This window comes from Pseudanabaena sp. FACHB-2040 (genome assembly GCF_014696715.1).
Lineage (GTDB): Bacteria > Cyanobacteriota > Cyanobacteriia > Phormidesmidales > Phormidesmidaceae > JACVSF01.
In genome coordinates this window covers 55,187-112,857 of record NZ_JACJQO010000010.1, presented here as the reverse complement: position 1 = coordinate 112,857, position 57,671 = coordinate 55,187, and the positions used below count along the sequence as shown (strand labels likewise).

50 protein-coding genes, 1 pseudogene and 1 riboswitch (1 of these 52 cut by a window edge) are annotated in these 57,671 nt (G+C 55.1%); of the genes and pseudogenes, 28 read left to right on the top strand and 23 right to left on the bottom strand.

The window, feature by feature from the left end; all coding sequences use genetic code 11:
- Positions 1-12: 12 nt before the first annotated feature.
- Positions 13-708, bottom strand: a complete 696-nt coding sequence (locus tag H6G13_RS13205) for a hypothetical protein (RefSeq protein ID WP_190483681.1) — start codon at positions 706-708, stop codon at positions 13-15.
- A 182-nt stretch (positions 709-890) separates the two neighbouring features.
- On the opposite strand from H6G13_RS13205, the gene kaiC reads away from it, so the two are divergent.
- Together kaiC and H6G13_RS13195 are read left to right on the top strand one after the other, a co-directional pair.
- Positions 891-2,594 carry a circadian clock protein KaiC gene (gene kaiC, locus H6G13_RS13200; protein WP_190483680.1) on the top strand — a complete coding sequence of 568 codons (1,704 nt, stop codon included), beginning with the start codon at positions 891-893 and terminating at the stop codon, positions 2,592-2,594.
- A 23-nt stretch (positions 2,595-2,617) separates the two neighbouring features.
- The gene (locus tag H6G13_RS13195) at positions 2,618-2,971 is read left to right on the top strand and encodes a circadian clock KaiB family protein (protein ID WP_190483679.1); all 354 of its coding nucleotides are present in this window, start codon (positions 2,618-2,620) and stop codon (positions 2,969-2,971) included.
- 102 nt (positions 2,972-3,073) lie between these two features.
- Here the strand turns inward: H6G13_RS13195 and H6G13_RS13190 are convergent, their stop codons facing one another.
- Positions 3,074-3,472, bottom strand: coding sequence for a gamma-glutamylcyclotransferase (locus tag H6G13_RS13190; RefSeq protein WP_190483678.1), 399 nt, complete (start codon positions 3,470-3,472; stop codon positions 3,074-3,076).
- Between the two features lie 343 nt (positions 3,473-3,815).
- Between H6G13_RS13190 and H6G13_RS13185 the strand changes: the two genes are divergently transcribed.
- The 5 genes from H6G13_RS13185 (at position 3,816) to H6G13_RS13165 (ending at position 9,273) form a co-directional block, all read left to right on the top strand.
- Positions 3,816-4,991: an ABC transporter ATP-binding protein gene (locus H6G13_RS13185; RefSeq protein WP_190483677.1), complete on the top strand. Its 1,176-nt coding sequence runs from the start codon at positions 3,816-3,818 to the stop codon at positions 4,989-4,991.
- A gap of 57 nt (positions 4,992-5,048) precedes the next feature.
- On the top strand, positions 5,049-6,356 hold the full coding sequence (locus H6G13_RS13180; protein ID WP_190483676.1) for an extracellular solute-binding protein: 1,308 nt from the start codon (positions 5,049-5,051) through the stop codon (positions 6,354-6,356).
- 287 nt (positions 6,357-6,643) lie between these two features.
- A complete protein-coding gene (locus tag H6G13_RS13175; RefSeq protein WP_190483675.1) occupies positions 6,644-7,501 on the top strand; it encodes an ABC transporter permease in 858 nt (285 codons plus the stop codon).
- A gap of 115 nt (positions 7,502-7,616) precedes the next feature.
- Positions 7,617-8,426 (top strand): ABC transporter permease, encoded by an 810-nt coding sequence (locus H6G13_RS13170; RefSeq protein ID WP_190483674.1) that lies wholly within the window; start codon positions 7,617-7,619, stop codon positions 8,424-8,426.
- 22 nt (positions 8,427-8,448) lie between these two features.
- Positions 8,449-9,273, top strand: coding sequence for a DUF3598 family protein (locus tag H6G13_RS13165; protein WP_190483673.1), 825 nt, complete (start codon positions 8,449-8,451; stop codon positions 9,271-9,273).
- Here H6G13_RS13165 and H6G13_RS13160 read toward each other — a convergent pair.
- Positions 9,270-10,592: an aspartate aminotransferase family protein gene (locus tag H6G13_RS13160; RefSeq protein ID WP_190483844.1), complete on the bottom strand. Its 1,323-nt coding sequence runs from the start codon at positions 10,590-10,592 to the stop codon at positions 9,270-9,272. The genes H6G13_RS13165 and H6G13_RS13160 overlap by 4 nt on opposite strands.
- A gap of 85 nt (positions 10,593-10,677) precedes the next feature.
- Positions 10,678-11,316, bottom strand: a complete 639-nt coding sequence (locus H6G13_RS13155) for a M23 family metallopeptidase (protein WP_190483672.1) — start codon at positions 11,314-11,316, stop codon at positions 10,678-10,680.
- Between the two features lie 207 nt (positions 11,317-11,523).
- Here H6G13_RS13155 and carB point away from each other — a divergent pair, with 207 nt between their 5' ends.
- Positions 11,524-14,805 carry a carbamoyl-phosphate synthase large subunit gene (gene carB / locus H6G13_RS13150; RefSeq protein ID WP_190483671.1) on the top strand — a complete coding sequence of 1,094 codons (3,282 nt, stop codon included), beginning with the start codon at positions 11,524-11,526 and terminating at the stop codon, positions 14,803-14,805.
- A gap of 328 nt (positions 14,806-15,133) precedes the next feature.
- Positions 15,134-15,268: a hypothetical protein gene (locus H6G13_RS29155; RefSeq protein WP_277882512.1), complete on the top strand. Its 135-nt coding sequence runs from the start codon at positions 15,134-15,136 to the stop codon at positions 15,266-15,268.
- 158 nt (positions 15,269-15,426) lie between these two features.
- On the opposite strand, the gene H6G13_RS13145 is transcribed toward H6G13_RS29155, so the two are convergent.
- The 5 genes from H6G13_RS13145 to H6G13_RS13125 form a co-directional block, all read right to left on the bottom strand.
- Complete coding sequence (locus H6G13_RS13145; protein WP_190483670.1) at positions 15,427-16,578, bottom strand: spermidine/putrescine ABC transporter substrate-binding protein; 1,152 nt, start codon at positions 16,576-16,578, stop codon at positions 15,427-15,429.
- A gap of 121 nt (positions 16,579-16,699) precedes the next feature.
- Entirely contained in the window at positions 16,700-17,494 is a 795-nt protein-coding gene (locus H6G13_RS13140; RefSeq protein WP_190483669.1) for an alpha/beta hydrolase, read from the bottom strand.
- Between the two features lie 35 nt (positions 17,495-17,529).
- Positions 17,530-18,258 (bottom strand): lysophospholipid acyltransferase family protein, encoded by a 729-nt coding sequence (locus H6G13_RS13135; protein WP_190483668.1) that lies wholly within the window; start codon positions 18,256-18,258, stop codon positions 17,530-17,532.
- A 437-nt stretch (positions 18,259-18,695) separates the two neighbouring features.
- Complete coding sequence (locus H6G13_RS13130; RefSeq protein WP_190483667.1) at positions 18,696-20,699, bottom strand: amylo-alpha-1,6-glucosidase; 2,004 nt, start codon at positions 20,697-20,699, stop codon at positions 18,696-18,698.
- Between the two features lie 14 nt (positions 20,700-20,713).
- Positions 20,714-21,082 (bottom strand): nuclear transport factor 2 family protein, encoded by a 369-nt coding sequence (locus H6G13_RS13125; RefSeq protein ID WP_190483666.1) that lies wholly within the window; start codon positions 21,080-21,082, stop codon positions 20,714-20,716.
- Between the two features lie 390 nt (positions 21,083-21,472).
- Between H6G13_RS13125 and H6G13_RS13120 the strand changes: the two genes are divergently transcribed.
- A complete protein-coding gene (locus H6G13_RS13120) occupies positions 21,473-22,003 on the top strand; it encodes a pentapeptide repeat-containing protein (RefSeq protein ID WP_190483665.1) in 531 nt (176 codons plus the stop codon).
- A gap of 115 nt (positions 22,004-22,118) precedes the next feature.
- On the opposite strand, the gene H6G13_RS13115 is transcribed toward H6G13_RS13120, so the two are convergent.
- A complete protein-coding gene (locus tag H6G13_RS13115) occupies positions 22,119-22,775 on the bottom strand; it encodes an L-threonylcarbamoyladenylate synthase (RefSeq protein WP_190483664.1) in 657 nt (218 codons plus the stop codon).
- Between the two features lie 408 nt (positions 22,776-23,183).
- Here H6G13_RS13115 and larC point away from each other — a divergent pair, with 408 nt between their 5' ends.
- Positions 23,184-24,503, top strand: coding sequence for a nickel pincer cofactor biosynthesis protein LarC (larC, locus tag H6G13_RS13110; RefSeq protein ID WP_190483663.1), 1,320 nt, complete (start codon positions 23,184-23,186; stop codon positions 24,501-24,503).
- An 8-nt stretch (positions 24,504-24,511) separates the two neighbouring features.
- Here the strand turns inward: larC and H6G13_RS13105 are convergent, their stop codons facing one another.
- Entirely contained in the window at positions 24,512-26,557 is a 2,046-nt protein-coding gene (locus tag H6G13_RS13105; RefSeq protein WP_190483662.1) for a sodium:proton antiporter, read from the bottom strand.
- A gap of 298 nt (positions 26,558-26,855) precedes the next feature.
- Between H6G13_RS13105 and H6G13_RS13100 the strand changes: the two genes are divergently transcribed.
- Positions 26,856-27,500, top strand: a complete 645-nt coding sequence (locus H6G13_RS13100) for a cadmium resistance transporter (protein WP_190483661.1) — start codon at positions 26,856-26,858, stop codon at positions 27,498-27,500.
- A 178-nt stretch (positions 27,501-27,678) separates the two neighbouring features.
- On the opposite strand, the gene H6G13_RS13095 is transcribed toward H6G13_RS13100, so the two are convergent.
- Positions 27,679-28,716 carry an MltA domain-containing protein gene (locus tag H6G13_RS13095; protein WP_242028310.1) on the bottom strand — a complete coding sequence of 346 codons (1,038 nt, stop codon included), beginning with the start codon at positions 28,714-28,716 and terminating at the stop codon, positions 27,679-27,681.
- A gap of 160 nt (positions 28,717-28,876) precedes the next feature.
- On the bottom strand, positions 28,877-29,131 hold the full coding sequence (locus H6G13_RS13090) for a hypothetical protein (RefSeq protein ID WP_190483660.1): 255 nt from the start codon (positions 29,129-29,131) through the stop codon (positions 28,877-28,879).
- A gap of 277 nt (positions 29,132-29,408) precedes the next feature.
- Between H6G13_RS13090 and H6G13_RS13085 the strand changes: the two genes are divergently transcribed.
- The 5 genes from H6G13_RS13085 to H6G13_RS13065 all read left to right on the top strand — a co-directional run bounded on the left by H6G13_RS13085 (position 29,409) and on the right by H6G13_RS13065 (position 38,917).
- On the top strand, positions 29,409-30,521 hold the full coding sequence (locus tag H6G13_RS13085; RefSeq protein WP_190483659.1) for a hypothetical protein: 1,113 nt from the start codon (positions 29,409-29,411) through the stop codon (positions 30,519-30,521).
- Between the two features lie 102 nt (positions 30,522-30,623).
- Positions 30,624-31,436 carry a phytanoyl-CoA dioxygenase family protein gene (locus H6G13_RS13080; RefSeq protein WP_199305886.1) on the top strand — a complete coding sequence of 271 codons (813 nt, stop codon included), beginning with the start codon at positions 30,624-30,626 and terminating at the stop codon, positions 31,434-31,436.
- 117 nt (positions 31,437-31,553) lie between these two features.
- A riboswitch (TPP riboswitch) is annotated at positions 31,554-31,649 on the top strand.
- Positions 31,650-31,868: 219 nt separating this feature from the next.
- Complete coding sequence (locus H6G13_RS13075) at positions 31,869-33,359, top strand: Na+/proline symporter (RefSeq protein ID WP_190483658.1); 1,491 nt, start codon at positions 31,869-31,871, stop codon at positions 33,357-33,359.
- A 110-nt stretch (positions 33,360-33,469) separates the two neighbouring features.
- A complete protein-coding gene (gene thiC, locus H6G13_RS13070; protein ID WP_190483657.1) occupies positions 33,470-34,840 on the top strand; it encodes a phosphomethylpyrimidine synthase in 1,371 nt (456 codons plus the stop codon).
- Between the two features lie 468 nt (positions 34,841-35,308).
- On the top strand, positions 35,309-38,917 hold the full coding sequence (locus H6G13_RS13065) for a LamG-like jellyroll fold domain-containing protein (protein WP_190483656.1): 3,609 nt from the start codon (positions 35,309-35,311) through the stop codon (positions 38,915-38,917).
- A gap of 149 nt (positions 38,918-39,066) precedes the next feature.
- Here the strand turns inward: H6G13_RS13065 and H6G13_RS13060 are convergent, their stop codons facing one another.
- Positions 39,067-39,390, bottom strand: a complete 324-nt coding sequence (locus H6G13_RS13060) for a peptide ABC transporter substrate-binding protein (protein ID WP_190483655.1) — start codon at positions 39,388-39,390, stop codon at positions 39,067-39,069.
- 197 nt (positions 39,391-39,587) lie between these two features.
- Between H6G13_RS13060 and H6G13_RS13055 the strand changes: the two genes are divergently transcribed.
- On the top strand, positions 39,588-39,824 hold the full coding sequence (locus H6G13_RS13055) for a helix-turn-helix transcriptional regulator (protein ID WP_190483654.1): 237 nt from the start codon (positions 39,588-39,590) through the stop codon (positions 39,822-39,824).
- A 164-nt stretch (positions 39,825-39,988) separates the two neighbouring features.
- On the opposite strand, the gene H6G13_RS13050 is transcribed toward H6G13_RS13055, so the two are convergent.
- On the bottom strand, positions 39,989-40,279 hold the full coding sequence (locus tag H6G13_RS13050) for a hypothetical protein (protein ID WP_190483653.1): 291 nt from the start codon (positions 40,277-40,279) through the stop codon (positions 39,989-39,991).
- A 236-nt stretch (positions 40,280-40,515) separates the two neighbouring features.
- Here H6G13_RS13050 and H6G13_RS13045 point away from each other — a divergent pair, with 236 nt between their 5' ends.
- From H6G13_RS13045 to H6G13_RS29465, 3 genes are read left to right on the top strand one after another with little or no spacing between them, the layout of a single operon-like run.
- Entirely contained in the window at positions 40,516-40,842 is a 327-nt protein-coding gene (locus H6G13_RS13045) for a DUF433 domain-containing protein (RefSeq protein ID WP_190483652.1), read from the top strand.
- A 2-nt stretch (positions 40,843-40,844) separates the two neighbouring features.
- Complete coding sequence (locus tag H6G13_RS28710; protein WP_347277474.1) at positions 40,845-41,051, top strand: DUF5615 family PIN-like protein; 207 nt, start codon at positions 40,845-40,847, stop codon at positions 41,049-41,051.
- Complete coding sequence (locus H6G13_RS29465) at positions 41,006-41,185, top strand: DUF5615 family PIN-like protein (RefSeq protein ID WP_347277480.1); 180 nt, start codon at positions 41,006-41,008, stop codon at positions 41,183-41,185. Before H6G13_RS28710 ends, H6G13_RS29465 begins: the two co-directional genes overlap by 46 nt.
- A gap of 295 nt (positions 41,186-41,480) precedes the next feature.
- Here the strand turns inward: H6G13_RS29465 and H6G13_RS13035 are convergent, their stop codons facing one another.
- Positions 41,481-42,053, bottom strand: coding sequence for a hypothetical protein (locus H6G13_RS13035; RefSeq protein ID WP_190483651.1), 573 nt, complete (start codon positions 42,051-42,053; stop codon positions 41,481-41,483).
- Positions 42,054-42,313: 260 nt separating this feature from the next.
- On the bottom strand, positions 42,314-43,057 hold the full coding sequence (locus tag H6G13_RS13030; RefSeq protein ID WP_190483841.1) for a rhomboid family intramembrane serine protease: 744 nt from the start codon (positions 43,055-43,057) through the stop codon (positions 42,314-42,316).
- Positions 43,058-43,256: 199 nt separating this feature from the next.
- On the opposite strand from H6G13_RS13030, the gene H6G13_RS13025 reads away from it, so the two are divergent.
- Positions 43,257-43,847 (top strand): Uma2 family endonuclease, encoded by a 591-nt coding sequence (locus tag H6G13_RS13025; protein ID WP_190483650.1) that lies wholly within the window; start codon positions 43,257-43,259, stop codon positions 43,845-43,847.
- A 2-nt stretch (positions 43,848-43,849) separates the two neighbouring features.
- Here the strand turns inward: H6G13_RS13025 and H6G13_RS13020 are convergent, their stop codons facing one another.
- On the bottom strand, positions 43,850-44,380 hold the full coding sequence (locus H6G13_RS13020) for a GNAT family N-acetyltransferase (RefSeq protein ID WP_190483840.1): 531 nt from the start codon (positions 44,378-44,380) through the stop codon (positions 43,850-43,852).
- 10 nt (positions 44,381-44,390) lie between these two features.
- A pseudogene (metG, locus tag H6G13_RS13015) lies at positions 44,391-46,085 on the bottom strand (methionine--tRNA ligase); the annotation flags it as partial.
- A gap of 105 nt (positions 46,086-46,190) precedes the next feature.
- Between metG and H6G13_RS13010 the strand changes: the two are divergent.
- Both H6G13_RS13010 and H6G13_RS13005 read left to right on the top strand, forming a co-directional pair.
- Complete coding sequence (locus H6G13_RS13010; protein WP_190483648.1) at positions 46,191-46,814, top strand: restriction endonuclease subunit R; 624 nt, start codon at positions 46,191-46,193, stop codon at positions 46,812-46,814.
- A 5-nt stretch (positions 46,815-46,819) separates the two neighbouring features.
- Positions 46,820-47,347, top strand: a complete 528-nt coding sequence (locus H6G13_RS13005) for a 2'-5' RNA ligase family protein (RefSeq protein WP_190483647.1) — start codon at positions 46,820-46,822, stop codon at positions 47,345-47,347.
- Positions 47,348-47,378: 31 nt separating this feature from the next.
- Here the strand turns inward: H6G13_RS13005 and gcvP are convergent, their stop codons facing one another.
- The 3 genes from gcvP to gcvT form a co-directional block, all read right to left on the bottom strand.
- Positions 47,379-50,381 carry an aminomethyl-transferring glycine dehydrogenase gene (gene gcvP, locus H6G13_RS13000; protein WP_199305885.1) on the bottom strand — a complete coding sequence of 1,001 codons (3,003 nt, stop codon included), beginning with the start codon at positions 50,379-50,381 and terminating at the stop codon, positions 47,379-47,381.
- A 140-nt stretch (positions 50,382-50,521) separates the two neighbouring features.
- A complete protein-coding gene (gene gcvH / locus H6G13_RS12995; RefSeq protein WP_190483646.1) occupies positions 50,522-50,914 on the bottom strand; it encodes a glycine cleavage system protein GcvH in 393 nt (130 codons plus the stop codon).
- Positions 50,915-50,997: 83 nt separating this feature from the next.
- The gene (gcvT, locus tag H6G13_RS12990) at positions 50,998-52,098 is read right to left on the bottom strand and encodes a glycine cleavage system aminomethyltransferase GcvT (RefSeq protein ID WP_190483645.1); all 1,101 of its coding nucleotides are present in this window, start codon (positions 52,096-52,098) and stop codon (positions 50,998-51,000) included.
- 385 nt (positions 52,099-52,483) lie between these two features.
- Here gcvT and H6G13_RS12985 point away from each other — a divergent pair, with 385 nt between their 5' ends.
- Complete coding sequence (locus H6G13_RS12985; RefSeq protein WP_190483644.1) at positions 52,484-53,359, top strand: GGDEF domain-containing protein; 876 nt, start codon at positions 52,484-52,486, stop codon at positions 53,357-53,359.
- A gap of 10 nt (positions 53,360-53,369) precedes the next feature.
- On the opposite strand, the gene H6G13_RS12980 is transcribed toward H6G13_RS12985, so the two are convergent.
- On the bottom strand, positions 53,370-55,316 hold the full coding sequence (locus H6G13_RS12980) for a hypothetical protein (RefSeq protein WP_190483643.1): 1,947 nt from the start codon (positions 55,314-55,316) through the stop codon (positions 53,370-53,372).
- Between the two features lie 163 nt (positions 55,317-55,479).
- On the opposite strand from H6G13_RS12980, the gene H6G13_RS12975 reads away from it, so the two are divergent.
- The 3 genes from H6G13_RS12975 to H6G13_RS12965 all read left to right on the top strand — a co-directional run.
- Positions 55,480-56,211 (top strand): response regulator transcription factor, encoded by a 732-nt coding sequence (locus H6G13_RS12975; RefSeq protein WP_190483642.1) that lies wholly within the window; start codon positions 55,480-55,482, stop codon positions 56,209-56,211.
- 164 nt (positions 56,212-56,375) lie between these two features.
- Complete coding sequence (locus tag H6G13_RS12970; protein WP_190483641.1) at positions 56,376-57,152, top strand: RNA methyltransferase; 777 nt, start codon at positions 56,376-56,378, stop codon at positions 57,150-57,152.
- A 66-nt stretch (positions 57,153-57,218) separates the two neighbouring features.
- On the top strand, positions 57,219-57,671 hold the 5' portion of the coding sequence (locus tag H6G13_RS12965; protein ID WP_190483640.1) for a serine hydrolase. 1,434 nt of this gene lie beyond the right edge of the window; the window shows 453 of its 1,887 coding nt (coding positions 1-453); it begins with the start codon at positions 57,219-57,221; its stop codon lies beyond the right edge, outside the window.

Sequence of the window (57,671 nt, the reverse complement as noted above, 5' to 3'; positions counted from 1 at the left end):
TTTGCGATCGCACTAGCGATTTGAGGACAGAGCGGCGGTGCGATCAGGACTTTGCGATCGCCGGAAGGTCAGTAGCGGCGGGCGCAGGCACAGATAGGCCAATGGCCCAAATAAGGGGATCAGCGCTACCCACCAGAAGAGTGAGGAGTTGCTGGTCAAACCGCGCCGGGCCATATCGTCGCTCAACAACGTGGGATAGGGAAAGAGCACACAGAACAAGACAAAGGCCAGGCTCATGCCGTGGACAAACTTATTGCGCTGAAACTCAAAGAAGTAAGCAGACCAGTCGCCCCAAAACAGGGCAAAAGCCAGCAAAACCACCGTGCTGACAACCAGAGTAACAGCCGTAAATCGAGACTCTAGCAGAGACAGCCAGCCGTCTTTTGGCCCCAAAAATTCCTGATTAGGCTGCCGCAGCGCCAGATAAGGAATCAGTGCTAAAACGCCTGTTCCCACCGAGGCTAGCATAAAGGCCCAAGCCGGTAGCCGCTGCATTCTGCCATCGGGAAAAATCAGGCAGCTATAGATCAGCAGCCAGATTCCCACCAGGCTAAACAGGGAAATCAGCACTGGGTTGATCAGCGGTACTTGACCCGTTAGTAGCTGCAGCAACGGCTGTACCGTATCGGCAGGCAGAGGCGGCGCTATTGCCAAAACGTAGACAATAAAGCCCAGCCAAATCCCCCAGAGCACCTGTCCACGTCCCATAGTCCTCCTGTAGTTTTCTAAATTCGTCAATGCTTCTCGCTCCCATTGTTTGGGTTTGGGCAAAGGGCTAACACATTCCAAAGGCAGATTCGGTCAAAAGTCTAAAGCTTTGACTCAGCCAGCCCCCGATAGCCGTTTTCACTGATAGCGTAAATTAGATGGTTTAATCCTCTTCACACGACTTGAAAAGACAACTCACTAAATGCCCCACCGGCATCCGTGGCCTAGATGAAATCACCTATGGCGGGTTGCCCCAGGGCCGCCCTACGCTAATCTGCGGCCGGGCAGGCTGCGGCAAGACTCTAATGGCAATGGAGTTTTTGGTGCGGGGTGCAGAGGCCAACGAACCCGGCGTTTTTATCTCCCTGGAAGAATCAACTGACGAGCTGGCCCAAAACGTGGCCTCCCTGGGCTGGGATGTTGATACTCTAGTAGCCAAAAAGCTTCTCGCGCTTGACTACATCCACATCGAACGCACTCAGATCGAAGAAACCGGAGACTACGATTTAGAGGCTCTGTTTGTGCGGATTGGCTACGCCATTGACCGCATCCAGGCCAAGCGGGTCGTGATCGACACGCTAGAAACCCTCTTCGGCAATCTCTCAAATACGGCCTTAGTGCGCTCTGAACTGCGGCGGCTATTTCTCTGGCTTAAGGCCAAAGGCGTCACTGCCATCATTACGGCTGAAAGCGGTGACCATAGCCTGACTCGTCACGGCATCGAAGAGTTTGTCTCTGACTGTGTAATGGTTCTAGACCAGCGCATCCAGCAGGATCTCTCGACTCGGCGGCTGCACATTGCCAAGTACCGAGGCTCGCAGCACAGCTCTAACGAGTACCCTTTCTTGATCGAGAGCAACGGCATTGTGGTGCTGCCTCTGACCTCTGTGGAGCTAAACTACACAGTCTCTTCAGAGCGCATTTCTACCGGGGTGAAACGGCTAGATGGTATGTTGGGCGGCAAAGGCATCTACCGGGGCAGCAGCGTGCTGATTTCGGGCACCTCAGGAACCGGCAAAAGCTCCCTCAGTGGCCACTTTGCGGCGGCTAGCTGCAGTCGGGGAGAGCGCTGCCTCTACGTGGCTTTTGAGGAGTCGGCCAACCAGATCATTCGCAATATGCGCTCCATTGGTCTGGATCTAGAGACGCCCCAGCAGTCAGGGCTGTTAAAGTTTCATGCCCTGCGGCCCACATTTTACGGCTTGGAAATGCATCTGGTGAAGATTTGCCAGCTTGTACAGGACTTTGAGCCAAAAATGGTCATTTTTGACCCTATTTCTAGCCTTACCTCAGCCGGGCTGTTCCATCACATTCAGTCTTTTTTGATGCGGCTAGTGGATTTCCTCAAGGCTCAGGGGATTAGTATTGTGCTGACCAATCTAACAACGGACGGCACGCCACTAGAGTCAACTGACGTGGGGATTTCATCGCTGATGGATACCTGGTTGCTGCTGCGAGATCAGGAAACCAACGGTGAGCGCAATCGCCTGCTGTTTGTGCTCAAGTCTAGGGGCACCCATCACTCCAACCAAGTGCGAGAGTTTCGCATGACGAGTCAGGGGATCGAAATGCTGGACGTCTATCTGGGGCCAGACGGCATTGTTACTGGCACGGCCCGCCTAGTAAAGGAGGCGCAGGCAGCGGCGGAGGCTGTGGCCCGGCAACAGGCCATCGAGCGCAAGCAGCATGAGATCGAGCGCAAGCGACTGATCATGGAGGCGCAAATCCACGCATTACAGGCTGAGTTTGAAGCTGAAAAAGACGATATCGATCGCTTAGTCGAGCAGGCTCAGCAGCACGAAAGCCAACTTTTACAGGAGCAGCGATCGCGAGCTAAGTACCGATATGCCGAAGACACCCTGAACCCCAAGAATTACACCTCCTGACCACAGCACCCGCAGGGAAATCAATGTCTATATTTGATCGAAAATCTCAGCCTCCCTCTTCACACCAGAGCCCAAACCAGGAAGTTCTAGACTATCTAGCTAAACAGGAAATGGAGACATACGTGCTGCGTCTGTATGTAGCTAGCAACAGCTTGCGATCGATGCGAGCCATCCAGCGTATTCAAAAGCTTTGCGAAGAGCGGCTACCGGGGCGCTATGAGCTAGAAATTGTTGATATCTACCAAGACCCAGAGCGGCTGGAGCAGGATCAGGTCTTTGCAGTGCCCACGCTCATCAAGCAGCTACCGCCCCCGCTGCAGCGCCTAATTGGCGACATGACCGACATGGATAAGCTGATCAGCTGCCTAGACATTTAGAGGCCGGCTCACAGCCCTCGCCCGGAGGCACTGCGCTTCAGGTATTGCCCCATCATGCCGGCATGGCCTAACCACTGCTCTCCGTCCTGAGCGTAACCTGTGCTAGGTAGCCGCTTTGTAGGCAGCCCATCCGCCGTACTCAGAGATGTCGGGCCAGCCGTGCTCTTCAATGAGTGCTTGGGGGTAGAGAAATGCGATCGCAACCCCCCCATCCTCTAGATCCACCTCATGGGGGTACATGTTCGGCGGCTCATTGCTAGCCAGGTAGTCATACTGCTCAGCTGTCATCTCATACAGCTCACCCGGAATCGAAATACCGCCTGCTTCCACCCCATAGATACCAGGGTGCCAGCCATTGCCCACTGCATGGAGCCGGTACTTAGGAGCCGTCTTAGCCTCTCGGACAAAGCGAGCAGACTGCAAATTAGCGTGGTCAGGCTGTCCCTGTAGAGCAGAACCACAGATAAAAATGATCTTAGAACCAGATAGAGAAGTGCTCATAGAACAGATTGCAACGCGAGGGTGAGGTTAAAACTGGATTGAAAAAAAGTAAACCTTGCCAAGCATATCGATGTGCTTAAACTGCTGCTTGTAAAAGAATCTTGATAACTCAAAGCATTGATCTAGCGTTATTTAAGATGACTAGCAAGGCGTTCGGCATACTGTATACAACAATACAGTAAGGCATCAATCTTAGGTTTTGAATAGGGAGGTTGCTGTTAGTCTCTCCGATTAGCAACTCCATTTAGATAGATTCCTGGCGCTGACACGATTTCTGGCTCAAATATTCTTTAACTGAGCTAACCGAAATTCCCAGACAGCGTTTTCCCTTTGGTACTTCATCATGCAAGACACACAAGTCATTTCCAGCCTCTCAACCGGCCCAGTGCCCGATTCACTGGTTGCCGAGGCCAGAGGGGTAGCCCTGCGATCGGTCACCAAAAAATATGGCCCCGTAACTGCCGTCAAGGAGTTGACTCTAGATGTGCCTGCCGGAACCTATTGCTGTTTGCTAGGCCCCAGTGGCTGCGGCAAAACCACCACCATGCGGATGATCGCAGGGCACGAAGAAGTTACCAGTGGCGACATCTACATCGGTGATCTCAAAATCAACGGCCTGCCGCCTGCCCAGCGGAACACCGCCATGATGTTTCAAAACTACGCCCTTTTCCCCCACAAGACCGTTTGGCAAAACGTTGAGTTTGGGCTCAAGATGCGCAAAATGCCCGAGGCTGAGCGCCGGGAGCGAGTGGGTGAAATGCTGGAACTTGTCGGCCTCACTCAATTTGCCCAGCGCAAGCCCCAAATGCTTAGCGGCGGGCAGCAGCAGCGAGTGGCTCTGGCTCGGGCCTTAGTCACCCGGCCCCAAGTGCTGCTCTTAGATGAACCGCTCAGCGCTCTAGACGAGTCTTTACGGGTTAAAACTCGGGGCGAACTGCGTAAGCTCCAGCGCCAGTTTGGCATGACCTTCATTCAGGTCACCCATAACCAGGATGAAGCCTACTCCCTGTCCGATCAGATTGTGGTTATGGATCATGGCCGCATCGACCAGGTCGGCACGCCCCAAGAGATCTTTTCCCAGCCCACTTCCCAGTTTGTGGCTCGCTTTACAGGCGACAACAACATCTTCCCCGGCCAGGTTATTAGCGCGGTTCAAGACACCCAGGGCTATCTAGTTCAGGTAGAGGCAGAGGGCTTAGGTTCGCTGCTCTGCCGGGGTGAATTTGCCCAGCCAGGAACAACGGCTGCCTGCTGTGTTCGCGCCGACCGCCTGCACCTGCAGTCCTTAGAAGCGGCCACAGTCTCCGGCCCCATGCCTGCCACCAATCGGGTAACGGCTCGCATTACCGCTATCGAGTTCACGGGCTACATCACCCGAGTATCCCTGGCTCTGGAAAAAACCGGGATAGAAATCCTCTACAAAGCCAGAACCACCGACTGGATGCAAGACCCCTTGAATGAAGGCCAGGTCGTAGTGCTCGACTGGGCTGCGGAAGACTGCGTCTTTTTGCCCCATTGACTCTGCCCTTCTACAACAAAAGATTTTCATCTCAACCCTTCACCCACTATAAAGAACATGGCAAAGATTTCCCGCCGTAACGTCATCCGTACTGGTCTTGCTGCTGGAGCCTTTTTGACTGCAACTCGCTGCGCCTCATCCCCGAGCGGCACTCCCAACAACCCGGCTCCTGGTCCTGAAGTCAACACAAATCAAACCAAAGATGTCACTCTGCGCCTAATTGGAACGGGCGTTTCTCAAATCAACGAAATCCGAGACAAGGCTCAGGAAGACCTCGGCTTTAAGCTAGAAATGCGGGCTTTGAGCACTGAGGAAAACAACCAAATCGCTATCACTCAGCCCAATCAGTACGACATCTTCGATGGGGAATATTTCAGCCTGCCTCTGGTAGTGCCCTCCGGCAACTTGAAGCCGATTGAGATTTCCAGAATTAAGGACTACGACAAGATCGTTTCCTTCTTCACCCAGGGCAAATTTAACGGCATGCCTGTAGAAAACTCCCAGGGCACAGCTCCTTATCGAGTGATGTACCTGACTGGCCCAGACTCTAAGGAGTTTGCCACCTCTCCCACCGATTACGCTACGCTGATTCCCTTTCAGTACAATGCCGATACCCTAGGCTATCGGCCCGATCTGGTCAATCGCCAGATCGAGAGTTGGGGCGAACTCTTTAATGCCGAGTTTAAGGGCAAGACCTCGATTATCGACATCCCTCAAATCGGTATTATGGATGCGGCCATGATTGCTGAGTCGCTGGGGCTGATGACCTTTGGCGACAAAGGCAACATGACCCGCACCGAGATCGACCAGATCACCGACATCCTCAAGGAGCAGAAGCGGGCAGGCCAGTTCCGGGCTTTCTGGAAGACCTTTGATGAATCGGTTAACCTGATGTCTTCCGGTGAGGTGGTGCTGCAGTCGATGTGGTCCCCAGCAGTGACTGCCGTTAAGTCTAAGGGCGTCGAGTGTGTTTATGCACCTCTTAAAGAGGGTTATCGGGGCTGGGGCGGCGGCATTGGCCTCTCCAAGAACCTGTCGGGCATTCAGCTCGATGCCGCTTACGAGTACATCAACTGGATGCTCGACGGCTGGGTAGGGGCTTTCCTCGGTCGTCAGGGCTACTACAGCGCCGCGCCAGAGAATGCCAAGAAGTTCATGAGTGCTGAGGAGTGGGACTTCTGGTACGAGGGCAAGGCTGCCGCCAAAGACATGGTTGATCCCTTCGGCAAAACCCTAGAGAAATCTGGGGCTGTTCGCGATGGCGGCTCCTTCAACGAGCGGTTTGGCAATATCGTCTGCTGGAACTCCACTATGGAGGAAAACACCTACCTGGTGCAAAAGTGGAACGAGTTTATCGCTGCCTAAATTAGCTCATCTAGCGGCTGTTTAAAAAGGCATTTTCAGCATGCTTACTGAGTAAAGATCCCCCCAATTTCCCCTACAAAGGAAACTTTTAACTCCCTTAAAAGGGGAGCAGGGGGGATCCAGTAAGCTTTGCTATTTCCTAAATAGCCGCTTGAATCCCTAGCGTGTTCTCCAAGATTGCTTCGCTTTGTTCGCAATGGCTGCGCTGTATCTGCGCAAGCAGCGGAGCAAGTTCTTAAAAAGAGCACCTGTTTCTAATCTCTCCCAATCGTGAATTAGCCAGAGCCATGTCTCAAACTTGGAAAGTTCTCAAGCCATACCTGCTGATCACGCCCCAGTCTCTAGTTTTTCTCCTGTTTCTGGTCTTTCCCATCTTGCTAATTGGGGTTGTGAGCTTCTGGGAGTTTAATGGCTACTCCATGACCCCAGCCTTTACCCTGGACAACTACATCGGCCTTTTCAGCTCCGATGTCACCTTGAGAACCTATCTCAATACCTTCAAGTTTGTGGCTTTGGTGTGGCTATTTACTCTGCTGATTGGTTATCCGGTGGCGTATTTTCTGTCGTTTTACATTAAGGATTTGCGGTGGCAGATCATCCTATTTCTGGTTTGCACCATTCCTTTTTGGACTTCGAACATTATTCGGATGATTTCCTGGCTGCCCCTATTGGGGAGAGAAGGACTCGTCAACCAGCTATTGATGGGGAATGGTTTAATCAGCAGCCCGTTGGAGTTTCTGCTGTACTCAGACTTTGCGGTGGTGCTGGGGATGGTGCACCTCTACATCATTTTCATGATTGCTCCCATCTTCAACAGCCTGATGCGGATTGACCGGGATCTGGTTACAGCGGCTCAAGATATGGGCGCTTCTGGGTTTGCCACCTTTAGAGAGATCATCTTGCCGCTATCAGCTCCAGGAATTGCGATCGGCTCTATCTTCATCGTCACTTTGGTGATGGGCGAGTTTGTTACGGTGAGGCTAATGGGGGGCGGTCAGGCGGCTTCGGTTGGCAAACTGATTCAAACTCAGATCGGCAGCTTGCAGTACCCTCTGGCGGCGGCTAACGCCATGATTTTGCTGCTGGTCACTCTGACGATGGTGATCTCGATTTTGCGGGTGCTAGATATTCGTAAGGAACTTTAGCAGCCTGTCTAGTTGAATTATCCGAGCTGTTTTCTGAAGGCTGAGACTTTCTGACAACCTAGCTCCGCCAACCCTAACTCGTCCCACGAAACTCTTCTAACGGCCGTTTCCTCCCATGCCCAAGCGATCTCCTGCGTTTTACGTTCTCGCTGCCTTCTTTGCGCTGTTTGTGCTGTTTCTCTACGGCCCGATGGTCACTATCTTTATCCTGTCTCTACAGGGGCCAGATGGCACGCTGACTTTTCCGGTACGGAGCTTTGGTTTTTACTGGCTAGGGCAGGTGTTTCAGGAGCAGCGGGTGGGCAACTTTGTGGAGCCGTTCCAGCGATCGCTCCTGTTGGGTCTCTTGATCATGGTGCTGACGGCAGCGATCTCGGTAATGGCCAGTATGGCCTTTCGGCAGCGGTTTAAGGGGTCAACGGTGCTCTTTTACCTAACGATTGCTAGTCTGATTGTGCCGAGCATCTTGATCTCTCTAGGCATTGGGGTAATGTTTCAGGTACTGGGCTGGGATACTAACTGGCTGACCTCGGGGATGGGAGCCCACTTGACCTGGGTACTGCCGATCGCATTTTTGATCATGATTGGTATTTTCAACCGCTTTGATCCCTCCTATGAGGAAGCGGCTCGGGACTTGGGAGCGAACGATGCCAAAACGTTTTGGGGCATTGTGCTGCCGCTGATTGCGCCCAGCCTGATTGGGGTGGGGCTGTTGACTTTTACCCTGTCCTACGATGAGTTTACCCGCACGTCTTTGATCTCAGGCCAGTACAACACGCTGCCTCTGGAGATCTTCGGTATGACGACTAACGTGACCTCGCCTGCGCTTTATGCACTGGGGACGCTGACTACTTTGTTCTCGTTTTCGGTGATTGCGATCGCATTTTTCTCCTTCACCCTAATTTCCCGCCGTCAGCGACAATAAAGCTGTTGCACAACAGCATGGCATGGCTTCTCAGTGGGAACGGCTGCTCAAAAACACAGGTACCTGGATAGGCTCTTTCACCCAGCTCTCGCCAACCGGGGAACAGCTCAGCGACACCCCTACCGAAATAGCGCTCATCCCCCAGGATCAGGGCCAGATGATGCGGCAGGAGATCCGTAAAAGACCCCCTGGCGGCCCCCCTCAAGAAACGGTGCTGGAGTATCGCTCGCTGGGTAAAGGCGTTTTGTTTTGCGAAGATGGGGCCTTTTCCCAGGGATCAATCCAATGGAGCCCCTTCGGCGATTTTGGCGCTGAGCTGGGCCTGATCCAGGGTCAAGAAAGGCTGCGGCTGGTGGAAATTTTCAAGGGCGAGCGCACCCTCAGCAGCCTCACCCTGATTCGAGAATACCTTCAGGGCACTCAGCCACAGTCCCGCCCACCTGTAACCGTCGATCAGCTGCTGGGCACCTGGGAGGGAGAGGCCGTCAGCGTGTATCCCGACTGGCAGCCCGAAGACAGAACCAGCACCCGCCTAGAGATTCAGCCAGCCGGCAGTGATCAGATTCAGCAAACCCTTCAGTTTGGGCAAGCTCCCCCCATTCAGTCCCTAGGGCGCATCAGAGAGAACGCGCTGCAGTTTGACCAGGGTAGCCAGCCTGTAACCGTTCTGATGTTGCCCGATGGAGCCTCTGCAACCTACCCAACCCAAATCGAGGCTGGCAAGCCCCTGTTTCTCGAAGCAGGCTGGCTCATTCAGCCCGACCTGCGGCAGCGGCTCATTCGGGCCTACAGCAGCCAGGGCACCTGGGTCAGCCTCACCTTAGTGACCGAGCGCAAGGTCGCCTAAGCGCTTTCCTTAAGCACATCAGTGAGGATGCCAAACATCTCATCAATGTGCTGCTTCTGCAGCATCAGCGGCGGCGACAGGGCAATGATGTCTCCAGTCGTGCGGATCAGCAGACCTCGCTCGTAGCACTTGAGAAAAATATCAAAGGCGCGGGCGGTAGGTTGACCCGAAATTGGCTCTAGCTCAATGCCAGCCACAATGCCCAAGTTACGCAGATCAATAACGCCCGGAACGGCCTTGAGAGAGTGAACAGCCTCTTCCCAGTAGGGAGCCAAGTTACGGGCATTTTCAAACAGCCCTTCCTCCTGGTACGTGTCGAGGGTCGCCAGCGCCGCCGCACAAGCTAGAGGATGGCCTGAATAGGTATAGCCGTGGGGCAGTTCAATGGCGTTGTCAGGGCCATGCATAAACGCTTCATGAATTTCGTCCCGCACAAAAACGGCTCCCATCGGCACCGTGCCGTTACTGATGCCTTTAGCAACCGTGATTAGATCAGGCACCACCCCAAAGTAGTCGGCGGCAAAGGGCGTTCCCAAACGACCAAACCCCGTAATCACCTCATCAAAAATCAGCAGAATGCCGTATTGGGTGCAGAGTTCTCGCAGCCGCTCTAGATAGCCAACCGGCGGCACTAGCACCCCGGTGGAACCTGCCACAGGCTCTATGATCACCGCAGCAATATTGGAGGGGTCGTGGAGCTTGACCAAGTTCTCTAGCTCGTCTGCCAGATGCGCTCCCCAAGCCGGAACGCCTCGGCTAAAGCTGTTGTGCTCCAAATTGTGAGTATGCGGCAGATGGTCAACGCCCGGAATCAAGCTGCCATATAGCTTGCGGTTGGGGCCAATGCCGCCCACCGAAATGCCGCCAAAACCCACTCCGTGGTAGCCGCGCTCCCGGCCAATCAGGCGCTGGCGGGTGCCCTCTCCTTTAACCCGGTGATAGGCCAGGGCAATTTTAAGGGCCGAATCTACAGCCTCAGAACCAGAGCTGGCAAAAAAGACATGATTCATCCCGGCGGGGGCAATTTGGGCTAGGCGATCGGCCAGTTCAAAGGGACCGGGGTGACCCATCTGAAAGGTCGGGGCAAAATCTAGCACCGCCGCCTGCTGCTGAATTGCCTCTACGATGCGCGGACGGCAGTGCCCAGCATTGACACACCACAGCCCAGCCGTGCCATCGAGAATCTGGCGGCCATCGTGGCTAGTGAAGTGCATGTCCTTCGCCGCCACCAGCATGCGGGGATGGGTCTTAAACTGGCGGTTGGCGGTAAAGGGCATCCAGAAGGCGTTGAGATCCGGCAAGACGGTCTGAGGAGACATCATCAGTTCAGGCAAGCTAGGGATATGCAGACCAGCATAGAAGAAATTTTTGGGATAGGACTGTTGCCACCACAACGGATTTCTCCTACGGGGAGGACTGCTCGGTGATCATGGCCTGGAGCACCCGCGCTGGATCAATCCAGGTGCCTTTGTATTTCAGGCCCCAGTGGAGGTGCGGCCCAGTGGTGCTGCCGGTCATGCCGACACGGCCAATCTGCTGCCCGGCTCTAACCTTAGCGCCCTGCTGAATTTCGATGCCGCCCTGGCGGTCTACCAAAACGCGATCGCCATCGACTTCCCACACGATATGGCCCTGCATATGACAATAGATATGGAGCCAGTCTCCTGACTTGACAATGGCGGAGGTACCGCAGGCAGTGTCATCAGAAACTTCAATAATGGTGCCATCCCACCAGCTGCGGATGTAGCTGCCTAAGGGGGCCGCAACATCAAGGCCATAGTGAAAGCGGTAGCCGCCGTAAGGATGCTGGCGGTAGCCAAAGGGGGAGGTATAGGCCGCAAAGTTTTCTACTGGAAACGAAGCCCCCTGCCAAGGTTTTGGCTGGGCAGGGGCAGGTTGAACAGCAAGCTCATCGGCAACCCCCCACTCGGCGTAACGGCTCAGTTCGCCGACTCCCCACACTAAAATGCCCAGCACTAGCAGCCAACGACAGCCTGCTGCTGAGTATGTACGCCAGATCGCCTGCCGGAACCGCTCTGCCATTGCCCTAGCCCATCGGTTTATTCCTTAAAATAGTACATCTGTACTGAGAACTTGTGTCCTTAAATACTTGAGTTGGAAAAAATCAGCCTGAACTCAGGAAACGTCATCAACTCTGGATTAAGCCGGGCCCAGTAGAACGGGTTGGGGACCGAGAAAGCATCTACAATATTCTGGATTTCCGTGAATCATCTCTGGTGACTACAGCCTATGCCCCGTCGTGAAGACATCAAGAAAATTTTGCTGATCGGATCTGGGCCAATTGTCATTGGTCAAGCCTGTGAGTTTGACTATTCGGGCACCCAGGCTTGTAAGGCGCTGCGGGAGGAGGGCTATGAAGTAGTTCTAGTCAACTCCAACCCGGCCACTATCATGACCGACCCAGAGATAGCTGATCGGACCTATATTGAGCCGCTTACCCCAGAATTGGTAGAGCGGGTTATTGCCAAGGAGCGCCCCGATGCGCTGCTGCCCACCATGGGCGGCCAGACTGCGCTCAACCTAGCCGTGTCGCTCGCTAAGAGTGGCGTTTTAGAGAAGTACGGTGTTGAGTTGATTGGGGCCAAGCTGCCCGCCATTGAGATGGCGGAGGACCGCAAGCTGTTTAAAGAGGCGATGGAGCGCATCGGTGTAGGCGTGTGTCCGTCGGGCTTAGCAGAGACGATGGACCAAGCCAAGGAAATTGGGGCTCAAATTGGCTCCTTTCCTCTGATCATTCGCCCGGCCTATACGATGGGCGGCACTGGCGGCGGCATTGCCTACAACCAGGAGGAGTTTGAGGAAATTGCCCGATCCGGCATTGATGCCAGTCCGGTATCGCAAATTCTAATTGAGCAGTCGCTGCTGGGCTGGAAGGAATACGAGCTGGAGGTCATGCGCGATCTGGCCGACAACGTAGTGATCATCTGCTCCATTGAGAACCTGGACCCAATGGGGGTTCACACTGGAGACTCGATCACGGTGGCTCCAGCCCAAACGCTGACCGATAAAGAATACCAACGACTGCGGGATGCTTCGATCAAGATCATTCGCGAGATCGGGGTAGAGACAGGGGGCTCTAACATTCAGTTTGCGGTGAACCCAGATACGGGCGACGTCATCGTTATTGAGATGAACCCACGAGTGTCGCGCAGTTCTGCTTTGGCTTCTAAGGCGACGGGTTTTCCCATTGCCAAGTTTGCCGCCAAGCTGGCAGTGGGCTACACCCTTGATGAAATTCCAAACGACATCACCCGCAAGACTCCGGCCAGCTTTGAGCCGACCATTGACTATGTGGTGACAAAGGTGCCCCGGTTTGCCTTTGAGAAATTCCCTGGATCTGAGCCCAACCTGACCACTCAAATGAAGTCGGTGGGCGAGGCCATGGCGATTGGTCGCACCTTCCAGGAGTCACTGCAAAAGGCGCTTCGGTCGTTGGAAACTGGGCGAGCAGGCTGGGGCTGCGATCGCAACGAAAAACTCCCCACTATCTCCCAGATCCGAGCTAGCCTGCGCACCCCCAATCCAGAGCGCATCTTTTCCCTGCGCCATGCCCTGCAGCTAGGCCAAACCGTCGAGGAGATTTTTGAACTCACGGGCATCGATCCTTGGTTTTTGCGCAAGCTTGCAGACCTGCTCGAAACCGAGAAGCTGCTCAAGCGCACACCGCTGCAAGACATCGACAAAGACCTGATGTACGCCATCAAGCGGCAGGGCTTTAGCGATCGGCAGATTGCCTACGCCACCAAGACCTCTGAGGATGAAGTGCGGGCCTACCGCAAGTCGCTAGGCGTCATTCCCGTCTATAAGACTGTCGATACCTGCGCGGCTGAGTTCGAAGCGCTCACCCCCTACTACTACTCCACCTACGAGGAGGAGAGCGAGGTACTGCCCTCTAATCGCCGCAAGGTGATGATTTTGGGCGGTGGCCCCAACCGCATTGGCCAAGGCATTGAGTTTGACTACTGCTGTTGTCATGCCTCCTACGCCCTGCGGGCCGACGACTTCGAAACCATCATGGTCAACTCCAATCCCGAGACCGTCTCCACCGACTACGACACCAGCGATCGCCTCTACTTTGAGCCGCTGACCAAGGAAGACGTGCTCAATATCATCGAAGCCGAAAACCCCGAAGGCATCATCATCCAGTTTGGTGGGCAGACGCCCCTGAAGCTGGCGGTGCCGCTGCAAAAGTATCTAGCAGCGCTACAGGGGACAGGGGAGACGTCTCCTGCGCTCCCCAGCTCTCCCGCCTCCACACGCATCTGGGGCACCTCTCCCGACTCTATCGATACCGCCGAAGACCGGGAGCGGTTTGAGCAGATCCTGCGGGAGCTGGACATTTTGCAGCCTGCCAACGGGCTAGCCCGCAGCTACGAAGAGGCCCTGAAGGTGGCCCAAGCGATTGACTATCCTGTGGTGGTGCGGCCTAGCTATGTGCTGGGCGGACGGGCCATGGAGATTGTCTACTCCGATAAGGATCTAGAACGGTATATGACCTACGCCGTCCAGGTCGAGCCTGACCACCCGATTTTGATCGACAAGTTCCTGGAGAACGCGATTGAGGTGGATGTGGATGCGATCGCAGATCAGAGCGGTAACGTCGTGATTGGCGGCATCATGGAGCACATTGAGCAGGCAGGCATTCACTCCGGTGACTCGGCCTGTTCGCTGCCCACCATCACCCTGAGTGATGGCCCCCTGAGCACCATTCGGGAGTGGACGATCAAGCTAGCTAAGCGGCTTCAGGTAGTGGGGTTGATGAACATTCAGTTCGCTGTTAAAGGCGATCAGGTCTACATTCTAGAGGCCAACCCCCGCGCCTCGCGCACAGTGCCTTTTGTCTCTAAGGCCACCGGGGTGCCCCTAGCCAAGATGGCTGTGCGAGTAATGTCGGGCAAAACCTTGGCAGAGTTGGGCGTCACCGAGGAGGTCATTCCCAAACACATCTCGGTCAAAGAAGCCGTGCTGCCCTTTGAGAAGTTTCCTGGCACCGATGCCATTTTGGGACCAGAGATGCGCTCTACCGGCGAAGTCATGGGCATTGATGTGGACTTTGGCAAAGCCTTTGCTAAAGCAGAACTGGCCGCCAACCAGCGACTGCCGCTCAAGGGCGCAGTTTTCATCTCCATGAACGACCGGGAGAAGGAGGCGGTGATTCCAATTGCTCAGGATCTAGCGGCGATGGGCTTTAAGCTAATCGCCACTACCGGCACACGCAAAACGTTGATGGAAAGCGGTCTGACGGTCAATCTGGTGCTTAAGCTGCACGAGGGCAGGCCCCACGTCGTCGATGCCATCAAAAACAACCAGATTCAGCTGATCATCAACACTCCGTCTGGCGGTGAAGCCCAGGAAGATGACCGTTCCATCCGACGGACAGCACTGGCTTACAAGGTGCCGATTATCACCACTATTGCGGGGGCTAGAGCTACCGCAGCAGCCATCCGCTCTTTGCAGCAAGAACCGCTGGATGTAAAGGCCCTACAAGACTATTTAAGGGTCGATGGATAGAAGCGACGTTTCGTAGGGCAAGCTAGACTAGAGATCGCTCTTGAAATCGACAGGTTTTTCCCAGCTAATTCTCATCGAATGAACCTGTTTTATCTCAATTAATGTCTGTTTTGACAGGTTGCTTTAAAGGGCCACTTATGGGGAAGTTCAAATATCTCCTTGTGAGGCTAACTAGCTCAATCTAGCAATCTTTAAAGATGGGCATTTTGTGACGAAATCTTGATGAGATCTGTCGAAAGTATGATTGCCGAGCATCAGCTATCCCAACAATAATAGGGATGCTGAACAAATTGTTAATTTTAATACTCTTTTCCACAGGTGACAGGTAATGGCACACGATTCTCAGGTTCAGAGACGAACCGCTTCTGCAGCTCAAGTGCAGGATGGTGAGGTTGATTTTGATCAGTGGGCAAAGGCGGTTCGCCAGCAGATGATCGAAGCTTTGAAGCGTCGCGGCAACTAGAGATCATCTAAGGCAGTACAGGAGTTGGGCAAGGAAGATCAATCGACACAGTCAAATCAACCTTGCCGCTCATCTACTGTTGATACTGTCCAAAAAGTCAATTTCAAAAAAGTAGAGACGTGCTGAGCACGTCTCTACTTTTTTGAGTGAGCTAAAGCTTAAATGCTGGCCAGTTCAGTCCAGTATTTGTCGTAGAGTTCAGTCGTGGCTTCGTCTAGAGGCGCAATGCTTTCGCACTTGGCTAGCACGTCATCAGATGGGAAGAGCGTTTCGCTCTCTTTTACCTCGTTGGAGAGCAGGCTAAAAGCTGACTCGTTGGGCGTGGCAAAGCGCAGTTTTTCCACAGCAAAGGCTGCATTTTCTGGCTCCATCATAAAGTTAATCCAGGCATAGGCTGCGGTTGGATTGGGAGCGCCTTGAGGAATGACCATTGTATCAGTCCAGACGGAGCTGCCGCCTTCAGGAATGATGTATCGCAAGTTGGGATTGTCGACAGGTAAAGCGTTGCCAACAATAGAGTAGGTCATTGACATCAGCAGGTCTCCGGCAACGAGCCGATCTTCCCAGCCAAAGGACTGAAAAGCTGCGATCGCAGGTTTCAACTCTCGTAGTCGGTTATAGGCTGCTTCAATCTGCTGAGGATCGGTGGCGTTGTAGGAGTAGCCTAAGGACTTGAGGACGGCTCCCATTGTTTCGCGCACGTCTTCCAACAGCGTAATTCTGCCTGAGAGCCTGCTCTGGTTGTCCCACAGGTAGTCTAGGTCTGTGGGGCCTGGGTTGATAACGGTCGTATCGTAGATCAGACCAGTGGTGCCCCAGCTGACCGGGATACTGTGCTGGTTATCTGGGTCGTAGGGCGGGCTCTGCCAACGGTCGCGCAGATTGTCTAGCCCTGTTAGCTGTGATTTATCAACTTCAGAGAGCAGATTTAGCTCAAGCATCTGCTGCACCATGTAGTCGGAGGGGTACAGGACGCTATATTGCTTGCCTCCACCCGCCTGCATCTTGGCCAGCATAGTCTCGTTGGAATCGTAGACGTCGGCGACGACCTGAATGCCCGTTCTTTCGGTAAAGCGCTGGTAGACCTCCTCATCTGAGTAGTCAGCCCAGGTGTAGATATAGAGTGGTTCGTCGGTGCCGGCGGAGCTAGCCTGGGAATCGGCTTCGGCCTCGGGGGCACCTGCCTGCTGCCTCTGACAGTTGGCTAGCGCCACCGTCGAAATCGCTGCCGCCGAGAAGTGCAGGAACCGACGACGGGAGGGGCTAAACAGATGCGATCGCACATTCCGACCAAACTGTCTGGAGCGCATGGGCAGTTCCTCAACTCACTTTTCCAGGGGTCATTAACAATACCACTCCATTTAGACTGGAGCAAAAACCCACTGCACAGTGTACTCGGCGGTTGAGGTCAGCGCAATTGGCCCCCTGTCTCTAGGCTGCTGAAGTCACCACTTCTGGCAACATATCCGTGCTCTGGAGAATGGTCACCAAATCGACCTCCTGCTCCAGCAGGCAGGCATGACCGCTCAACGGCAAGAGATGGGTCTGGGAACCGGGCAAAAATTCAGCCAGCCGCTTTGCCTCGCTAAGGGAAGGCAGCAGCCGATCAGCCTGACCCACAATAAACAGAGTAGGGTTGCGGAAAGTGTGGAGCGGCAGGTCTTCGACCCGAAACTGGCTGAGCAGAGCCATCCGCCAGGCGGCACTACGCTGAGAGACAGAGCGCATGGCCGTCAGAAGCTTGCTGCGGTTGTCGTCTGAAATGCGGTGCAGGGCTGCCAGCAGGGGCAGTAGGGTCAAGGTGCCCATATGGTAGGCCGAGGCTGAGACCCAGGGCGCAACGCTGGCCACCCAGCGGAACCAGGGCAACCGACCAAAAGAGGAGGCAGGGTTAATCAAAATCAACCGGTCGATCAAATCAGGGGCATGGGCGACTACCTGCAGCGCCAAACAGGCCCCAAAAGATTCGGCACAAAGGTATACCGGACGACCCTGACGATCCTGCTTGATCAGCTTGACCGTTTGCTGCACCAGCCCCTCCCAGGGCGTTTGGTCATCGGCTGGGATGACTAGGCAGCGAATGTCAAAGTACTGTCGCAGGCGTTGAGTTTGGTTTACGTACAGTGTGCCAGTACCATCCATGCCGGGCAAAAATACCAGCAGAGGATGGTTGCGATTTACTGGGCCAGGGCTGATCAGGTGGAGCGGCTTAATCGGTTTCAACATTCTCCCGAGGATAGGCAATATACGGGGTTCTTCTTCTAGTAAGCCCCCTGACGCAGCAAATTGGCAATCTCATTTTGACAAGAATCGGTAATTTCTGTGGCTAGCTTGGCAGCCCGCCGTCCGTGATAGTGAGAACGCAGCCGATCCGTTACCCGCACCGGGTGGCCCACCAGCAGATCTACTTTGCGGTAAATCACGGCTGGGTGCCAGCCCGACTGGTCAAACAAAGGTTCACTAGGGTCGAACCAACTTAGGACTTTGAGAGGCATGACCGAGGGCACGGTTTCTTGGGTGGATGCGATCGCAACTGGCAAAATGACCAAATCTTCGACCGGAGCCTTCATGGCCAAGTGGGCAAAGCCACGCTGAAACTCGCTCATCTCAAAGGGGTCGGTTCTCTGCACCATCGGAGCCGCCCCTTCTGGAAAGATGCCGATCGCCTGCTGGTCGCGCAAGAGGTGCGTGGCCTCACGGAAAAAGGTCTGCTGCTCACCGGGAGCATCTAGCGGCAAGCAGCCCAGAGCATTGACAAACTCCCGCATTCCCGGCACTTGGCTCATGTAGTGGTGGCAAGCAAAGTGCACTGGTCGATTCAGCCCAGCCATTAGCAGCGGCGCATCCAGAAAGCTGCGGTGATTGCTCACCAACACCAAAGAAGCCCCAGCGGGGATCCGCTCAGAAAAATGCACCGACATCCGGATGCCTAACAAGGTGAGCAACCATTGGGAGATAGCGAGAGGATTACCGGAAACTAAAGATTCCATTCAGACTCAATGACTGCGGTTAGGGGACTGTACTCAAAACTGCGCTAGGGCTGATGTCGGGCAGCAGTACTAGGCAACAATAATCTGTGCCTTCATACCGTAACAAATCTTAAAACTCCTGCAAGAAGCCAATGTCAAAATCTACGCAAAGGAGTAGGTATTTTTCTCTACAGAAGATATTTAATAGAAGACAACTTGGGTAAGAGAGTTAGGGACTGCACTACAACCCAGCTTTAACCTGTAAGAACTTCACTTTAGTCAAATCAGCTACCAATCGAGATCCGGTTGAGGATGGATTTTACCAGCCCCTTTGCCCCGTCCTACTGCAGAGGGGAGGTTTTCTAGGGAGAGATTCGTTTAACTTCTAATTTTCAAGAAGAACATCCCCAAACCATCGGGTTAGACGCAAAACTTTGCAGCCTGGGGCAAGCGCTAGGTCAAGTCGTCTGCAAAGTCAGCAGCCAGGTTCGCAGCACCTCAGCCACTGTCCAAGCTTGGGCAAAGCAGCCACGCGGTGAGAAAGGGGCATCGCCATCAAACACTTCACTAAGGCTGCCGACTGCGCCCGAGTAAAGGTGATCTGCCATAGGTTCTAAAAAGCTCTGAGCCGTAGCTGGGTTGCGGTATACCTTCAGGTGCGCCTGCACAAAGGGACCAATCAGCCAGCCCCAAACGGTGCCTTGGTGGTAGGCTCCATCGCGCTGATAGCGACCGCCCGTGTACTGCCCAATATACTCAGGGTGATCGGGAGAGAGCGATCGCAACCCGTGAGACGTCACCAATGCCCGAGCGACATGATCCACGACAGACCGCTGCTGCTCCGGGCTTAGTAAAGGCTCAACACCTTCAAACTGCGGCAGGGCCACCGCAAAGATCTGGTTGGGCCGCAGCATGTCTTCTTCTTGAGGGTTAGGGGAGTCGATCACGTCGTAGCAGTAGCCCTTTTCCTCATGCCAAAACCGCTGAAACCCGCTTCGTACCCGCTCAGCTAGGTCTGTATAGCGATCTGCCGACTGGCCCAAATGCCGGGAAAACTCAGCCATACTCACCAGGGCGTTGTACCACAGGGCATTGATCTCCACAGGCTTGCCAATGCGGGGCGTAACGACCCAGTCATCGACCTTGGCATCCATCCAGGTCAGCTGCACGCTGGGGTCGCCGCCCCAGATCAGGCCATCCTCGTCCATGTGAATGTTGTAACGGGTGCCCTTTTGGTGCCAGGCAATAATCTCCTCTAGCACTGGAAATAGCTCTCGCAGCAGCGCTTCATCTTGGGTGGCCGCAAAGTAGGCGCGGATCGCTTCAAAGTACCAGAGCGTCGCATCAATGGTGTTGTAGTGAGGTTCTTCGCCAACCTCAGGAAACAGGTTTGGCAGCATGCCCTGGTCAACGTAGCGGGCAAAGGTGCGGAGAATGGGGCGGGCAATTTCAGGGCGGCCGGTTGCGATCGCAAGTCCCGGCAGGCTGATCATCGTATCGCGGCCCCAGTCGCCAAACCAAGGGTAGCCCGCAATCACCGTCTTGCCGTGATCTTCCCCCGGCAGAGGTCGCTGCACCACAAACTGATCGGCGGCCAACACCAGATGATCCAGCCACTGCGGCGTGCTCTTTTCGCTTAGATGGTGGGCTCCCTGCCACCGCTGCAGCAGGTCTTCCTCATAGGCATAGCGGGCTTTGAGTGCCATTTGACCCTCCAGACAGGGCTCCTCTTCGGTGCTCAAAACCAGCGTGTAGGACTCTTCTGGGGCTAGGGTAATCGCAAAAGTCGCCGCGTGCAGATGGTCATCAAAGGGATGTATGCCCCGAGCGTGCTCTATCTCCAGGCTATAGCCCCGACACCAGGTATGAGCCAGCTCCACCGTGCCATTCTTAGCCAGCAGGTAGAAAGGGGTCGCCTGATCAAAGGCCCGCACCTGCACCCCCTGCTCTACCGACTCAACCTGCATCTGCCAGCGGCCCCCCTCGGTGCTGTCGTGGTGAGGCCGGCAGTTGACCAGAGCCTTGAGCGACAACGTCAGCGGTTCACTAGCTCGCCGCAGCTTATAGTCAACGTAGGTGGTATTAGCCCCCTGCTCCATCCAGATACGCTTTTCTAGCAGGGCATCACCAAAGGCATAGGTCCACACCGGCACGGTGCCTTCCAAATGGAATCGCTCTGTCTGGGTGTAGCCATGCCCCGTTACCGCTCCCCCCACCCAGCGATCCGTTTGCAGCTCAAATTGATGCTCTCCATAGTGAACCGCTTCATCTAGCTTGGTGACCAGCAGAGTTCGCATGAGAGGAGGCTTGAGCGCCGCCACCAGTAACCCGTGGTAGTGACGAGTTAGCACGCCCGCAACTGTGCCGCTGGCATAGCCACCGATGCCATTCGTCACCAGCCATTCCCGCTGCCCGGAGACTTCTAAATCTCCGCAAATGTTGCGTCCAAAGTGAAGAGCCATCGCGAGTGATCTCGTTAAAGGGAGCCGTTGTCGATATATTCGCGCCACCGGGTAATGCGCCCACCCAGCATCTCAATGAAAATGGCGTCTTCTGCCTCGGAGGTGTTGCCTGTTGCCCGCTCCCGGTCAGTCCAGCGCCATTCTACGGCGGCTCTATTGCCTTCTTTGAGAATCTGCAGCACCTCGATTTGCAGGACTTCGTAGGCGTCCGAATACTCCTGAAACGCTAGCTGAATGTCCTCCTGACCAATCCACCGACCACCCGGCACCATGAATTCTCCAATCTCATCAAATAGACCCGCAAAGCCCTCAGCATCGCTCATCAGCCAGGCTCTTTGAGCCGATTCGAGAACGTCTTCAAAGGTGGTAGAAAAAGGAATCATAGGGTCGAGGTTCAGGGAAAAGACGGTATTTTGCAAAAGCATTGCAAAACTTGTTCAAAGGCTTGACAGATGCTTTAACGTTCTTTATCTTCGGGCAACTCAGCAGTTGTCGCATTTACCTATAGGTAGGTGTTGCGGCGTGCCCCAGCAGTCTTGTAGCCATCTCCAACCCAATCTTTACAAAGCTTTTGAGAGGCCCCAACTAAAAGAACTTCTGTACAAAGAATTTTCGATGTGTAAACCAAAGGCAGCAATTTTTTTCACCCCCGCAATAATGAAAGGTAGCTGAAGATACAGTAAGCTATCTCTTCCTTTACACCTCGTTTCACCCCCTCGGCTTTCTTACTGGATCTAAGGCAGTATCCGTCTGTATTGAGGAAACAAGCTGCCATGAACATTCAAGAGTTGCTGCACGAATACAACCAGGGCTACCGCGACTTTTCAGGAATTCATCTAAATCGGGTCAATCTGAGCGGAGCAAGTCTGAGCGGCATTGACCTGAGCCATGCAGATTTGAGCCATGCAGATTTGAGCCGGGCCGATCTGAGCCGAGCCAATCTTACTGGAGCCAACCTGACCAATGCTGACCTCAAGGGCACTGATCTGAGCGGGGCCAACCTGACCAGCGTTAACCTGATTGGGGCGGACTTGCGGCGGGCCAGCCTGGTCGGTACCGACTTGGGTCAGGCAGATCTTAGAACTGCAGATTTAGAAGACGCTGACTTGCGGGGAGCTAATCTCAAGCAGGTTGCTCTCAGCGGAGCGACGCTGCGGCGGGCCAACCTGGCCAGCGCCTGTATGGACGGTACAGATATCACTGGGGTGGATCTAGAGGGGGCCAACCTAAACCTGCTGCGGTCTTTTGACCGTGACTGTGAAACGGGAACCTTTCACCGCTGGGTAACCTGGGACGGCCATTAGGTGAGTATTGCCTTCCTATGAGGGGCTAGAGGTGGGTTGACCCAAGCACCGACCCACCCTGCCCTAGGGGGAATGTATGGGCGAGAGTATTGGCTTAGCTTTCATTCGGGCTGCTTTAGACCCGCTCAGGCACCCAGGAAAGCGCCTTTTCCCAGCCTAGCCCACGCCGGATTAGCGTGGGTTCTCCTTCTGTAAAGTCAAGAATGCTAGAGACTTCGTAGGTCAGATCCTCACTGTCGTCGATAATAATGTCTACCTGGTTTTCCAGGCGGTCAAACAGCAGGGCTTTGGAGAGGGTCGCTAGATCGGGCTGACCCGACGGCTGCGCCACCGACAGCGATGAGGTGGAGATAATTGGATGGCCCAGTTCCTCCAGCAGCGCCTGGCAAATAGCATGATCGGGCACGCGGATGCCGGTAGTGCGACGCTTGGGGCTCATAACCAGGCGCGGCACCTCTTTGGTAGCAGGCAGCAGAAAAGTATAAGACCCCGGAATTAGCCGCTTGATGATGCGGTAGGCATTGTCATCAACAACGGCATAGTCAGCAATGTTGGACAGGGAAGAGCACAGGAACGTCAGGGGTTTTTCATTGGCTAGCTGCTTGAGCTGCCGCACGCGCTGCACAGCCCCTTTGACATTGAGATCGCAGCCAATGGCATAGACCGTATCGGTGGGGTAAAGCATCACGGCCCCCTGCTGCAAAGCATCTCGGATGGCGGAGATTTTCCGAGTTTGGGGAGTTTCAGGGTGAATTTTGTAGACCGTTGCCATACTTTACTCTAGTGTGCGTCCGGCTATATCGGTAGACATGCCAGTTCATAATCGGCGGGATCGGGCAGCCCTGACGAATTTATTATGAAAACGATACTCCTTTAGAAAATTCTCTGTATCGGCCAAAAGTAGTTTTGCAAGAACTACCCAGCCTTTTTTGCAGAACAAGTTTGCAAAAAAAATACTCCCCCAATTCAAATCAGGGGAGCAAATCCATTAGGGTGCATCTACATGTCAGATAGAAGAGTGCCCAGGGAGAGGGGTGCGATCGCACATAAATCCTCCAGCCCAACTCAAGTAAGGTCTACTGTGTGCTGATCCTGCTACCACAGCTACAGACCGTCTGATCGCCCTTCGCTTTGAGTACCATCGGAGGGGCCAGATATTCAAGGATCTAGGTTTAGAGATATGTCTGAGTCGACCCAACTTGCTAAAAAAATTGCCTATCTGGACTGCCCTACCGGCATCGCTGGAGATATGTGCCTGGGGGCACTGGTGGATGCTGGGGTGCCGCTAGACTACTTAACTGAGCAGCTCAACCGGCTGGGCCTGACCGGGGAATTTGAGCTGTGGGCGGAGAACGTTTTGCGCCAGGGACAAGCCGCCACGCGAGTTAAGGTCGATCTCACAGCGCCCTCTGCCCACTCCCGCCATCTGGGGGATATTGAACAGCTGATCTCAAAAGCGCAGCTGTCCCCTAAAGCGACCGAGTGGAGCCTAGCCATTTTTCGCCGCCTAGCCGAGGCCGAGGGCGCAGTACATGGCATTGCCCCTGAAGCAGTCCATTTTCATGAGGTTGGAGCGGTCGATGCCATTGTCGATATTGTCGGCACCTGTTTGGGGCTGGACTGGCTGCAGGTAGATAGGCTGAGCTGTTCAGCGCTGCCTACGGGCGGCGGGCTAGTGCGGGCAGCCCACGGCTGGCTGCCAGTACCGGCCCCCGCCGTGCTCAAACTGTTGCAGATGGGGCAGGTGCCGATCTACAGCAACGGGCTGCAAAAAGAGCTAGTGACACCAACAGGGGCTGCGATCGCAACCACCCTCGCCGACCACTTTGGCCCCCCTCCCGCCATGACCCTGCAGCAAGTTGGCTTGGGAGCAGGCGGCCACGATCTGCCCATTCCCAACCTGCTGCGGCTCTGGATTGGCCAGGCCCCTGACGGGCTGATCACTCTATCTTCGAAAGCTCACACCCACTCTCATCCACCCATCCACCCATCCACCCCGCCCCATCTAGAACCCGTCACCGTCTTAGAAACTCAGGTCGATGACCTCAGCCCTCAAGCCATTGGCTACCTCTATGAGCGCCTTTGGAACGTCGGCGCGCTAGATGTGTTTACTCAGGCTGTGGGCATGAAAAAGTCTCGCCCTGGAGTACTGCTAACCGTCATTTGTCAGCCCAACCAGACCTCAGCCTGCGAACAGGTTTTGTTTGAAGAAACTACTACCCTGGGAATTCGGCGGCAGCTGCAGTGGCGGCACGCCCTAACGCGAACGTTGACCCCCATCGACACCCCCTATGGGCCGGTGCAGCTCAAGCTGGCCTACCACCCAGAAACCCGGCAGCTCATGAACGTCCATCCCGAATTTGAAGACTGCGCTCAGCTGGCCCGTCAGCATCAAGTGCCCTGGCAAGAGGTCCACCGCAGTGCCCTTAGCCAGTGGTATGGGCAGCATCCCCCCCAGCTTAAAAAGGCTCCCAGCCCACAGTCCACAGCCCCAGTCTAGAAGGCTGATCAAGGGGGAGTTGCTGGGCCTGGTGCCGTTTTGGCAGCCGGGGGCTGATTGCGGCTTTGGGACGTGTCTGCCGCCGCAGCCCCGTTAAGAGCTGGATCCGCTGCATCGGCTTCAGTCGAAGGCAACTCAGGTTCAGGCAGCTTAGGTTCAGGTAACTCAGGCTCAGGCAGAGGAAACTCCTCAATTTCAGGCACCGATTCGAGCGTTAGACGGGCAGGTTGGGTGCCACCAGAGAGCCGCTTGAGCAGTTTGGGCTTGGGGTCGTGGAAGAGGTAGATAATGCGATCGCTCACCCGCCACTCCTCTTCGGCTAGGGCGACCTGCAGCTTTTCTTCCCGCTGCACCAGCAGGGGCACCAGTGAGCCGTTTTGAATGAGCCCCTTGAGATGTGCCCTCTGAGCCTCCGGAGACACACTTTGAATGCAGGTTTCCCCTAGCCGCACTGCTCCATCTGTGAGGTAAGTGTTCCAGGTTTTGAGCGAGAGGGAAGAAGCCAGAGCAGACTGTACCCGCGAGGAACTGGACTGATCGTTAGCCGGCTTTTCCGTCGGCATAACGACCAGCACCCTAGGCGGCTGAAACTCCTCCAGCGCCCGTTGAGCAATGACCGCATTGACCTCACCATTGCTGGTCATAGCCAGTAGAGTGCCTACGGTTGCCATACCTACACTTTCCAGCACATCGGCCTCTAGGGCGCTGCTGACGACCACCTTCAGGCCCTCCTTTTCGGCCTCCTGGCAGGATGCTTCATTGGTATCAAGCAGAATGACAGCTTCGCCCTGTTCCTTCAGCAGCCGGGCAATCAGGCAGCTTAAGGGGCTGCAGCCAACGATTACCGCTCCCGTCAGCTGGTCAGACGTGATATGTAGCAGCCGGGCCAGCCGACCCGCCGTTAAGCCCTGAATCATCACCGTCATAATGATGGTTAGAAAGACTAGGGCCTTAATCGCATCGCCACCGCTAATGCCCTGCTCCGTGAGCGAAATTGAGAATAGAGAAGCAACCGAGGCTGAAACAATGCCTCGTGGACCAATCCAGCTCAGGAAGAACTTTTGTCGCCAGTTGAGGTCGCTCTGCTGAGTGCACAACCAAATATTCAGGGGCCGCACTGCAAACATCAAAACCAGAACGGTAAACACCGCCCCCTGCCCCAGGGCAAACACACTGGCAATCGATAGGTCTGCCGCCAGCAAAATAAACAGCACCGAAACCGCTAGCACCGTGAGCTGCCCCTTAAACCGACGCAGCAGCCGCTCATCGGGCACAGACAGCACCCGCACCACCATACCGGCCACAACGGTTGCCATCAGCCCCGACTCACCTCGAATCGACTGGGCCAGGCCAAACAGACTCCATAGCCCCGCCAGCACTACCAAATTACGCAGGTCCTCTGACAGAAACTTGGCTTGTTTGAGAAATATGCCAATCGCAGCCCCGCCAATACCGCCAATCAAGGCCCCGATACCCAAGCGCAGACTCAGGCCGCTCACGACAGTTACTGGATCAGCATCGCCACTGAGGATAATGTTCAAGACAACAACCGCCAAGATCGCCCCTACCGGATCAATCAAGACGCCCTCGCCCTCTAGCAGAGTGGCCACTTTGCGGTCTACTTTTACCTGGCGTAGCAGCGGGTTGATCACCGTAGGCCCAGTAACCACCACCAGCGACGCGTAAAGAAAAGCGAGCGGCCAGGGAAATTCACCCAGCCAGTGAGCAGCCATGCCGCCACCCACTAAGGTGACAAAGATGCCAAACGTGACGAGGTTTTGCAGGCTGGTAGAAACTTGGCCCAGTTCCTTTAGCTCTAGGCTTAGCCCTCCCTCAAATAAAATCAGGGCAACGCAGAGAGAAACCATCACCTCCAGCCCGACCCCCAAAGACTGGGGATGAATCAAGCCCAAGCCGTCTGGGCCAATGCCAATGCCCAGCAGCAACAGAAAAATAATGCTGGGGACTCTAAAGAATTCAGCAATAACCTGAGCCGTAATGCCCGCTAGCACGGTCAGCACTATTTGCAGGGTTAATTCAAAGGGAGCATCCATAGGCGTAGGGGCAGGAACAGCCTCAGGCTCCTCTAGAGCAAATCAACCATAACCGGGCTAGGTAGTGCCAAGACATCAATACAGCCTTAAAACATAGGGCAACCGCAACGGGGTCATGCCCCTACAGTAGCGCGATACTATCTGGGGTAGCAGACAGGGGCGCAACTGCAACACATCCTGTCTAGGATATCACTGCTGCTTAGGCACACGCCAATTCAGTGCTGTGGGGGTTTATTATTACCGGGCTAGTCTCTTCGCTAGTTTTAATAGAACCATCCTCTTACTAAGCAGGTTGAAAATGCCCTGGGTTTTGGCCGCTATCGTGACTGGAATCATCACCTTTGTAGTTACAAATATTGATGACCTGGTTTTACTGACGCTGTTTTTTTCGCAGACCAACGCAGTGTTTCGGCGACGGCATGTGGTGCTAGGCCAGTACCTCGGCTTTGCCGGTATTGTGTTAATTAGCCTAGTTGGATTTGTGGGCAGTCTGTGGATTCCCCAGGCGTGGATAGGGTTGCTGGGCCTACTGCCAATTGCGATCGCACTCAATCAAATCTTTAACCCCGAAGACGATAATGAGGCCCCTGAGGCCAAAGTCGTTAACCCAGACCCACCGAAAAGATCTTGGCTATCGGCCCTGTGGAGCCGCCATACCTACACCGTCGCAGCAGTCACCTTTGCCAATGGCGGCGATAACTTTGGGGTGTATATTCCCTTGTTTGCCAGCATCAACTTGGCCCAGCTTGTAGTCGTGTTAGCCACCTATGCTGTGCTGCCTGCGATTGAGTGCTACGTCGCGCTTTATATCTCTCGCCACCCAACAGTCGGTCGTGTAATGGATCGCTACAGCCACCGCATTGTGCCGCTGGTGCTGATTTGTTTGGGGGTTTATATTCTGGTGGAGAACAACACGCTGTCGCTGGTGACAGGGCAGCTTTGATAAGCACGCTTTGCTTTGCCTACGAAACTCAAAAGTATCGGCTTTGATGGGCACGCTTTGCTTTGCCCATCCTACCGGCTGGATATTGGCACAGTACCGGCTACGAAGCTCAAAAGTCGTCAAAAGCAGGACAATCAGAGGGTTTCAAGCCCGTTCCCATCTTCCAGTACCGGCTGGGCTATTGGCGTAGCAGCAGGTAGTAAAGCTGCCCTGGGGTGTTGATCAGACCAGCTTGGGCCCCGGCTTCGGGGCCGGTGCCGATAAACAAATCTACCCGTCCGGGGCCTTGAATGGCTCCTCCAGTATCTTGATCTAGAACAAAGCGATTTACTGGGCGCGGGCTCCATTCACCCTGGCAATTCTGCTGAGGCAACGCTACAGAGATTAGGGCGGGGGCACCGGGGGGCATGAGCGATTTGTCGGTAGCGATGGAGCGTCCGGCGGTGACAGGCACGTTCAGGCTGCCGTTAGGAGCCCCGCCAGCGGTTTCTTGAAAGAAGATAAACCGCTGATTTTGTGGAATGTAGGTGTTTAAAGCCTCAGGGTGCTGCCGGAAATAGTCGATCACGGCAGGTAGCGTCAGCCCTTCTGCCTCTAGAATGCCGTCGTCTACCAAAGCTCGACCGATGCTGCGGTAGGGATGCTCGGTGCGGCCTGCATAGCCAACAGACATCAGCTGACCGTCGGGTAACGCCAGCTTGGCCGACCCCTGAACCTGCACCAAAAAGGCTTCTAGCCGATCTCGCAGCCAGACTAGCTCTAGGCCCCGCAGTTGCCCTTGGCCGCCCTGCAAACCGTCTGCGCCCTCTAGCGCTAGCCGGGTCGGGTGGGGCATGGCCCAGCGTTCTAAATTGGCCGGTCGACGGTAGAGAGGATAGCGATATTCAGCGCTGGGAGTGCGGCTAGCTGAGTAGATCGGCTCAAAGTAGCCCGTAAAATCAACCGTGCCTTGACCGTCTCGGCCCACTGACTGATAGAGGGTAAATTCTCGCAAAACGGCCTGCTGAAAGGCCTCGGCTGTGGGGCTGCTAGACAATAGCTGCCGCAGCCGCCGCAGACTGCGCTGGGTGCGATCGCGACTAAATTCAGGCACCGAATACTGCTGATAGGCCGTTGCTGCCTGAGGCGTGGCCAGATATTGCAGGCTGTAGTCGATTGCCCGAATCAGGTTAGCCCGGTCTCCAGAACTGCCCCAAAGAGCATCGTCGTAGCCCAAAGAAGCAAGAGCCGCCGAACTGCTAGGCGACACGGGCACAAGAACAGGGGCAGGATTGCCGGGTTGGGGCAAGCTTGCCAATCCAACGACAGCCAAAAAACTGGCTATCAAGATTGGCAGAAAAAAGCGGAGCCGTCGAGTCACGTCGAAAACCTGTTGACTAATAGCGTTCGACGCTGGAGCTAAAGACAGGTTCCACGCGAATACCCACTATTCGGGAGGGGCGAATCACCATGTACTCACCCGGATTGACTTTGGGTAGAGGCACGCTGATCAGGTCGTCTGAGCTGGCCTTAGGCATGAGTTCGCTGCTGTACCACTTCTGAAAATCCTGAATGGATTGAAAGCGCACCTCTTCGCGATGGCCCCCGTCAAACAACATGTGAACGATGTATTCACTGGGCGTTCTGGGCATGTGTGACCGTCCTTCAAATCGTCGTCCTCAATTATGGGCTGTTGACGCAGAAAAATCGCAGTTTGCAGCAGTTTTTTTACTGGCCTACGGGTTCTTGGGTCATTGGCTGAGTTGGCTTAACTTTGTTGCTGTACATGAATCCTGTGCGGAACTCAAGCTGTCAGCCCTGAAGGGTTCGTTAAGTTGCAAAATCAGCCTTTACCCAAGCCCTACCCATTCAGGACTGTTGCCTGCCGCTGTCAGCCCTCCAAGACCAGTGACGTTTTGGGAGAACCCCATGCCATCGTTCAACAGATTACGGATAGTTGCCGCTGCTGCCCTCCCCCTGCTGCTGGTAGCTACCCCCACCCTGGCGGCCCCCCAGTCTACAACCTCCCCGCCCCTATCCTCAGACGTCAGCAGCCTGCCTGACCCCAATGCTGTCGTGCTGCAGCGAGAGTATGTTGTGGGTCTAGTTCAGCATCTAAATCTAAACCAGGTACTGGATAAGGTAGATATTGTGTTTGCGGCAATTCAGCAGGAACAAGACTTTTGCTACATCTTTTCAACAAACTACACTTACCTAGAAGGGCGAGTGGATCGGCTGACGACCGATGCCGTGCGGGCCATCACCCGCGCCCAGACCTCAGGGCAGTCTTCCAAGGCACTGACAGCTCCCGTGCCCTCGGCCCCTTTGCCCATCAGCACACCCTCCAAGACCCTGGACGCGATCGCGGTCGCCCAACCAACCCCCGATTACGAAGCGGCCCTGGTCGAGCTAGAGAGGTACTTTAGCCTAGGTTTGAGGGAGGCCGACGGTACTTTTGACGCCCAGCGCCCCGTCACCCAAGGGGAGCTGGCCGACATCCTAGAGCAGTTTTTTACCGAGATGGCCCCCTATTCCGACCCTCAAACGTTTCTGCTAACGGGTCACGCCGACAGCCGTGAAAATGCGCTCAAGATGATTGATGAGCTATATGACAAGGTGGCTGAGGTGCGATCGCAACTAGAGCAGCTAGAGGCGCTGAACCGCTCCCGCAGGCAGCATAAGGAGACAGACAACCTGCTGTTAGTGACCCAGGCCTACACCGCAGAGCAGGCTGTAGACGTAAGCCCAGAAGATGCCTTCTACCTGGCCTTGCATCAGTTGATTCATTACTATGGGTTTGACATGACCGGGGGAACGGATCGGTTAAACCCGGATCAGCCCCTTACCCGCGCAACCCTGCTGACGAGCCTTCTAGGGGTGGTCAGGATGATCCATCCTTTCTACTGGCGTCCGGGCAGTATGTTAGGACACTCGGAGTGCAGCCTGCTCTACGGCACGGACATGAGACGCGCTCTAGAAAATCTGGGGGCGATGTACCTGCAGCTTCAGCAAGTCCAGGTTGAGCTTCAGGCCTTGCTTTAGCAAGCATACTCATCCCTAAAAGAGGCAAGATCACAACAATTTGTAATGTATACTACCAAGCCAAATGGGGATTCCTAGAATCGGAATGTTCTGGTAATTCCTATGCCCCTTCAAATGACCCGCCGTTATAGCGACCAACAAATCCAAGAATTTACCCAAGCCGCGCTCAAAGACGGTTTTTGCATTCTCAAAGACCACTTCTCCCTAGAGGTGCTGGCAGCCTGGCGCGCCGCTTTCACCCCCCTGCTAGAAGATCACATCCAACGGGAAGGCGACCTGCAAAACCGAGGTTCTGCCCGTTACTATGTCACCCTCCCCTTCAACGCACCCTTTGCCGAGGCCAGCATTTACGAAGACGATGATGTTTTGGCAATCGTCGCGGGCCTGGTGGGGGAGGATGCCGTCATGTGCCAACTGGCAACCGACACGCCGCTTTTAGGATCTGACTACCAGGCGATCCACCGAGATGCGCCGCCGCTGTTTCCCGAAATGGAGCAGGAAACGCCGCCCTTTCAACTAGCCGTCAACTTTCCCCTAGTGGATGTGACGCTGGAAAACGGCCCGTTTGAAGTCGCTCGCGGCACCCACATGCTCACCAAAGAAGAAGGCTTGCGCCAGCTAGAATCGGGTGCGGTTGAGCTAGAGCCGATCATGCTACGAGCGGGCGACGTCATGATCCGCGACGTGCGGGGCCTACACCGAGGCACCCCTAACCGCACCAATACCCCCCGCCCAATGGCTGTCATCGGCTACAGCCGTCGCTGGCTGTATCGCCCCGAGGTATCGATCCAAATCCCCCGCGCTACCTGGGACACGCTCTCGGATCGGGCCAAGCACCTGCTGCGCTTTAACCCCATCGTGGAATCGCTGGAAGAGCGGCCTGAGGTAGAGGTTTATCAGGCGTACGCGTATTAGGGAAGTAGGGGGTGAATGAGTGGACGGGTCGATAGTTTTGCTGATACTTGTACCGAGCTACTCCCTACTCATCCACTCCCCACACCCTACCCATTCATCCATTTAGTGGTATGCTTACCCTCAAGCTAGGGGTGTCCGAGTAATCGGGCTGAGAATATACCCTCAGAACCTGACCTGGTTAACACCAGCGGAGGGAAGCGTTGATTGAGGTCTTGCTACCGAAACGACGTCTCGATATCGAAAGCTGGAGAGCTGGGGTCAGCTCAAAAGTTATCGGTATGTAAAAACTGAGTGATTTTGCTGGCGGAGATGTATTGCATCTCCGCCTCCTGGGGCTATGGATTTAAACGTCTGCTGCAGGCATTAGATCTATCCCCGACCGACAGCCGCCTCTAGCCCACTAGACCCGTCTTTTTATGAGGTGTGTTGGCCATGAGCATTGGCGCTGTGGCTTTGGCAGTGATGCTGGTGACGGTTGCGGCATTTGCCCTGCTGGGGCTGGTGCAGGCGGGCCGTCATGCAATCAGCCTAGAAGATTTCATGGTGAGCCGGAACCGAATTGGTACGGGGATGGCGCTGGCAACGATTGTGGCCTCAGCGATGGGGGCATGGATTTTGTTTAGTCCGCCGGAGGTGGGCGCGACTAGCGGAATTGCCGGGATTGTTGGCTACTGCATTGGGCAGGCGACCCCGGCAGCGATGTTTGCAGTAGTAGGGGTACGGATTCGCCACCTGATGCCTCAGGGGCATTCGCTCAATGAGTACGTGCTGCACCGCTTTGGCAATGCCATGTACCTGCTGACCCTAGGCATTATTGTTTTTTACATGTTTGTCTATGTGGCGGCGGAGCTGACTGCGATCGCAAAAGCCGTCCAAATCATGGCCGATGTGCCGCTCTGGGTAACGGCGCTGCTGGTGATTACGGCAGTATTTGCCTACACAGTGGTGGGTGGGCTGGAAGCCACGATCTTCACCGATGCGATTCAGTTTGCGGTGATTGTGCCGCTGCTGCTGCTGAGCTTTGGCATTGCGGTGATGGCGTTGGGGGGCTGGGGGGCTGCGATCGCACCCGTCCAGCAGGCCGCACCGCAGCTGCTGTCGCTGGGCAATGGCCCCGGCATTAAGTTTGGGGCGACGCTGGTAATTGCGGTGATTGCGGCAGAAATGTTCAACCAGGGCAACTGGCAGCGGATCTACGCCTGCCGCAACAGCCAGGTGGTACGCCGCTCTTTTCTGGGATCGTTTCTGATTATTCTGCCGCTGCTGCTGGTTTCGGGTCTGCTAGGAATTTTGGCGGCAAGCTTGGGCTTTACTGATGACCGGGCCTTTTTCTCGCTGATCCAGGCGCTGGCCTTGCCAGGATGGGTTGGCATAGCGGTATTGGTGCTGGCCCTGGCCCTGGTGATGAGTAGCCTGGATACTTTGCTCAACGGCATTGCCAGTCTCTTCACCATAGACATGATGCGGCTGTTTCCGCAGATGCGCTCTAGCCGCATTTTGCAGCTGTCTCGACTGCTGATTGTGGCTTTTGGAGTGCCGGCAGTGCTGATTGCGGCGCGGGGCTACAACGTGCTGTATCTGTTTCTGCTGGCAGATCTGGTTTGTGCTGGGGCGATTTTTCCGGTGCTGTTTGGCCTCTACTCGCGGCGGCTAACTGGGTCAATGGCGCTCTGGAGTGCGTTGATTGGCATTGGGGTAGGAGCGCTGTTCTTCCCTCGGCCTGACTTTAGCCCGTGGAATGGGCTGCCCTTTGCTGGGGATTTGCTGGTCAGCTTTGCGGCTCCTATTGTGGTGTCGACTGCGATATCCCTCGGCTGGATTGCTCTGATGGCTCAGTGGGGCCGCACTCAGGTCTTCGACTTTACTCGGCTCAAGACCGAGATCAAGGCCTATGGCGACTCTGAGGTTCTACCGCTGAATTAATTCCACGCCCGCCTAATTCATGCGTGGGGCGGCAGTTAGGTTTTTGCGATCTGGAAATGGGGATGCGATCGCATCTCTAACCCAACTTATCTAACCCAAGAGGTCATGCTATGAGAGCTGAATGGATTGCTAAACGGCAGGGACAGGCCAACGTGTCTCAGATGCACTACGCCCGCCAGGGCCTTGTTACTGAAGAAATGCAGTACGTGGCTCAGCGGGAAAACTTGGCTCCTGAGCTGATTCGAGATGAAGTGGCGCGGGGCCGTCTGATCATCCCGGCCAACATTAACCACCCCAACCTAGAGCCGATGGGCATTGGCATTGCCACCAAATGCAAGGTAAATGCCAACATTGGGGCTTCCCCCAACTCCTCTAACCTGCAAGAAGAGGTCGATAAGCTGCTGCTGTCTGTCAAGTATGGGGCCGACACGGTAATGGATCTCTCTACCGGGGGCGGCGATCTGGATGTTATTCGCACCGCCATCATTCAGCAGTCTCCCGTGCCCATCGGCACCGTCCCCATTTATCAAGCCTTAGAGAGCGTTCACGGCAATATCGAACAGCTCACGGCTGACGACTTCCTGCACATCATCGAAAAGCATGCTCAGCAGGGCGTGGATTATATGACCATCCACGCCGGGATCTTGATTGAGCACCTGCCGCTAGTGCGCGATCGCATCACGGGCATTGTCTCCCGTGGCGGCGGCATTCTAGCCCGCTGGATGCTGCACCACCACAAGCAAAACCCGCTCTACACCCACTTTGAAGATATTATCGAGATTTTCAAGCGCTACGACGTCTCCTTTAGCCTGGGCGACTCGCTGCGGCCGGGGTGTCTGCACGATGCCACCGATGCCGCCCAGCTAGCCGAACTCAAGACCCTGGGTGAGCTGACCCGCCTCGCTTGGAAACACGATGTGCAGGTGATGGTCGAAGGCCCCGGCCACGTGCCGATGGATCAGATCGACTACAACGTGAAAAAGCAGATGGAGGAATGCTCAGAAGCGCCCTTCTACGTGCTCGGCCCGCTGGTGACAGACATTGCCGCAGGCTATGACCACATCAGCTCCGCCATTGGCGCAGCCCTAGCCGGATGGAGCGGTGCCGCCATGCTCTGCTACGTTACGCCTAAGGAGCACCTGGGTCTGCCCAATGCTGAAGACGTGCGGGCTGGCCTGATTGCCTATAAGATCGCCGCTCACGCCGCTGACATTGCGCGCCATCGGCCTGGAGCGCGCGATCGCGATGATGCTATGTCTCACGCTCGCTATAACTTCGACTGGAACCGCCAGTTTGAGCTGTCGCTAGACCCGGAGCGGGCGCGGGAATATCACGATGAAACGCTGCCCGCCGACATCTACAAGACCGCTGAGTTTTGCTCGATGTGTGGGCCTAAGTTTTGCCCGATGCAAACGAAGGTCGATGCAGATGCGCTGACGGAGCTAGAGAAGTTCTTAGCGAAGGAAACGCAAGCGGTTTAACTCAGCCTAAACCCGAGGTCTAAGCCTAAAAACCGGGATTCTCCTATGCAGACAGGGGCAAACTTCGCACCGCAGCAGAGTCCCGGTTTTTTCTAAAGGAGAAGTGTCTACTGTGCTTGCGTAGAAGAATCCGGTTTTTCTCGGGGAAGAACTTAAAAGGCCGTTTTTGTGGAAGGGAAGTGCGATCGCACTTCCCTTTTCTATGCGGCTGCCATTGGCAATAACGGCTGTCCTGACTGGACGCTGGGCGCTCCGCTTACTAACAGTTAAATAATCCTAAAAATTGGGTGGTAAAGCTTTTTTAAGAATTTGGTGGGTTGTCCGATAAGGCAGAAATCAATTCTGTAATGAGAGTTACCAACGCCCCTCGAAGTTGGAAATCAGGAAAGACCCATAGACCCTTTATTGGGTCCTGATTTTTTAGTGCAGCCAAAACCCCCCTCAATTGGCAATTAGCCAGAAATCACTATGGTAAGAACACTCGTTGACTTTACGTTTGACAGCCTTCAGCTCTCCAATCCTGATGGCTCTCTGGCAACCCCCATTCGACACTCAGCCGCAGCCGATGTAGGTGGCTCTCTGACCACCCTGGTGCAGTCCGCAACCGTCACAGATGGCCCTAGAATGACCCCTCTGGGCAACTATCCCAAAGCCGTTGACATGGGCAAAAACGGGCGGGCATCGGTGCAGGTAGCAGGCCTGGCCGTTGATTTTCGCCAATTCACTCTGCGCGTTGTGTTCCAGGCCAATGGCCCAGTTGACCAACGCCAAAACCTGATTGAATCAAACCGGCTGCCCTTTGCTCTATTTCTAACGCCCCGGGCAGGAACAACCGATTTCGATCTGGTGGCTTCCGTTGCCCCCAAAGCCCACGGGTGGCAAGCAGCAACCAGCCAGTTTGCGACAGGTCTTAAGGTAAACCAGTGGTACACCGCCGATCTGGTGTACGACATCGACACGGTGGCGCTGTTTGTAGACGGGCGCATCGTATCGGTTCACGCCTTTCCCCAAGGGCGCATAGAGCCTTTGGCGGGCTCTGACCTATACATTGGCACCTGGGTCGATGGCCAGCGCAACCACTTTGACGGCAAATTTGCTGCTGTTCAGTGGCTGGCGGGCATTCCCAAGGATTTAGAGGCCGCCCTGGACGAGCGCCGGGAACACCCCGAATGGTTTATCACCCACAAGCTAGAGTCTCTCCGCGCAACCCATAACCTGGGAGCCGCCGCCAGCGCCCTCACCTATGACCAGGCCATTGACGCCTACGTGCAGCGCTACGACAAGGGTGCCCTGATGTATCACGACGGCATTGGGGCCGCCTTTGAGATCCATGGCAGTATCTACACTCAGTACCAGGCTATGCCCAATCGCACGGCGTTGGGCTACCTGGTCAGCGACGAGGAAAAAGCAACCAACCCCAATGGACGCAAGAGCATCTTTTCGAAAGGAGCGATCTACTGGTCTAGCAACACCGGCGCAGTGCCTGTGCTCGGCCAGATTTACCTAGACTACGAAGCGCTGGGAGAGTCCCGGGCGCTGGGGTTCCCTACTAAAGCAGCCCAACGGATTGCGGGTGGCCTGGAGCAGGAATTTCAGAATTGCCGCATGTACTTCAAAGACAGCGACACCAACGCCCACGAAGTCCACGGCAACATTCTGACCAAGTATTTAACCCTGGGCGGTCCTAGCAAATGGGGCTTTCCCATCACCAATGAATCAGACGTGAGAAAGAACGGTGCCGTGGTGGGCAAGTTCTCCGAGTTTGAGCACTGCACCGTGTATTGGAGCGGTCAAACCGGAACGTTTGAAGTGCATGGCGATATTCGCCGGAAGTATCTAGATTTAGGCGGCCCGGCCGGAGAACTAGGCTTCCCCACCTCCGACGAAAAGGACATTCCAGGGGCCTCTCCAGGCCGCCATAACACCTTTCAAACGGGCAGCTTGCTCTGGTACGGCAGCGGGTCGTCCATCATTATTGCTCGTCCCTTCAAGGTCTTTATTGGCCGCATTGACACCGATGAAACCGAAGGGTGGGGCATGGGTCAAAACGACATTTATGTCAAAGTTACGCTGCAGGAAGGAAGCAGCACGCTCTACAGCAAACGGCATCCCTCCGATGGTGATTTCGGCAACAAAAACATCATTGACCTCAACCTCACGATTCCCAACGTCATCACGCCCAACGTCAACAAAACCGTGACGCTGACGGTAGACGTGTGGGACGCTGACCCCGGCAACGATGACCATATTGGCACCTGGACTAAAGTGCTCAATATGGCCAACGCTTGGGGCCTGCGGGAAAATGGCGGCATTTTGAACTCAGGCGCTTTTAGCAGGATCAACGCCATCATGGCTTCGGTGAAGCCGCAGGTAAATATCAATAGCCTGTCGGAGACTGAGAAGTTTTGGGGTGTGGTGAACCGGGGTACTGATAACCTGTCTTATTCGCAGTACGCCAGTGCCTTTTCTGACGTGGATAGCGAAGCCGAATGGTGGGACGCAACGGATTGGCTAGAAAAAGCTTTTTATGAGCTGGTGGTTAAAGACCTGGCGGAAAACGGCAACTGCTTTGGCATGTCGCTAGAGGCGATTTATGCCCGCAAAAATTCGAGCCTGTTTTCGCTGCCGCTGAACCGCTTTACTGATTGGAATACGGTGCGGCCTGAGCTCAACGTGAAGCATTGCTATCAAGTGGGGGCCAGCGCCATTTGGTGGTTTATGAAGGAGTTTGTCACCGGCAATACTCACGATCCGAAGGACGTATTTAACCGCACACGGGCGGAGTTTAATCGGGGCAATCATCCGGTGCTGTGTGTGGCCCAAAACTACAACTTCAGTGGCGCACCTCACTGCATTTTGCCGGTGGGCTGGGACAGCAGCACCAAGCCCTGGAAGATGACCATTTGCGATCCTATCTTCCCTAACCAACTGCGGACGCTGACGGTCAACCCCGATGACAACACCTTTGAGTACATGGGGGATAGCACGTACCGCGGCGGGGCTTGGAGTGGCGGACGGCTGCACTATATGCCTTTTAGCGCGCTCAACACGGCTCCACGCACGCCCATCTGGGACGCTATTCTGCTGATTCTGTCGGGTACGATTCTGATTTTGGGTGACGATGCCGAAACCGCCAGCATCACTGACTTGAATGGCAACGACATCAATGCGTTTGGCAGTCGCGCCACTAGTCAGCTGCAAAATGGTCGCCCGCTCAACGGCTACTTTGTAGGCTTTAAGGGCTATGACCAGTCTCAGGGCAAGGGCACGGTGGCAGGTGAACTGCTGATGCGCATGAACCCAACGAACAACAACGTGGTGCTAGGGGCAGGCGCAGTTTCCCCAGCAGTTCTCTCCCACCTGGCATTAGGGGAACTGGCAGACAGCCGGGGTCTGCGCGCAATTCGGGACGCAGTGCGCAACGACCCCTTGCCCACTGAGCTAATCGAAGCTCGGACGCTGCATCGGGTCGTGAACGATCCGGCGGTGCTCGAAAGCCTGCAGCCCGCGACCCGCGAAATGTTAGTCAATGCTGTGCAGGCAAATCGGCTAGGAGACTTCCGACATGAGGTGCGCGGGGTGCGCGATGGTCAGTTCCGCTATGCCCTCAAGCAGGGGCTAAACCAGTTCCTGATGACTTCGGGGATGGCAACAGCCGAGCAAACGGAAGTCACCTGTAAGGACATGGACACCAGCAAAAATATGCTCCAAGTGAAGCCCGATCGCGACAAGCTGATGCAAATGGAGATTGATCAAAAGCTGGGGGTTGGCCGCGATCGCATCAAGGTTAAGATCAACCAGCTGCCGGGCAGTCGCGATCGCAACTTGCAGTTCAATCTGCGCCCCGGTCTAGGCGGCATTGATGTAATGCCCGCTAGCGATCGGGTGGATGCCCAGGTCGAGGTGGAAGCCAACATCAACGGCTCAACCATTCGGCGGCGGTTTAATGTCCCGATGGAGGGCGGCACCCGTTTGAAGGTGTCTACCATGCTCTCTGACAACGTTCTAGAGGTCTCAAACATTGACCAGGTGTTTGGCCCGTCGCGGCAGGTACGGATGATTCAAGATCAGACCTAGAGCGCTCTGGCTAAACGTTCACCTCAAACAGTTCCTCAAAGCCGGTCCCACAGGTGCTACATCGGGACCGGCTTTTTCTGTAGCGTATTTTGGGGGCCAGGACTGGCGGGAAATGTGCGATCGCATTTTCTTTGAAAGGCAGCTCTCCTCTAATCCAATCGCACGTAGCGGGTGAGGATACGCATGAGCTTGCCGGGGCTGTGGGGCATGAGGCGGCTCCACTCGCTGATGTGAGCAAAGCCTTTGGCATAGAGGGTATGGACGATGGTATCAATGCCGTGGGCAGTGCCGACTACAAGGATGCGAACGGGTTCGCGATGGTCAGAGACTGGCCAAGGGCCATCGCAGTGAGGAGTGAGGGGGGAGGAGAAAGTTGAGGGGGGAGGAGAAAGGTGTTGGGGCAGTGGGAGTGGTGTCTGAGGGGTCGGAAGTGAGAAATGCTGCCACATCCTCTGGAGATGGGTTTTCTGCAACGCCTATGAATTCCCCAGAGGGCAGACAAACTTGCCCTTTCTCTTTATTCGAAGCAATTTGCCGATCCTGACCAAAGCTGTCTTGCAGCATGAAATCACCTCAAGCGATGTAACCAGATTGGTACTATTTACTATGCCACAGATAGTACCAATCTGGTTACATTTACGCAGTGATGAGCCTCTGACACAATCGGGGCATGGCGCGTGTGGGAAAAGCTCTTAAGCAGGTTTTGGAAATGTACGGCATCAGCCAGAACAAGCTGGCGATGACAATGGGCGTAGCTCGGCCCAACGTAAACCGCTGGGTACTAGAACAACGCGACCCAGCGGGCGACATCATATTTGAAATCAAAGAAGCCCTGCGGCAACTCAACCCCGAAGCCGCCGAAACCTTTGTACAGCTCTACCTAGGCAACTGCGACAATCTCGAATAGCCTCCTGTAGGTTAGTGTTGAGCAAGCGAAACTCAACACAAATTCCAACTATTGTAATTACACCTTCGCCTGTCAATTCTAGGGGTGTTGCGATCGCACTACTGTATGCAATATCGCTGTGCTAAAACACCTGGAGCCACCTACTTCTTCACAGTTTTAATTTCTTATTGATGAAAAGCGTGGGAAATCGCATCCACACAGTGCCCTAACCCACCATCGATACATTGGCTTGCTTCACCTACAGCATGATTCACGGCTGACGAATCAGCGCCATCGAGAGGCAAAACGTCATAGCAAACCATATCAACTTCAGGCTTTTCCGAGAGCCTACGTCGGTTGCGGTAGAGATCAAAGCAAAAGTAGCCAAAGCCGAGCAGGGTTGTCGAACCAATCAGCAGCGGTAAAGGGTGCATAAAAGCCAACTCCACAGTTTTGCCCCATCCTAGCAAGGCCATAAAGCCAGGTCAGGGGAATGCGATGGGTAAAGACCGATCCTTTGTTGCGATCGCATTCATGGTCCCTATGTTCAACCTCAGATGTCGCATAATATTTCTTCGTATAATCTTCGTATAATGAGTTAGTTACGCTCTGTAGCTCCCCGCACAACTACCGTTGCCGTTCTCTTCATCTCTAATGAAACTGGTTAGCGAGTCTACTGTCTGAGCAATATAGGTTTTAGCCAGTAACCCCAATGACCCTTCAAGACCTACAGCCGTATCTGCTCGCCTTGTCCCCCGCAGAAAAGGCTCAGGCAGTGCAGCTTCTAGTTCAAAGTCTCAGCGGTACCTGGACAGGCATCGAGAAGTCACCGGGTGTGGTTGGTGGCGACGCCTGCATTGTAGGAACTCGTATTCCCGTCTGGGATTTGGTTCACTACCGGCGTCTAGGCGCAAGTGACGCCCAAATTTTAGAAGCTTATCCACAATTGACAGCAACAGACCTGGCTAACGCCTGGGCTTATGACACCGTCTTCACGGATGAAGTTGAAGCAGCCATTCGCCAAAATGAGGCAGCGTAGAAGTGCTTCGCCTATATGCAGACGAGCAGTTTCCGCTTCCCGTCGTGCAGCGTCTACGAGCCATTGAATATGACTTACTAACGGTTCAAGAAGCAGGCCAAGCAAACCAGCGAGTTCCTGATGAAGAAGTCCTACAGTTCGCAATTCAGGAAAATCGGGCCGCATTACTGAAAATCGCCGTGATTTTGTTCGCCTGCATGGACAACTGACTGCGCATGCAGGCATTATTGTCTGCTCCAAAAATCTTGATTGGGACAACTACGCAGCCAACATTCATAAGCTACTCAAAGGCAAAGACACAATTGCTGGCGAGCTTATTCGAGTGACACGTCCTAGCCTGTAAATGGTAGGACTGAGTGAGAAGATGAGTCGTGGGATCTCATCCATCCCACAATTTCTAAAACTCGCAAACTGATGTCGGCTGCACTAGGATATCGATGTGCTATGAACTCATTGCTTACTACGCAAATACGTTTTACGACGAGGCGCAGGGAGATTACACCTAGGAAGTCGTTCGTCTAGTGATAGGAAAAGATAGGCACTGGCCCAGATAGACCAGTCTTTGACCATTGCATTTACACAAGAGAAGGAGGAATGACGATTGCCACCCCTCCTTTTCTCATTCACGACTTACTATTTTACTGAGGCGTCAACACAATCGACTGGTTTGGCTCAATGACCACGACACGCTGCGCTGTAACGTTGCCAATAACGGCTCCGGCAGCCGCGCCGCCGATGACTTCACCAATGCCGATGCCGCCGCCCAAGATGCCGCCAATAACAGCGCCTCCAGCCGCACCAATCGCCGCATCGGTCAAAATAGCGCCAGCGCCGGTTTCGCGGGGGTCTTTGACATCGTGGAGGGTGTCGGAAACTGCCCGCAGCGTTACTACCCGACCATTGACTTCAGCCGAGGTGGCGACGTAGCGCAGGCCCCCTTGCACTGGCTCAAACTGACCGCGAATTAGGGTTCCAACGGGCCAGGTTATGCCATTGGCTGAGGTTGCTACCTCAGTTCGCAGGGTGTATTCATAGGTCGTGTCGTTGTTGAGATAAAGCGGTTTATCCCCGCCCAAAGTTGCCCGGACTGGGCCTGTGGGCGTTTGAACAAAAATAGCAGGCTGGTTGGGTCTGGTCTGGGCCTGAACTGGAGCGACAGCCAGCACCGGAAATACCAGCAGCGGCAAAGCACTTAAGAGAATTCGTTTCATAGCAACCTACTGATTGCGGCGGTGAGCGTAGGAGACCCAGCTTTATTGAGTTGGTTTTGAGATAGGTTGCTGTGCGATCGCATCTTTAAGTCCCCCAATAAGCATTGCCAGTTAACCAGCAACGCTTGTCCCTGCAAACCACAGAGCAACCTATCGAACCCTAACCCAAATTGCAGACGGTTTCAGCTTTGGGCCTACATTCTTTGGACGGTTGCCGCTAGGAGAAGTTCCCAAAGTACATGGGGCCTTTACAAAATTTCCTAGGGGTTTGGCTGTTCCGACTCAGCAATTTCAACCGGAATGGTATTATCTTGGCCTCTAAACAGACCAAAGAGCGGCCCCAGTAACGCTCCAATTACAAAGCCGCCTGCGTGCGCCCAGTAGGCAACACCGCCGTTTTCCATACCGATATTGGTAGGAGCCTCAAGACTTGCTACCCCATAGGCCGCCTGCTGCAGAAACCAGATGCCCAGGTAGAAAATTGCCGGAATCCGCACAGGAAAGGGGAATGGACCCAGCGGCACAATCGTCAGAATGCGAACATCGGGGAACCGGAAAATGTAGGCCCCCATCACCCCTGCGATCGCACCACTCGCCCCCAGTGAAGGCACTTCAGAAAAAGGCGCAAAGAACCACTGAGCCAGCCCTGCAATCGTGCCGCAGAGCAGATAGAAAATCAAAAACTTGACGTGTCCCAACCGATCTTCGACGTTGTTGCCGAAAATCCATAGATAAAGCATGTTGCCAGCAACATGCAAAAAGCCGCCGTGGAGAAACTGCGCCGACACCAGTGTTAGCCACTCTTCGATATTGACTGCCGAAACTCCAGTGGCAAAGCTGGTCGATAGCTCCGCAGGCACCACAGCCCAAGTTCTAAAGAAACCTAGCAGGGAGTAAGAGGGCAGCGTTAGCTCGTAGATAAAAATCAAAATATTGAGCGCAATCAGCCCATAGGTGACGTAGGGCGTCGTGTTAATGGGATTGTAGTCTTTGACGGGGACCAAGAGGGCTTCTCCAAACTCAGCAGTGGGTCGTACCTCCCGACTATGCCAGAGCAGACCCGGCTTGAATATCGTCCAAACTAAAGATTTTTGGCCGGTGGCAGCGGTTTTGCTCCGACCATTAGGGGCTGCTGTTTTTGGCTTGCGATCGCACACTCTACGATACGGCATCATAAAGCTAGGTCTCAGACTGGAGCCCCGTATGTCCTCGCTGATGCTGCCAATTACGCTGGACCTGAGCGACGTTCACCTGACTGATGAGCAGTTTTATCAGCTGTGTCTCAGCAACCCAAATACGCCTCTAGAGCGCAATGCCCAAGGAGCACTCATTGTCATGGCACCTGTAGGCGGCGATAGCGGCAGTCGTGAAATGGAGTTGGGCGCAGATTTAACCCTCTGGAACCGCCAAACCCAGCTTGGCAAAGTGTTTAGCTCATCTACTCTATTCAAGCTGCCAGGTGGCGGCGATCGCTCTCCCGATGCCGCTTGGGTAGAAAATTCTCGCTGGTTAGCGCTTACCCCCGAGCAGCGCCAGAATTTTCCGCCCCTAGCGCCAGATTTTGTCATCGAGCTGAGATCCCGTACAGACGACCTAGAGCCGCTGCGAGCCAAGCTGCAGGAATATATTGACAGCGGAGTGAGGCTGGGCTGGATGTTTAACCCGCAGGATCAGCAGGTGGAAATCTATCGTCAGGGCCAGCCCAAAGAAGTCTGCCAGCTACCAACCCTGCTCTCTGGAGAAGCCGTTCTACCCGGCTTTGTGCTGCAGGTCGAGCGGTTTGAAGCGGCTTAGGCTTAACCTTCTGACCCATCCTCGCCCATTGATCTTTCAATTCTGAAAAAGACAATGGGCTTGCCGTTCTCAGTTCTTTCCTCAACTCGCTTCATGCCAATTCTCTCAGCAACGTTTTGGGAGGCTAAATTGGGCTTGTCACAGCTGGCCACGAGATACCCGTAGCCCAGTTCATCAAAAGCATAGGTCAGTATGCGAGTAGCGGCCTCGGTCGCGTAGCCCTGCCCAGTCGCCCCTGGCAGCAGAGCATAGGCCAGCTGCGGCTGCGGTTCCTCAAAGAAGTTCCACAGGCCCACAAACCCAATGGGAGTAGGTTCGGCTTTAACTTCAATCAGCCAAAGCCCCCATCGTTCTTCTGCAAAGGCCCTTTGGCTCTCGGCCAGCATCTCCTCGACTTGCTGCCGGGAGAAAATCTGGTCGTCGCACAGGTATTTGCGGACAAAGGAATCCGTGAGAATAGCGTGGAGCGTATCAACCTCGCTATCCGCAATGGGACGCAGCCGCAGCCGCTCGGTTTCTAGGGTTAGAGACATAGGCAAAGGGCTACTCGCCACCAAACTGCGATCGCAACTCTTCAATCCGCTCATCATCGAGCTTTTGGAACAGCGGCGGCGGCACCTCAAAGGGATGCCCCTCTGGCAGGGCAGCAAAATCAACCGCTTTCTCAAACGAACAGTTGCCGTCTGACTCTGGCAGGTGCAGCGCCTCAAAGATCTGCGCCACCGTAAAGGGAATAAACGGTGCCGAGACAATCGCATAGGTGCGAATCAGGTGAATGCAGGTGCGAATCACCATCGCCGCCTGCTCTTTATCCTGCTTAAACAGAGTCCAGGGAGCCTGCACGTCAATGTACTGGTTGCCCACAGTCCACAGAGCATATAGCGCTTCGGTGGCCTTGCGAAACTCCATCCGCTGCAGACAGTCTTGCAACGTGCCAATCAGGCGCTGGCAGTCCGCTTCGAGCTGCTGCTCGGCTTCCCCAGGAGTGCCCCCCGCCGGAATCTGATTGCCATAGCGAGAGGCCGTGAACTTGAGGATGCGGTTGATGAAGTTGCCCAGGGTATCGGCCAGCTCTTTGTTGACCTTGTTCTGCAGCTGCTCCCAGGTAAAGGTCGAATCTGCCGATTCGGGCGCGGTGGCCATCAGGGTGTAGCGCCAGTAGTCAGCGGGCAGCACCTCCAGCGCCTGATCAAGGAAAATGCCTCGCTTAGAACTGGTAGAAAACTTGCCGCCATAGTAGTTGAGCCAGTTAAAGCCCTTGATATAGTCGGCCATTTTCCAAGGGTCTTCAGTGCCCAAGATCATGGCAGGCCACATGATGGTGTGGAAAGGCAGGTTGTCTTTGGCCATGAACTGCACGTAGCGCACGTCATCAGCCTCAGTTTCGCTGGGCTGCCACCAGTCCAGCCAGTTCTCACCAGTTTTATTTCCCCAGGCTTTGGTCGCAGCCAGGTAGCCAATCGGCGCATCAAACCAGACGTAAAACACTTTGTTCTCAAAGCCGGGCCTGGGCACATCAATACCCCAACTCAGATCGCGGGTAATGCCCCGGCTTTGCAATCCTTCATTGAGCCATTTGAGGGCAATGGATTTGGTCAGCAGCGGCCAGTCTGGATGGCTGCTAACCCACTCACGAACGCGATCGCTCAGGGTATCTAGCCTCAAAAACAGGTGCTTGCTCTGACGAATCTCTAGGTCAGTGCTGCCGGAGATAGCAGAACGCGGCTCCAGCAGATCAGTGGGGTTGAGTACGGAGGTGCAGTTTTCGCACTGGTCGCCTCGCGCAGCGGTATAGCCGCACTTAGGGCAGGTGCCGATGACATAGCGGTCGGGCAAAAACCGCTCGTCAGTTAAAGAATACATTTGGCTGATCTCGCGCTCTTCGATCAGGCCGTTGGCGTCGAGCCGCTGATAAAAGTGCTGGGTGAGTTCGTGGTTCTCAGGCGAAGAGGTGCGCCCAAAATAGTCAAAAGACAGCCCAAAGCGGCTGTAAACGTCGGCCTGCCGCTCGTACTGCCGCTGGCAATAGTCGGCCACGTCTAGCCCCTCTTCACGAGCCGCTAGTTCAGCCGGGGTGCCGTGCTCATCGGTACCGCATATATACAGAACGGTTTCTCCCTGCTGCCGGAGAAATCGGGCATAAACATCCGCAGGCAGCATGGAGCCGACCAGGTTGCCCAGGTGTTTGATGCCATTGATGTAGGGTAGGGCGCTGGTGATCAAATATCGCATTACGTGCTGGCCTGTCTTACGGGTTGTATTACAAAGCTACAGTCAAGCCTATCAATCCTATCAACTTGAGGAGATCCGTGGCATGTTGGAAACAGTTTTGTAGGTGCAAACATGGTGCAGACTGTAGCCATTGAGCAGTTGACCCTGTATGACCTAGAGCAACAGTTTGGGTTGCAAGAGGTCGAGGATAACTTCTTCTCAGAGTGGCAGGGAGATTGGCCTGCTTTGACTGCGGTGGAGCAAGAGCGGTTGACACGGGTGGAGGCAGCTTATGCCAACTTAGAGCGCAGATCGCTATTAGAGAATACAGTCAAGCTAGCGGTGGTTGCGCCACTACTAGACCTAGCAGGTGTATTTTTACCGCCGTTCTATGTAACGACCGAAAAAACAGTAGAGATTGTTGCCGAGGGGGATGAACAGATTCTCAGAGGCCGACTGGATGTGCTGGTGCTAAAAGACCAGCTTTGGGTATTGGTGATTGAGTCGAAGCGGGCAGAGTTTTCGCTTAAGGTGGGGATTCCTCAGGTGTTGGGCTATATGCTGGCGGCTCCAGTATCGGGATTGCCGCTGTTTGGCATGGTGACAAATGGCAGCAGTTTTGTGTTTTTGAAGCTGGTGCGGCAGGGAGGCCCTCGATATGCAAGGTCGAAGGAATTTATTTTGGATCAAGATGAGGGGTTAGCGCGAACACTGCAAATCATGAAGGGATTAGCAGCGCTTGTAGCCAATTCATAATCCGTATGTCTCAACCATCAGCGCTGCCCCTGATTTTGACCCTCAAGCTAGACGCCACGACCTTCGATCGGCTTGACCCACTGCGCCAGCAGCACTTTCCTAGCGATCGCAACTTTCTCCCCGCCCATGTCACACTTTTTCACGCCCTCCCTGGCGATCAGGAATCCTCTATTCAAGACACCCTCAACACTCTCAGCGACAGCACGACAGAGCTACCTTTGTCCTTCCCCAATCTGCGCTTTTTGGGTCAAGGCGTCGCCATCGAAATCGACGCCCCCGATCTGCTGCAGCTACGCCAAGCATTAGCCAACACCTGGCAGCCGTGGCTGAGCCGCCAAGACAGCCAGCGCTACCGCCCCCACGTGACCATTCAGAACAAAGTTAAGCCAGAGATCGCTCGCCAGCTCTACGATTACCTGAGCCAGGACTGGCAGCCACTAAGCGGCAAAGGCGAGGGTCTGCTGCTCTGGCGTTACCAAGGCGGGCCATGGGAGGCACTTGGGGAGTTTTTGTTTCGAGCAGGCGCAGGGTAGAAGATGCGTTTCCCCTTCCCCGCGTCTGCCTTTACTCTTCATAACTGTCCATCGGTAGGCAAGAGCAGACTAAGTTGCGATCGCCATACGCCTGATCAATCCGATTCACAGCCGGCCAGAACTTATACTGCCGAGTCCAGGACGCCGGAAAGATAGCCTGCTCGCGCGAGTAGGAACGATCCCACTCAGCAGCGACCAGATCTTCGGCAGTGTGGGGAGCCTGCTTGAGAACGTTACTGGCTGCAGATACCTGACCCTCCTCGATGGCCCGAATTTCGGCGCGAATAGCGATCATGGCATCGCAGAAGCGATCTAGCTCCACTAGGGCCTCGCTTTCAGTAGGTTCTACCATCAGTGTCCCCGCCACCGGCCAAGACATAGTCGGCGGGTGAAAGCCGTAGTCGATCAGCCGCTTGGCCACGTCTTCTACCGAGACATCGGCAGATTTTTTGAAGGGGCGCAAGTCGATAATGCACTCGTGGGCGACCCTTCCGTTTTGTCCGGTATAGAGAATGTCGTAGTGACCCTCTAGCCGCTTGGCAATGTAGTTGGCGTTGAGAATGGCGACTTCTGTTGCCCGCGTTAGCCCTTCAGCGCCCATCATCCGGATATACATCCAGGAAATCGGCAGAATGCTGGCGCTGCCCCAAGGAGCCGCCGTCATCGCGCCAATTGCCTGCTCGCCGCCGACTCCTGGCACCAGGCTGTGACCTGGAAGGTAGGGCTGCAGGTGTGCCTTGACCCCAATCGGGCCGACGCCGGGGCCACCGCCACCGTGGGGAATGCAGAAGGTCTTATGCAGGTTTAAGTGGCAGACATCGGCCCCAAAATCTGCTGGACGGCACAGCCCCACCTGGGCATTCATGTTGGCCCCATCCATGTAGACTTGGCCACCATGATTGTGGACGATGTCGCAAATTTCCCGAATGGCTTCTTCAAATACGCCGTGGGTAGAGGGGTAGGTCACCATCAACGCCGCTAGGGCATCTTGGTGCTTCTCGGCTTTGGCCTTGAGGTCAGCCACATCGATGTTGCCGTCTACATCACAGGCAACGGGAACCACCTTCATACCGGCCATCACAGCGCTGGCTGGGTTGGTGCCGTGGGCCGACTGGGGAATGAGACAAACGTGGCGATGGGTATCGCCCCGCTGCTGGTGATACTCACGAATGACCAGCAGTCCAGCATATTCGCCCTGGGCTCCGGCGTTGGGCTGGAGCGACACGGCAGCAAAGCCTGTAATCTCGGCCAACCAGCCCTCAAGGTCGCGGAAAAGTTGTTGGTAACCCTGGGTCTGTTCCAGCGGTGCAAAGGGGTGAATTTGGCCAAACTCTGGCCAGGTAATTGGCACCATTTCAGCCGTCGCATTTAGCTTCATCGTGCAAGAGCCCAGAGGAATCATTGCCGCCGTTAAGGACAGGTCTTTGGCCTGCAGGCGGTGCATGTACCGCAGCATCTCCGTCTCCGAATGGTGCGTATTGAAAACCGGGTGGGTCAAATAGGCTGAGGTCCGCAGCAAACGCACCGGCAGAGATGAACCTGTAGAGGCGTGTGTGTCTGTAGGATTTATCGTTGCGTCCCCCCACGAGGGGCCAGATGGTCGCAAAGACAGATCCTGAGTAGCCCGTTGGCCTGTAAACACCTCAATCAGGTCCCTAACATCATCGGGGGTTGTGGTTTCATCTAGGGCGACTCCCAGGGTCTGGGGATCGATCACCCGTAGGTTAATGCGCTGGGCAGCAGCCCGACTCAAAATGTCCTGGGTCTGCTTCCGGGTGCCGACCCGCAGTGTGTCAAAGCAGGGTTCACTGCCTAGGGTAAAGCCCGCCTGCTTAAGAGCCTCGGCCAAAGCAACGGTTAGGCCATGAATGCGTGTGGCAATCTGCTTAAGCCCCTCAGGTCCGTGATAGACCGCGTACATACTGGCAATGACGGCCAGCAGCACCTGGGCAGTGCAGATATTGCTAGTAGCAGCATCCCGGCGAATGTGCTGCTCACGGGTTTGCAGGGCTAAACGCAGGGCCGGCTTACCGTAGGTATCTTTAGACACCCCAACCAGCCGACCAGGCAGCTTGCGGGCATAGGTGTTTTTGGTTGCAAAATAGGCGGCGTGGGGGCCACCGTAGCCTAGGGGCACGCCAAAGCGCTGGGTGTTACCTACTGCGATATCGGCCCCTAGTTCACCGGGAGACTTCAGCAGGGTGAGGCTGAGGAGGTCGGCAGCAACGGTGGCCAGAGCGCCCGCCGCGTGCGCCTGCTGAATGAAATTGGTGTAGTCGTAGATCGCGCCATCGGTGGCCGGATACTGCAGCAGCACGCCAAAAACCGGACTATCGAAGGTGAAGCTGCGGTGGTCACCCACCATAACGTCAATGCCTAAGGGAATAGCGCGGGTCTTCACCACATCTATGGTTTGGGGATGGCACGCCTGGGAGATCCAGAACGTCTTGGCCGCCTTTTGGCTACGGGCATGAAAGCTCAAGGCCATGGCTTCGGCAGCGGCAGTGCCTTCGTCGAGGAGCGAGGCGTTGGCAATTTCTAACCCGGTCAGGTCGGTGATCAGGGTTTGGAAGTTGAGCAGGGCTTCCAGGCGACCCTGGGAGATTTCGGGCTGGTAGGGCGTGTATTGGGTGTACCAGCCAGGATTCTCTAGGATGTTGCGCTGAATCACTGGTGGGGTCAGGGTGTTGGCGTAGCCCAGACCCAGATAGGAGCGCCAAACCTGATTTTGCTCGGCTATCTGCTTTAGCTGCTTCAGTGCGGCGGCTTCGGTGGTTCCGGCTGTCAGCTTGAGGGGACCCTCTAGGCGGATATTGGCGGGCACGGCAGCGCTGATCAGGCTAGCTAAAGAGTCGTAACCTAGAGCCTGCAGCATGGCCTGCTGTTCGGCCGAGTCGGGACCGATGTGGCGCTGTACGAACTCGCTGAAGGTAGGGCTAGAGCGGTCAACAGCGGCTACAGACCCATTAGCAGGCGAGGCGTCTGGGGCAGCCTGCTCTAATTTGGTACCAGGGATACTTTGTTCGTACAGCAAGGCCGGTATGCTCCCACAATAAGAAATACTTAGGAGAGAGGTGCGTTAGTCAGAGACTGGCCCTAAAGGGGGCATTGCACCCACTACCCAAGCGTCTAAGTATTACCTATTGTGAAGCAAACCGGGAGGCAATAGCAGGCTTACTCCCCTTCCACTTGGTCCTTATATTCCTCGGCCGTGAGGGTATCGTCTAGATCTTCTAAAGAATCGGCGCGCACCTTGATTAGCCAGCCATCGCCATAGGGATCATTGCCCAGTTGTTCGGGCACATCTAGCAGTTCACTGTTGCGCTCAATGACTTCGCCACTGACCGGGGCCTTAAGATCTTCGACCGCCTTGACCGACTCAACGGTGCCAAACTTTTCACCCCTTTCTACGTTATCGCCGACCTCCGGCAGCTCCAGAAACACAATATCGCCCAGCTGATCGACGGCAAAGGCAGAAATGCCGACGGCCACGATGTTGTCTTCTTCTAGTCGGGCATATTCATGAGAATCGAGATACCTCAAATTCTCTGGATACTCAAACGCCATAGGGTTGCCTCACTCTGCTTGTAAAAGCCGTACACATCATAGGTCAAGGAACGGGCAGCGGGAATGGGCACCAGGAAAGACAATTAGGGGCGAGAACTGCGGTAAAAGGGCCGCTTAACCACCGTAGCCGGGTACGCCTTGCCGCGAATCTCAACCTCTAGTGCCTGGCCTACCTTGGCTAGGGCTGCTGAGATGTAGGCGAGAGCCACGGGGTAGCCCAGGGTAGGCCCCAGGGTGCCGCTAGTAATTTGGCCTACCAAGTTGCCATCTTGCAGCACTGGATAGTCGTGACGGGCAATATTGCGCCCTGACATCTGCAGCCCCACCAGCCGCCGGGAAACGCCGTGAGCCTTCTGCTGTTCTAAAACGGTTCGACCGATAAAGTCACCCTTGCGATCTAGATGAACCAGCCAGCCCAACCCGGCTTCTAGCGGCGTAGTGCCGTCGCTGATGTCTTGACCGTAGAGCGGCATGGCGGCTTCTAGCCGAAGGGTATCTCTGGCTCCTAGCCCACAGGGCGTCACCCCTATTTCTAGCAGGGCTGTCCAGAGCGCTTGAGCCGCAGCAATAGGCAGCATGATCTCAAAGCCATCTTCCCCGGTGTAGCCAGTGCGGGCTAAAAAGGCAGGCTGACCCAGCAAAGTACCCTCAAGGTGTTCATAGCGGCCAACTTTCGAGAGGTCTTCTTTGACAAAGGGCTGAAGCTGAGTCGCAGCTTCTGGCCCCTGAACCGCAACGAGGGCCTGTTCACGCGAGAGATCTTGTAGGGTAACTGTCTCGGTCAAATGACTCTGTAGCCAGGATTTGTCTTTATCAGTGGTGGCTGCATTGATGATAGTGAACAGGCGCTGATCGCCATTAGCAGACTCTGGCAGTAGGTACAGAATCAGGTCATCTACGATGCCGCCCTGGGGGTTTAGTAGGACGGTGTATTGAGCTTTGCCGGGGATAAGCGGGCTCAGATCAGAGGGGACTAGCCGCTGCATCTGCTCCAGCACATCGGGGCCTTGCAGCATGAATTTGCCCATGTGGGAGATGTCGAACATCCCTACCTGCTGCCGCACTGCCTGGTGCTCCTGCTTAATGCCAAGGTACTGAACGGGCATATCCCACCCGGCGAAGGGCATCATGCGGGCCTTGAGCTGCTGGTGGGCCGAGTGTAGGGGCGTTTGGCTGAGGGACATGGCGTAAGGCTGGGTAAGATCGCATCACTACACAGAGTCTATCGGGCCAGGGTCTATCAAGCCACACTTACGGCCGAAGTCTGCAGGAAAGAAGGTCTGGAGGGATGCCTGCTGTCAGCTGCGTAAATTACAGCTAGCAAAGAATTTAAGCTGAGGTGACGTTTGTTTTGCTTAAAAAGGGTACTTAAGGATTTAGAGCAATCTGAAGGGTAGCTGGGGAGCAGCTAAATCGAAATAATGAGCGGATCTGCAGTTCGTTCTCACCTAGGGGTAACTGGCAGCGGCAATTCTAGAATCTCAGTTAAGTTCATCGTCGCTCCTAGCCTTTTTTTATCTACCGCAGCCACGGCCGCGGTAGGCTTGAGAAGCCATTATGTTAGGTAGGATGTCAGTACTGCCTATGCTGGTTTCTACCATGCCCCACGGTTCCTGCTTCCTATGGAATCCTTGGCTGACCTCTCTACATGCCTTGGCAGACGGTGGAATTGCCGTAGCCTATTTTTCTATCCCGGTGTTGCTTTACATTTACCGGGAACATGCAGCTACGGCGGCCCGCCCGCTGCTGCTGTTGTTTGCTGCCTTTATCTTGAGCTGTGGCGTTGGTCACGTGCTGTCTGCTTGGAATATTTGGCACGCTAACTATTGGATTGAGGGTAGCTGGAAGTGGGTGACGCTGTCTATTAGTAGCTATACCGTCTGGCAGCTGCGCAGTACGATTCCTCAGCTCTTAGCGACTCACAAAGATTTGGAGATAACCCGGGAATTGCTAGAGCGCGACCCCTTAACTGGGGTGGCTAACCGGCGGGGGCTAGAGTCGGCCTACGAGCGGGTGAAGGTTTATTATGGCTCGCAGCCGCTAAATCATGCCCTGATGCTGCTTGACCTAGACGGATTCAAGCAGGTGAATGACACCTATGGGCATCATGTTGGAGATATGCTGCTTCAGAAGGTGGCGGCAGCGCTGTGCGATCGCACTCGCTCCCTCGATACAGTAGCCCGCTTAGGCGGCGATGAATTTGCTGTTTTGCTGGCGGGCTGTTCCGGAGCTGGAGCCAAGCTGATTGCTGATGAAATCCGTCAGGTGATCGCGACTTTGCAACTGCCAGAGCTACCTGCCGATTTCCAGGTTACGGTGAGTATTGGCATTTCCGAGTTTCGTGCCGATGCAGATCTAGAGCCGTCTTATGTTCAAGCCGACGGGGCGCTCTACCAGGCCAAGGGAAACGGCAAAAATCAGGTCTCGCTGGCGCTGACGCCCTAACCTCCGCAGCCTAATTCTTGACGAATCCACCCAGGTCAGGTCGATAACGCGCAACAAACCGTCCCTGGGCATCATAGATTTCAATCTGCCGCTGCACCTGGTTGCCCAAAAGCACAATCTGCTCCACCATCGCTTGGGCATCTCGGCTCAGAGTGGTGTTGACGGGAGCCGCGTTAGCAGGTGGCGTGATCGCCCGCTCTAACGCTACGGCATACTGGCCAGCTAAGGTAACTTTAATCTGGTCAGGGGTGGCACTGATACGGCAGGATGTCGTAGAAGAACGGCAGACATTGCCCAGCCTTGCCTCTAGGTTTTGCAGGGCCACCGCCGTTCGCAGCTGAGCTTGGCTCCTGGCTAAAGCTGCCTGATAGGTCGGTACCAGCACCTTCGCTTGCTGGACTAGGGCAGAATCTGATGAGACTTGCTGGATGGTGGCTAAGGCAATCTTCCACTGATTTACCGCCCGTGTCCACTGGTTTTGGGCCTCGTAAGCTTTTGCCTGGTTGGCTGCGGCCTGAGCCTGCTGATAAATATCATTAGCGTTGCCTTCCTGGTTGAGACGGGCCTGCACTTGAGCTCGCTGAGTACGGTACTCCTGCAGCCGCGCCTGGGCGGCTGGGTAAGCTTCGGTGCCCTGAGGAATAAGGGTCAAACCCTGGATAGCTCGCTGCCACTCCTGGTCAGCCCGCCGCCAGCCCGACAAAGAAGTCGCTGCATCCATCTGCTGCTGAGCCAGCCGCCCTGACTGTAGGGCACTGTTGAGATTAGCCTCGGCTGCTTCCTCAGCCGTGATGCGCTGGGCAATAACCGTCAGGTTGGCTTCGTATTCGCCCAGTTTGGTTTGAGCAAAGTCATGCAGAGGGCTAGTGGCGGCAATGGCCTCAAGGGCCGCGATAGCCTGTCGCCAAAGGTGCTGAATGTCTACCCAGTGCTCTACAGGGTGGGGCGGGTCCTGACTCTTTTGAGCGGCTGTGTAGGCTTTTTTTTGGGCTTCGCTCAGGTGGTCAAGGCTGGCCAGATCGGCCCGGTAGAGACTCAGATCGCTGCGAGACTCGCCGTAGTAGCGAGACCAGTGAGGGATAGGCGCTACTAAATCAACCGCAGCCTGCAGTTCAGAGCGGGCCACCTGCAGATCTTCAGTGGCAGGGGGATTGCCAATGCGAGTTTGTGCAGCTATGTGGAAAGCGGCAGCTTTGTCGATGCGATCGCAACCATCCACCACACAGGGCCGAGTAACCGTGTAGGCGAACAGGCCGCTGCTCAGCAAAATCAGCCCGGCCAGCCCATAGCTCCAGTAAGATGCTAGCTGCTGGATCTGCCCCACTCCCCACTGGCCCCAGCGCTGCAGCGGCGAAACGGCAGGCGGATCGACTGCCGTTTCAGGTAGGGCCAGCGCAGCATCATTTAAAGTTACGAGAGCCCCCAGAGAATGCTCTTCTACCGTTGCTTTATCATCTGCCCTATCGGCGGCAGAGGGCTCGGTCGCCTCTGGTCGTTCTTCCTCACGAGCAATCTCAGCAGCCTCTGGATCATCTGGAACCGGCTGGGGCAGCTGCTCACTCATTTCTACTGCCGTTATCGGTTCCTCCAGATCAGGCAGCTCAAAAATCAGGCCCAGGGCATCTTCTATCCGCCAGGTAAACGTATGGGTCGCATAGGGTATGTCTTCGGCTTCTATCTGCAGCCCCAGCCGTACCGGCATTTCCTGCAGAGCTACCCACTCTTTCGGCAGCCCCACCTCAGGCATGACTTCATAAAAAACCGCCTTCAGCTCCCGCAGCAAACCCGCCGGATCTTCGACTGGAGGTGCTGGGTGCTTGACCAACAACAGCACTCGACCCTGCTGATCCTGGCAGTCCAACACGGGCAGCCGGGAAAATAGATTAGCCTCTTGCAAATAATGCCTGAAAGTCTCGGTGAGACGTTCAAGGGCAGGTCGAGGAGACACAGATGTCATAGTGATTGCTGTGGATGAGCCAAGGATAGACGGTTAGCCTGGAAATAACACCCTGCCAGACCCTTACAACTGAGTATGCTAGTTCAAGGTCGGAAAATTGCACAGCTCGGTTCCCTGGTCGGCGGTGTTTCTGAGGTGTATTGCTAGAGGGCCAAGAAAGGCAATGGTGATCTTAATTGTGGAAGATGAAGCTGAGATTGCTCAACTCATCAAGCTTTACCTAGAAAAGGAAAGTTTTACCTGCGAAACCTGCCGAGACGGCGAAACCGCTTTGCGCTTTCAGCAGTCCCTCCAGCCCGATCTCGTCATTCTAGATCTGATGATCCCTAAGCTAGATGGGCTAGAGGTCTGTGCCCGCATTCGTCAGCGCCCAGGAGCCAAAGATCCCTACATTTTAATGCTGACGGCAAAAGGAGAGGAAATAGACCGCATCATCGGCCTGTCTACCGGAGCCGATGACTACATGGTGAAACCCTTTAGCCCAAGAGAACTGATTGCCCGAGTACGAGCCCTGCTGCGGCGCAGCCTGCGTCAGGGCGGGCAAGCCAGCCAAAACTATCGCACCACACACTTCAATCTAGATCTAGAGCAGCGCACCGCTTATCGCCAGCTTAAAGAAGCTGCTGCAGAACTGCTCGATCTAACCCCTCTGGAGTTTGATCTGCTAGCTACCTTTATGAGCTATCCAGGCCGAGTCTGGAGCCGCGACCAGCTAATCGAAAAACTTTGGGGCGACGACTTTTATGGCGACGAACGTGTCGTCGATACTCACATCGCCCGTCTCCGCAAAAAGGTAGAACCTGACACTCCCCAGCCAGTTTTCATTAAAACCGTGACCGGAGTTGGCTATAAATTCGAAGATGAGCTGCTGGGAGTTAGTGATTCCAGCAGCTAGCTCGTCAGCCTTATCCGTCTTCCAAAACGAAGCATTGAGTCTGTCTGGTCATGAAGCTTGGAAGCAATTTGTAGTCGCCATTGCCCGTTTTTGCTCTACGGTTGTCCGCTACACTCTTAGAGCTTATTGATGTACCTCCAGTAGATTCTATTGAATTGATGAGTATGGCCGAATCAGTGTTGGCTCAGGTGCGGATCGTGCTAGTAGAACCGGCAGGGCCACTCAATATTGGGTCGGTAGCCCGAATTATGAAAAATATGGGGCTGCAGCAGCTGGTGCTGGTCAAACCTAGCTGTGATCCGCTCTCTGAACTGGCGCGGCAAATGGCGGTGCATGGGGCAGACGTGCTAGAAACAGCCTCTGTGGTGGAGACACTGCCACAGGCACTCGTGGGATGCCAACGTGCGATCGCAACGACCGCCCGTCCTCGCGCTGGCGGAGAGACCCTAGAGCTACCCGAGGCAGTTCTCCCCTGGCTCCTGCCAAACGATCCACCCGCTGACTTTCAGGCAGCGCTGATTTTTGGCCCAGAAGACCGGGGCTTGAGCAATGCCGAGCTGAACCACGCTCAGCGTTTTCTCCGCATTCCTTCTAGCGACACATACCCCGCCTTAAATCTGGCGCAAGCGGTGGCTGTGTGCTGCTATCTCCTGCGACGGGCTGCCTTAGGCGAGGTAGAAGTTGCCCCAGCGAGTCCAGCCCTTGTTTCTGCTCCACTTGAAGAGGCAGCTTCCCTGGACCAAATTGAGGGCTTCTACCAACAGCTAGAAGGACTACTGCTGCAGGTAGGCTACCTTTTCCCCCATACTGCTACTAGTAGGATGGAAAAATTTAGGCGTTTATTGCATCGGGCCGCGCCAACCCAACAGGAATTGGCTATGCTAAGGGGCATCTTAAGCCAGGTAGACTGGGCTTTGGCGTCAAATCAGCGGCAGCAATAGGATTTACCGCTACAATCGACCTGGTCTTTTCTGCTTGCGGTTTGTTCCGGCGAGATCTACAGCAATATGTCACAGTACGGCGATCCCAAAAACATCTTTCGCCCGCCTTTTCGGCGGCACACCCCCCCAACCGATGGCCCTAGCCCGGAAACTCCGGTTGACCGTACGGCTCCCGATCTCCGCCTGCCGCAGCCGCCTCCAACTACCGTAAGCAGAGGCAGCGCTCCCAATCCTGGCTCCCCTAGCCAGCCCCCCACTACCGACTGGAATGCCCGCCGCCGCAACCAATGGCGGGAACAGCAGCAGATTTCTTCACCTCTGACCCCGCCAAATAGCACCCAGAACAGCGGCACCCCAAATAGGGCCAGTGTCCCCCGCCCAGAAGGAATGCCTATGCCGCCTACCCCGCCTACCCGCAAGCCGCTGCAGTTGCCTTCGCCGCCGCCCCATGCCGTAGCCGCGGCAGCCGCCGCTGCCAATCCTCGCTTTCAGCCAATTCCGGTACAGCGACCGGCGGCT

Bases quoted from the DNA above. Each gene is read 5' to 3' on its own strand.
- H6G13_RS13205 (WP_190483681.1), bottom strand. From the start codon at position 708: ATGGGACGTGGACAGGTGCTCTGGGGGATTTGGCTGGGCTTTATTGTC.
- H6G13_RS13195 (WP_190483679.1), top strand. From the start codon at position 2,618: ATGTCTATATTTGATCGAAAATCTCAGCCTCCCTCTTCACACCAGAGC.
- H6G13_RS13190 (WP_190483678.1), bottom strand. From the start codon at position 3,472: ATGAGCACTTCTCTATCTGGTTCTAAGATCATTTTTATCTGTGGTTCT.
- H6G13_RS13185 (WP_190483677.1), top strand. From the start codon at position 3,816: ATGCAAGACACACAAGTCATTTCCAGCCTCTCAACCGGCCCAGTGCCC.
- H6G13_RS13180 (WP_190483676.1), top strand. From the start codon at position 5,049: ATGGCAAAGATTTCCCGCCGTAACGTCATCCGTACTGGTCTTGCTGCT.
- H6G13_RS13175 (WP_190483675.1), top strand. From the start codon at position 6,644: ATGTCTCAAACTTGGAAAGTTCTCAAGCCATACCTGCTGATCACGCCC.
- H6G13_RS13170 (WP_190483674.1), top strand. From the start codon at position 7,617: ATGCCCAAGCGATCTCCTGCGTTTTACGTTCTCGCTGCCTTCTTTGCG.
- H6G13_RS13165 (WP_190483673.1), top strand. From the start codon at position 8,449: ATGGCTTCTCAGTGGGAACGGCTGCTCAAAAACACAGGTACCTGGATA.
- H6G13_RS13160 (WP_190483844.1), bottom strand. From the start codon at position 10,592: ATGTCTCCTCAGACCGTCTTGCCGGATCTCAACGCCTTCTGGATGCCC.
- H6G13_RS13155 (WP_190483672.1), bottom strand. From the start codon at position 11,316: ATGGCAGAGCGGTTCCGGCAGGCGATCTGGCGTACATACTCAGCAGCA.
- carB (WP_190483671.1), top strand. From the start codon at position 11,524: ATGCCCCGTCGTGAAGACATCAAGAAAATTTTGCTGATCGGATCTGGG.
- H6G13_RS29155 (WP_277882512.1), top strand. From the start codon at position 15,134: ATGGCACACGATTCTCAGGTTCAGAGACGAACCGCTTCTGCAGCTCAA.
- H6G13_RS13145 (WP_190483670.1), bottom strand. From the start codon at position 16,578: ATGCGCTCCAGACAGTTTGGTCGGAATGTGCGATCGCATCTGTTTAGC.
- H6G13_RS13140 (WP_190483669.1), bottom strand. From the start codon at position 17,494: ATGTTGAAACCGATTAAGCCGCTCCACCTGATCAGCCCTGGCCCAGTA.
- H6G13_RS13135 (WP_190483668.1), bottom strand. From the start codon at position 18,258: ATGGAATCTTTAGTTTCCGGTAATCCTCTCGCTATCTCCCAATGGTTG.
- H6G13_RS13130 (WP_190483667.1), bottom strand. From the start codon at position 20,699: ATGGCTCTTCACTTTGGACGCAACATTTGCGGAGATTTAGAAGTCTCC.
- H6G13_RS13125 (WP_190483666.1), bottom strand. From the start codon at position 21,082: ATGATTCCTTTTTCTACCACCTTTGAAGACGTTCTCGAATCGGCTCAA.
- H6G13_RS13120 (WP_190483665.1), top strand. From the start codon at position 21,473: ATGAACATTCAAGAGTTGCTGCACGAATACAACCAGGGCTACCGCGAC.
- H6G13_RS13115 (WP_190483664.1), bottom strand. From the start codon at position 22,775: ATGGCAACGGTCTACAAAATTCACCCTGAAACTCCCCAAACTCGGAAA.
- larC (WP_190483663.1), top strand. From the start codon at position 23,184: ATGTCTGAGTCGACCCAACTTGCTAAAAAAATTGCCTATCTGGACTGC.
- H6G13_RS13105 (WP_190483662.1), bottom strand. From the start codon at position 26,557: ATGGATGCTCCCTTTGAATTAACCCTGCAAATAGTGCTGACCGTGCTA.
- H6G13_RS13100 (WP_190483661.1), top strand. From the start codon at position 26,856: ATGCCCTGGGTTTTGGCCGCTATCGTGACTGGAATCATCACCTTTGTA.
- H6G13_RS13090 (WP_190483660.1), bottom strand. From the start codon at position 29,131: ATGCCCAGAACGCCCAGTGAATACATCGTTCACATGTTGTTTGACGGG.
- H6G13_RS13085 (WP_190483659.1), top strand. From the start codon at position 29,409: ATGCCATCGTTCAACAGATTACGGATAGTTGCCGCTGCTGCCCTCCCC.
- H6G13_RS13080 (WP_199305886.1), top strand. From the start codon at position 30,624: ATGCCCCTTCAAATGACCCGCCGTTATAGCGACCAACAAATCCAAGAA.
- H6G13_RS13075 (WP_190483658.1), top strand. From the start codon at position 31,869: ATGAGCATTGGCGCTGTGGCTTTGGCAGTGATGCTGGTGACGGTTGCG.
- thiC (WP_190483657.1), top strand. From the start codon at position 33,470: ATGAGAGCTGAATGGATTGCTAAACGGCAGGGACAGGCCAACGTGTCT.
- H6G13_RS13065 (WP_190483656.1), top strand. From the start codon at position 35,309: ATGGTAAGAACACTCGTTGACTTTACGTTTGACAGCCTTCAGCTCTCC.
- H6G13_RS13055 (WP_190483654.1), top strand. From the start codon at position 39,588: ATGGCGCGTGTGGGAAAAGCTCTTAAGCAGGTTTTGGAAATGTACGGC.
- H6G13_RS13050 (WP_190483653.1), bottom strand. From the start codon at position 40,279: ATGGCCTTGCTAGGATGGGGCAAAACTGTGGAGTTGGCTTTTATGCAC.
- H6G13_RS13045 (WP_190483652.1), top strand. From the start codon at position 40,516: ATGACCCTTCAAGACCTACAGCCGTATCTGCTCGCCTTGTCCCCCGCA.
- H6G13_RS13035 (WP_190483651.1), bottom strand. From the start codon at position 42,053: ATGAAACGAATTCTCTTAAGTGCTTTGCCGCTGCTGGTATTTCCGGTG.
- H6G13_RS13025 (WP_190483650.1), top strand. From the start codon at position 43,257: ATGTCCTCGCTGATGCTGCCAATTACGCTGGACCTGAGCGACGTTCAC.
- H6G13_RS13020 (WP_190483840.1), bottom strand. From the start codon at position 44,380: ATGTCTCTAACCCTAGAAACCGAGCGGCTGCGGCTGCGTCCCATTGCG.
- H6G13_RS13010 (WP_190483648.1), top strand. From the start codon at position 46,191: ATGGTGCAGACTGTAGCCATTGAGCAGTTGACCCTGTATGACCTAGAG.
- H6G13_RS13005 (WP_190483647.1), top strand. From the start codon at position 46,820: ATGTCTCAACCATCAGCGCTGCCCCTGATTTTGACCCTCAAGCTAGAC.
- gcvH (WP_190483646.1), bottom strand. From the start codon at position 50,914: ATGGCGTTTGAGTATCCAGAGAATTTGAGGTATCTCGATTCTCATGAA.
- gcvT (WP_190483645.1), bottom strand. From the start codon at position 52,098: ATGTCCCTCAGCCAAACGCCCCTACACTCGGCCCACCAGCAGCTCAAG.
- H6G13_RS12985 (WP_190483644.1), top strand. From the start codon at position 52,484: ATGTCAGTACTGCCTATGCTGGTTTCTACCATGCCCCACGGTTCCTGC.
- H6G13_RS12980 (WP_190483643.1), bottom strand. From the start codon at position 55,316: ATGACATCTGTGTCTCCTCGACCTGCCCTTGAACGTCTCACCGAGACT.
- H6G13_RS12975 (WP_190483642.1), top strand. From the start codon at position 55,480: ATGGTGATCTTAATTGTGGAAGATGAAGCTGAGATTGCTCAACTCATC.
- H6G13_RS12970 (WP_190483641.1), top strand. From the start codon at position 56,376: ATGGCCGAATCAGTGTTGGCTCAGGTGCGGATCGTGCTAGTAGAACCG.